General features: G+C 47.8%; 44 protein-coding genes and 1 tRNA gene. 35 read left to right on the top strand and 10 right to left on the bottom strand.

Going from position 1 to position 57,593, the window contains the following annotated elements; genetic code table 11:
- Positions 1–364: 364 nt before the first annotated feature.
- The 7 genes from DW039_RS17800 (at position 365) to DW039_RS17770 (ending at position 6,469) form a co-directional block, all read left to right on the top strand.
- Positions 365–811, top strand: coding sequence for a hypothetical protein (locus DW039_RS17800; RefSeq protein WP_005828652.1), 447 nt, complete (start codon positions 365–367; stop codon positions 809–811).
- 199 nt (positions 812–1,010) lie between these two features.
- Positions 1,011–1,823 (top strand): MotA/TolQ/ExbB proton channel family protein, encoded by an 813-nt coding sequence (locus DW039_RS17795; protein WP_005828650.1) that lies wholly within the window; start codon positions 1,011–1,013, stop codon positions 1,821–1,823.
- A 93-nt stretch (positions 1,824–1,916) separates the two neighbouring features.
- Positions 1,917–2,522, top strand: coding sequence for a biopolymer transporter ExbD (locus tag DW039_RS17790; protein ID WP_005828648.1), 606 nt, complete (start codon positions 1,917–1,919; stop codon positions 2,520–2,522).
- 39 nt (positions 2,523–2,561) lie between these two features.
- Positions 2,562–3,212, top strand: a complete 651-nt coding sequence (locus DW039_RS17785; protein ID WP_005828642.1) for a biopolymer transporter ExbD — start codon at positions 2,562–2,564, stop codon at positions 3,210–3,212.
- A 28-nt stretch (positions 3,213–3,240) separates the two neighbouring features.
- The gene (locus tag DW039_RS17780) at positions 3,241–4,056 is read left to right on the top strand and encodes an energy transducer TonB (RefSeq protein ID WP_005828639.1); all 816 of its coding nucleotides are present in this window, start codon (positions 3,241–3,243) and stop codon (positions 4,054–4,056) included.
- An 11-nt stretch (positions 4,057–4,067) separates the two neighbouring features.
- Positions 4,068–5,018 (top strand): PstS family phosphate ABC transporter substrate-binding protein, encoded by a 951-nt coding sequence (locus DW039_RS17775; protein WP_005828635.1) that lies wholly within the window; start codon positions 4,068–4,070, stop codon positions 5,016–5,018.
- A 5-nt stretch (positions 5,019–5,023) separates the two neighbouring features.
- The gene (locus DW039_RS17770; protein WP_009037282.1) at positions 5,024–6,469 is read left to right on the top strand and encodes a lipopolysaccharide assembly protein LapB; all 1,446 of its coding nucleotides are present in this window, start codon (positions 5,024–5,026) and stop codon (positions 6,467–6,469) included.
- Positions 6,470–6,516: 47 nt separating this feature from the next.
- Here the strand turns inward: DW039_RS17770 and DW039_RS17765 are convergent, their stop codons facing one another.
- Positions 6,517–7,440, bottom strand: a complete 924-nt coding sequence (locus DW039_RS17765) for an AraC family transcriptional regulator (protein ID WP_008665930.1) — start codon at positions 7,438–7,440, stop codon at positions 6,517–6,519.
- A 246-nt stretch (positions 7,441–7,686) separates the two neighbouring features.
- Here DW039_RS17765 and DW039_RS17760 point away from each other — a divergent pair, with 246 nt between their 5' ends.
- The 5 genes from DW039_RS17760 to DW039_RS17740 are packed head-to-tail and all read left to right on the top strand — an operon-like array spanning position 7,687 to position 11,948.
- A complete protein-coding gene (locus tag DW039_RS17760; RefSeq protein WP_005828621.1) occupies positions 7,687–8,538 on the top strand; it encodes an ATP-binding cassette domain-containing protein in 852 nt (283 codons plus the stop codon).
- Entirely contained in the window at positions 8,538–9,368 is an 831-nt protein-coding gene (locus tag DW039_RS17755; RefSeq protein WP_035450294.1) for a hypothetical protein, read from the top strand. The genes DW039_RS17760 and DW039_RS17755 overlap by 1 nt, the downstream gene beginning before the upstream one ends.
- A 2-nt stretch (positions 9,369–9,370) precedes the next feature.
- On the top strand, positions 9,371–9,739 hold the full coding sequence (locus DW039_RS17750; RefSeq protein ID WP_005828614.1) for a GntR family transcriptional regulator: 369 nt from the start codon (positions 9,371–9,373) through the stop codon (positions 9,737–9,739).
- A 12-nt stretch (positions 9,740–9,751) separates the two neighbouring features.
- Positions 9,752–10,585 (top strand): hypothetical protein, encoded by an 834-nt coding sequence (locus DW039_RS17745; RefSeq protein WP_098032395.1) that lies wholly within the window; start codon positions 9,752–9,754, stop codon positions 10,583–10,585.
- A gap of 52 nt (positions 10,586–10,637) precedes the next feature.
- Entirely contained in the window at positions 10,638–11,948 is a 1,311-nt protein-coding gene (locus tag DW039_RS17740; RefSeq protein WP_120382183.1) for an anaerobic C4-dicarboxylate transporter family protein, read from the top strand.
- A gap of 640 nt (positions 11,949–12,588) precedes the next feature.
- On the opposite strand, the gene DW039_RS17730 is transcribed toward DW039_RS17740, so the two are convergent.
- A tRNA-Met gene (locus tag DW039_RS17730) sits at positions 12,589–12,661 on the bottom strand.
- Between the two features lie 238 nt (positions 12,662–12,899).
- Here DW039_RS17730 and DW039_RS17725 point away from each other — a divergent pair.
- From DW039_RS17725 to DW039_RS17710, 4 genes are all read left to right on the top strand, one after another.
- Positions 12,900–13,484 carry a TetR/AcrR family transcriptional regulator gene (locus DW039_RS17725; protein ID WP_005828604.1) on the top strand — a complete coding sequence of 195 codons (585 nt, stop codon included), beginning with the start codon at positions 12,900–12,902 and terminating at the stop codon, positions 13,482–13,484.
- A gap of 31 nt (positions 13,485–13,515) precedes the next feature.
- Complete coding sequence (fabG, locus tag DW039_RS17720) at positions 13,516–14,262, top strand: 3-oxoacyl-[acyl-carrier-protein] reductase (RefSeq protein ID WP_005828602.1); 747 nt, start codon at positions 13,516–13,518, stop codon at positions 14,260–14,262.
- A 92-nt stretch (positions 14,263–14,354) separates the two neighbouring features.
- Positions 14,355–15,026: an RluA family pseudouridine synthase gene (locus DW039_RS17715; protein WP_005828600.1), complete on the top strand. Its 672-nt coding sequence runs from the start codon at positions 14,355–14,357 to the stop codon at positions 15,024–15,026.
- Positions 15,027–15,036: 10 nt separating this feature from the next.
- Positions 15,037–17,574: a prolyl oligopeptidase family serine peptidase gene (locus DW039_RS17710; RefSeq protein ID WP_120382181.1), complete on the top strand. Its 2,538-nt coding sequence runs from the start codon at positions 15,037–15,039 to the stop codon at positions 17,572–17,574.
- Between the two features lie 87 nt (positions 17,575–17,661).
- Here DW039_RS17710 and DW039_RS17705 read toward each other — a convergent pair whose 3' ends face one another.
- Both DW039_RS17705 and DW039_RS17700 read right to left on the bottom strand, forming a co-directional pair.
- Positions 17,662–17,844: a hypothetical protein gene (locus tag DW039_RS17705; protein ID WP_005828596.1), complete on the bottom strand. Its 183-nt coding sequence runs from the start codon at positions 17,842–17,844 to the stop codon at positions 17,662–17,664.
- Positions 17,845–18,066: 222 nt separating this feature from the next.
- Positions 18,067–19,494 carry a sigma-54 dependent transcriptional regulator gene (locus tag DW039_RS17700; protein WP_120382180.1) on the bottom strand — a complete coding sequence of 476 codons (1,428 nt, stop codon included), beginning with the start codon at positions 19,492–19,494 and terminating at the stop codon, positions 18,067–18,069.
- A 93-nt stretch (positions 19,495–19,587) separates the two neighbouring features.
- On the opposite strand from DW039_RS17700, the gene DW039_RS17695 reads away from it, so the two are divergent.
- From DW039_RS17695 to DW039_RS17650, 9 genes are all read left to right on the top strand, one after another.
- Positions 19,588–20,427, top strand: coding sequence for a peptidylprolyl isomerase (locus DW039_RS17695; protein ID WP_120382179.1), 840 nt, complete (start codon positions 19,588–19,590; stop codon positions 20,425–20,427).
- A 24-nt stretch (positions 20,428–20,451) separates the two neighbouring features.
- Positions 20,452–21,690 (top strand): pitrilysin family protein, encoded by a 1,239-nt coding sequence (locus DW039_RS17690; protein WP_120382178.1) that lies wholly within the window; start codon positions 20,452–20,454, stop codon positions 21,688–21,690.
- A gap of 1 nt (position 21,691) precedes the next feature.
- Complete coding sequence (locus DW039_RS17685) at positions 21,692–23,035, top strand: MATE family efflux transporter (RefSeq protein ID WP_117599219.1); 1,344 nt, start codon at positions 21,692–21,694, stop codon at positions 23,033–23,035.
- 4 nt (positions 23,036–23,039) lie between these two features.
- On the top strand, positions 23,040–25,334 hold the full coding sequence (locus DW039_RS17680) for a hybrid sensor histidine kinase/response regulator (protein WP_120382177.1): 2,295 nt from the start codon (positions 23,040–23,042) through the stop codon (positions 25,332–25,334).
- A gap of 107 nt (positions 25,335–25,441) precedes the next feature.
- Positions 25,442–29,992: a translocation/assembly module TamB domain-containing protein gene (locus tag DW039_RS17675; RefSeq protein WP_120382176.1), complete on the top strand. Its 4,551-nt coding sequence runs from the start codon at positions 25,442–25,444 to the stop codon at positions 29,990–29,992.
- A gap of 9 nt (positions 29,993–30,001) precedes the next feature.
- Entirely contained in the window at positions 30,002–32,356 is a 2,355-nt protein-coding gene (locus tag DW039_RS17670) for a BamA/TamA family outer membrane protein (RefSeq protein ID WP_117887494.1), read from the top strand.
- Between the two features lie 126 nt (positions 32,357–32,482).
- A complete protein-coding gene (locus tag DW039_RS17665; protein WP_005828584.1) occupies positions 32,483–33,394 on the top strand; it encodes a nucleotidyltransferase in 912 nt (303 codons plus the stop codon).
- A gap of 453 nt (positions 33,395–33,847) precedes the next feature.
- Complete coding sequence (locus DW039_RS17655) at positions 33,848–34,180, top strand: DUF3795 domain-containing protein (protein WP_005834939.1); 333 nt, start codon at positions 33,848–33,850, stop codon at positions 34,178–34,180.
- Positions 34,181–34,413: 233 nt separating this feature from the next.
- Positions 34,414–35,190 (top strand): class I SAM-dependent methyltransferase, encoded by a 777-nt coding sequence (locus DW039_RS17650; RefSeq protein WP_165853118.1) that lies wholly within the window; start codon positions 34,414–34,416, stop codon positions 35,188–35,190.
- A gap of 74 nt (positions 35,191–35,264) precedes the next feature.
- On the opposite strand, the gene DW039_RS17645 is transcribed toward DW039_RS17650, so the two are convergent.
- Positions 35,265–36,113, bottom strand: coding sequence for an AraC family transcriptional regulator (locus DW039_RS17645; protein WP_005828555.1), 849 nt, complete (start codon positions 36,111–36,113; stop codon positions 35,265–35,267).
- Positions 36,114–36,333: 220 nt separating this feature from the next.
- On the opposite strand from DW039_RS17645, the gene DW039_RS17640 reads away from it, so the two are divergent.
- The 9 genes from DW039_RS17640 (at position 36,334) to rodA (ending at position 49,671) form a co-directional block, all read left to right on the top strand.
- The gene (locus tag DW039_RS17640; RefSeq protein ID WP_005828554.1) at positions 36,334–37,827 is read left to right on the top strand and encodes an ATP-binding protein; all 1,494 of its coding nucleotides are present in this window, start codon (positions 36,334–36,336) and stop codon (positions 37,825–37,827) included.
- Between the two features lie 104 nt (positions 37,828–37,931).
- Entirely contained in the window at positions 37,932–39,893 is a 1,962-nt protein-coding gene (abc-f, locus tag DW039_RS17635; protein ID WP_035450317.1) for a ribosomal protection-like ABC-F family protein, read from the top strand.
- Positions 39,894–39,913: 20 nt separating this feature from the next.
- On the top strand, positions 39,914–41,950 hold the full coding sequence (locus DW039_RS17630) for a M13 family metallopeptidase (protein WP_009037259.1): 2,037 nt from the start codon (positions 39,914–39,916) through the stop codon (positions 41,948–41,950).
- Positions 41,951–42,110: 160 nt separating this feature from the next.
- Positions 42,111–43,634: a bifunctional phosphoribosylaminoimidazolecarboxamide formyltransferase/IMP cyclohydrolase gene (gene purH, locus DW039_RS17625; RefSeq protein WP_005828546.1), complete on the top strand. Its 1,524-nt coding sequence runs from the start codon at positions 42,111–42,113 to the stop codon at positions 43,632–43,634.
- A gap of 122 nt (positions 43,635–43,756) precedes the next feature.
- Positions 43,757–44,779: a rod shape-determining protein gene (locus tag DW039_RS17620; protein ID WP_005828544.1), complete on the top strand. Its 1,023-nt coding sequence runs from the start codon at positions 43,757–43,759 to the stop codon at positions 44,777–44,779.
- Complete coding sequence (mreC, locus tag DW039_RS17615; protein ID WP_117878721.1) at positions 44,779–45,624, top strand: rod shape-determining protein MreC; 846 nt, start codon at positions 44,779–44,781, stop codon at positions 45,622–45,624. Before DW039_RS17620 ends, mreC begins: the two co-directional genes overlap by 1 nt.
- A gap of 106 nt (positions 45,625–45,730) precedes the next feature.
- Positions 45,731–46,234 (top strand): rod shape-determining protein MreD, encoded by a 504-nt coding sequence (gene mreD, locus DW039_RS17610; RefSeq protein ID WP_016274216.1) that lies wholly within the window; start codon positions 45,731–45,733, stop codon positions 46,232–46,234.
- A 19-nt stretch (positions 46,235–46,253) separates the two neighbouring features.
- Positions 46,254–48,122, top strand: a complete 1,869-nt coding sequence (gene mrdA, locus DW039_RS17605; RefSeq protein WP_034523063.1) for a penicillin-binding protein 2 — start codon at positions 46,254–46,256, stop codon at positions 48,120–48,122.
- A gap of 91 nt (positions 48,123–48,213) precedes the next feature.
- The gene (rodA, locus tag DW039_RS17600; protein ID WP_044467399.1) at positions 48,214–49,671 is read left to right on the top strand and encodes a rod shape-determining protein RodA; all 1,458 of its coding nucleotides are present in this window, start codon (positions 48,214–48,216) and stop codon (positions 49,669–49,671) included.
- 317 nt (positions 49,672–49,988) lie between these two features.
- Here the strand turns inward: rodA and DW039_RS17595 are convergent, their stop codons facing one another.
- The 5 genes from DW039_RS17595 to DW039_RS17575 all read right to left on the bottom strand — a co-directional run bounded on the left by DW039_RS17595 (position 49,989) and on the right by DW039_RS17575 (position 56,054).
- Positions 49,989–50,474 carry a gliding motility lipoprotein GldH gene (locus DW039_RS17595; protein WP_009037256.1) on the bottom strand — a complete coding sequence of 162 codons (486 nt, stop codon included), beginning with the start codon at positions 50,472–50,474 and terminating at the stop codon, positions 49,989–49,991.
- Complete coding sequence (gene ricT / locus DW039_RS17590) at positions 50,452–51,828, bottom strand: regulatory iron-sulfur-containing complex subunit RicT (RefSeq protein ID WP_171030125.1); 1,377 nt, start codon at positions 51,826–51,828, stop codon at positions 50,452–50,454. The genes DW039_RS17595 and ricT overlap by 23 nt, the downstream gene beginning before the upstream one ends.
- Positions 51,829–51,901: 73 nt before the next feature.
- Positions 51,902–53,029: a DNA polymerase III subunit delta' gene (gene holB, locus DW039_RS17585; RefSeq protein WP_044467400.1), complete on the bottom strand. Its 1,128-nt coding sequence runs from the start codon at positions 53,027–53,029 to the stop codon at positions 51,902–51,904.
- Positions 53,030–53,101: 72 nt separating this feature from the next.
- Positions 53,102–54,055, bottom strand: a complete 954-nt coding sequence (gene metF, locus DW039_RS17580; protein WP_044467401.1) for a methylenetetrahydrofolate reductase [NAD(P)H] — start codon at positions 54,053–54,055, stop codon at positions 53,102–53,104.
- A 91-nt stretch (positions 54,056–54,146) separates the two neighbouring features.
- The gene (locus DW039_RS17575) at positions 54,147–56,054 is read right to left on the bottom strand and encodes a fimbrillin family protein (protein ID WP_022402253.1); all 1,908 of its coding nucleotides are present in this window, start codon (positions 56,052–56,054) and stop codon (positions 54,147–54,149) included.
- Between the two features lie 529 nt (positions 56,055–56,583).
- On the opposite strand from DW039_RS17575, the gene DW039_RS17570 reads away from it, so the two are divergent.
- On the top strand, positions 56,584–57,593 hold a 1,010-nt coding region (locus tag DW039_RS17570), incomplete at its 3' end, for a site-specific integrase (RefSeq protein ID WP_120382175.1).

The following is a 57,593-nucleotide window of genomic DNA, read 5'->3' as shown; positions in this document are numbered from 1 at the left end:
CAGAAGAAGCCTCCGTGTCTGATAAGGATACGGAGGCTTTGTTCGTTTTATATACCTCTCCTCTAACATTCCGTTTCTACCGCTAATCACTATACCTTATTATATATAATTATTCATCGTATATTCATCAGATTAATTCCCGAATTAAGGTGCTAAATGAATGATTAAAAACGTTTAAAATCAGTATTTTATATCCTATTCCCACTTTCGTATTTCATATATTCTTCGTACCTTTACAGAGTATTAAAAGGTATAGTAAATCCTTTAATCAGTGAACAATTTAATCTTTTTACAAAAGAAAGTAACATAGCTGTAAAACAAATAAGAGAGACATCTGTTATTTATTGTAGAATCATTAGACGACATGAAAACAACTGTAAAGACATTCTGGATATGCATGCTACTGATGTTGACTTGCAGCATTAGCGGTAAAGCCATTGACCTGGTGCAGGTGGATGACAGAATGGCCGGAACTGCTGAAGTTTCCGCTTCTTTATCTTCATGTTCTTCTACTTCCGACAATAGTATTGACAAGAAGAATTCATTGTTCACGAATACCAAGTTCGCATGGACTACGGATGTCGAACTGGGAAACAAACCGGTTTCCGAAACTTACTCTTCTCATCAACAGCGTTTGCGCAGGGTGATTGAAGACAATCTTTTCCTCAGAAACATTCTTTTGATGTTATCCAACCACGAGAATCTACTCGTGCAAGGCCGCTCTAAATTATACTACTCAGATAAAGACCCGTACTATGCATTGACGGGCAGTGATTACTATATTTATACGCTTCGGCGGATTTTGATTTAGCCAACTTTTCTTCTTATTGATTTCCCCCTTTTTCTCCTTATTGTCTTGAAGAGACTGAAGGCAGGTGACCTTTAGTGTACATATATGTTAGTTAAGGTTGCAAGGATGATTACGCCCTGTCGGTTCGTAAGCGGGAAGTCGTATCCCTATGCTTTATTTTCAAAACTCTATTTAAATACCAACAATTAAACTTTTCATCATGGAAACTACTCAAAAAAAAGCAGCCTCTTTTAAAGGCATCAGATCCGCCGGTTGGGTAATCGTAATCTGTTTTATCATCGCCGTGCTTATTTTTCACTTTGTGTTGGGAAATCCCTCCAACTTTATGAACAACGACCCGAACAACCATCCGTTGCCGGGTAACTTCCTCGGTACCATCTATAAAGGTGGATTCATTGTTCCTGTAATTCAAACGCTTTTGCTGACTGTCATCGCACTGAGTATTGAACGTTATATTGCCATTGGCGCTGCCTTTGGTAAGGGGTCATTGGTGAAATTCGTAGCTAACATCAAAGCAGCCTTGGCTGAAGGTGATATGAAGAAGGCACAACAAATCTGCGATTCACAACGTGGTTCTGTAGCCAATGTGGTAAATGCCACTTTGAAGAAGTATGCCGAGATGGAGAATGACACAGAGCTGTCCAAAGACCAGAAACTGCTTGCCATCCAGAAGGAATTGGAAGAAGCCACTGCGCTGGAACTGCCGATGATGGAGCAGAATCTTCCTATTATTGGTACCATCACGACTTTAGGTACATTGATGGGATTGCTCGGTACAGTTATCGGTATGATCCGTTCATTTGCCGCCCTTGCAGCCGGAGGTTCAGCCGACTCCATGGCTCTGTCGCAAGGTATTTCTGAGGCTTTGATTAATACTGCCTTCGGTATCTTGACCGGTGCATTGGCCGTTATCTCCTACAACTATTATACAAACAAGATTGACAAGTTGACTTACAGCCTCGATGAGGTTGGTTTCTCCATCGTGCAGACTTTTGCAGCTACCCATAAATAGTTGACTGCTGATAGTTGGAGCTGCGCTGTGACGTAGGCTTCTATTATCTATTCAACGAATGAATTCTCAATTTTAATTTTCAATGAAACGATTATGGGCAGAGCGAAAATAAAAAAGAAAAGTACGTTCATCGATATGACGGCGATGAGTGACGTAACTGTACTGCTGCTGACCTTCTTCATGCTGACTTCTACGTTCGTGAAGAAAGAGCCGGTACAAGTAACGACTCCCGCCTCTGTATCCGAGATTAAGATTCCGGAGACAAATGTACTCCAGATATTGGTCGATCCGAGCGGAAAAGTATTTATGAGTCTGGACAAGCAGTCCGACTTGCGCGAAGTGCTGGAAGCTATGGGGCAGGAGTATGGAGTGACTTTCACTCCGGAGGAAACTAAAAAATTCATGCTGGCGTCTACCTTTGGTGTGCCGATGAAGAGTATGAAGAAATACCTCGACTTGCCGCAAGACCAGCAAGATGCTGTATTGAAGAATGAGGGGATACCGACAGACAGTATTGACAATCAGTTCAAGGCCTGGGTACGCAACGCCCGTGCAGTGAACAGTGATTTGCGCATTGCCATCAAGGCAGATGCCAATACTCCTTATTCCGTAATAAAAAATGTGATGAACTCACTTCAGGACCTCAGAGAGAACCGGTACAACCTGATTACTTCTCTGAAGACCACAAGTGAGGAGTGACAAGCTACGAGTTACAAGTAGAACAAGAAAGGAAACATTATGGCTGAAATACAAGAAAGCGGCAACAAGAAAGGTGGAAAAAGCAAGCAGAAGAAAATGACTGTCAGGGTGGACTTTACACCTATGGTGGACATGAACATGTTGCTGATTACCTTCTTTATGCTTTGTACCTCACTGAGCAAACCTCAGACCATGGAGATAAGCATGCCGAGCAATGACAAGACCATCACCGAGGAGCAGCAGACCAAAGTCAAGGCTTCCCAAGCCATCACGCTGTTGCTGGGGGATGACAACAAGTTGTATTATTACGAAGGGGAACCTAACTACAAGGACTATACTTCACTGAAGGAAACTACCTATCAGGCGGATGGTCTGCGGGCAATGCTTCTGCAACGTAATAGAGTTGCTGTGAACGAGGTGAACAGACTGAAGCAGCAGAAACTGGATCTTAAGATATCAGAGGATGACTACCGGAAACAGCTTTCCGAGATAAAAAGCGGAAAGGATACGCCGACAGTCATCATCAAGGCTACCGATAAGTCTTCGTACAAGAATCTGATTGATGCTCTCGATGAAATGCAGATATGTAATATAGGTAAGTATGTGATAACGGATATTGCCGAAGCCGACGAGTTCTTGATGAAGAACTACGAAAGCAAGGGCGAATTGTCCCAGAACATTGCTGAATGATGTGTAACACCCAAAGAAAGGAAAGAATATGGCTAAAGTAGATTTAAGCTCCCAAGCATGGTGTGACCTCGTGTTCAGTGGTAAGAACAAAGCATATGGAGCCTATAAGATGCGTGAGACCTCTCCCAGACGGCACAACATTGCCGTGATACTGGTAATTGTAATTGCATTGATAGGTTTCAGTATCCCTACGCTGATAAAGATGGCTACCCCCAAACAGAAAGAGGTGATGACCGAAGTGACTACCCTTTCGCAGCTGGAAGAACCGGAAGTGAAGCAGGAAGAGATGAAGCGGATAGAGCCCGTGGCCCCACCGCCGCCTGCATTGAAAAGCTCCATTAAGTTTACCGCTCCCGTCATCAAAAAGGATGAGGAAGTGAGGGACGAGGATGAAATAAAAAGCCAGACAGAACTGACGGAAACGAAAGTTGCCATCTCCATTGCCGACGTGAAAGGTAATGACGAGGAACACGGCAAGGACATCGCCGACTTGAAACAAGTGGTGACGCAGGCCGAACCGGAACCTGAAAAGGTTTTCGATATGGTAGAGCAGATGCCCCAGTTCCCCGGTGGTCAGGCCGAGATGATGCAGTTCATCAGCAAGAATATGAAGTATCCGACCATTGCCCAGGAAAACGGTACGCAAGGGCGTGTAACCTGCCAGTTTGTGGTAGGTGCCGACGGCAAGGTGCGTGATGTGAAAGTGCTGAGAGGTGTAGACCCCTATCTGGATAAAGAAGCTGTCCGTGTGATTATGTCCATGCCCAAATGGATTCCCGGCAAGCAGAATGGTAAGGCCGTATCGGTGAAATATACGATACCGGTGATGTTTAGATTACAATAAGTGTGTGTGTTATGAAAACGGTGAAACAACTTCAGCTTTCAGGCTTGCTGGTGCTGCTGACTCTGCTGTCTGCCTGCCAAAGCAAGCCCAAGGACGGACAAACGGATACGTATACCTCCGGTGTGATTGCAATTGCTGCGGACGAAAGTTTCCAGCCTATTGTGCAGGAAGAAATTGACGTGTTCGAAGGACTGTTCCCCTTGGCAGGAATTGTGCCCCGTTATGTGACGGAAGTCGATGCCGTCAACCTCTTGCTCAAGGACAGTCTGCGGTTGGCAATAACCAGTCGCAGACTGACTCCCGAAGAGATGAATTCCTTCAATAGCCGGAAGTTTTTTCCGCAGGAGATAAAGATTGCTACGGACGGGCTGGCATTGATAACCCATCTTGGCAATCCGGATTCATTGATTAGTGTGAAGGACATCCGCCGCATCCTGACGGGTGATGCGAAGCAGTGGAAAGATATCTATCCGGCTTCCCGTCTGGGGGATATCAGTCTTGTGTTTGACAACAAGAACTCCAGTACCGTACGTTTTGCTGTCGATTCCATCTGTAAGGGTGTACCGCTTTCCAGTCAGTTGAAAGCGTTGAAAACCAATAGGGAGGTGATTGACTACGTGGCCCGCACGCCTGATGCCATCGGTATTATCGGCGTGAACTGGCTGAGCGACCGGAATGACAGTACGGGGCTCTCTTTCAGTAAAGAGGTGCGGCTGATGTCCGTCAGTGCTGCTGACAAGGCCATGCCGGACAACAGTTACAAACCCTATCAGGCGTATTTGTATTACGGTGATTATCCGTTGGCACGCAGCATCTATGCCTTGTTGAATGATCCGCGGAGCGCACTTCCGTGGGGATTTGCCTCTTTCCTCGCTTCCGACCGGGGACAGCGGATTATATTGAAGTCGGGATTGGTCCCCGCCACCCAACCGGTGCGCGTGGTGAACGTCAAGGATGAATAACTAAAATGAATGCTAACATGAAACGTAGATTTGTATTTTGTTTGGGAGCGATGCTGTTTGCAGGTACGCTCGCCGCACAAACGCCGGTGCCCGAATGGCAGGCGGGGGTGGATAAAGTAAAAAGTCTGATAAAGACGAATCCGGAGCAGGCTTCCGACGCAGCCGGAGAACTGCTGAAGGGCAAGAACAAGAAAAATGTGGAGCTTGTGACTTCCGTGGCCCGTGCCTATCTGGATGTAGGACAGCTGAAAGAGGCGGAAACCTATCTGGAGATGGCAAGAAAGGCCGACAACAAGGCTCCGGCAGTTTCTGTACTCGAGGGTGACATCGCTTTTGCCCGGAAAGATATCGGAAAGGCATGCCAGCTTTATGAGCAAGCCATCTATTTTGATTCGAATTATAAGGATGCGTATCTGAAATATGCGCAGGCATACAAGTCTGCCAGTCCTTCGCAGGCCATAGAGAAGCTGAACCAGCTGAAGGCCATAGCTCCGGATTGCCTGGAAGCAGACAAGGAGCTGGCGGAAGTGTATTACGCCACCAACCGTTTTGGCAAGGCTGCCGACACCTATGCCAAGTTCATCGATACTCCCGTGGCTACGGAAGATGACATCCTTAAATATGCTTTTGCACTATTCCTGAACCACGACTTCGAGAAATCCTTGGCGGTGGCGCAGAAAGGTTTGCAGAAGAATGCCCGCCATGCCGCATTCAACCGGCTTGTGATGTACAACAATGTCGACCTCAAGCGTTATGACGAGGCAGAGAAGGCTGCCGATGCTTTCTTCAATGCTTCGGATAATGCCGATTATTCATGCTTGGATTACCGCTATCACGGTGCTCTGTTGAGTGCTCTGAAGAAATATGACCAGGCCATTGAGGAATATGGTAAGGCATTGGAGAAGGATGAGAGTCAGGTGGATTTGTGGCGTGAGATTGCCGATGCTTATGAATTGAAAAACGACTATACCCAAGCCATTGCTGCTTATAAAAAGTACTATGACTCGCTGGCACAAGATAAAAAGACGTCCGAAAACTTATTCCAGTTAGGGCGTCTGTACTACGGAGAGGGTACGTCCTCGGACACTCTCTCCGTTCAGTCTGCCGACCGCATGGCGGCATTGCAGGCTGCCGACTCTGTGTTCGCACTTGTTGCCGAACAAGCTCCCGACAGTTATTTGGGAGATATGTGGCGCGCCCGCACACACTCTGCCATGGACCCCGAAACTACAGAGGGATTGGCGAAACCTTATTACGAGAAGGTGGTGGACGTACTGCTTGCCAAAAACGAACCGAGGTACAACTCTGCATTGATAGAGTGTTACAGTTATCTGGGCTACTACTATCTGTTGAAGAGTGACTATGCTACTTCGAAAGAGTACTGGAATAAAATTCTGGCTATCGACCCCACCAATGCCACAGCAAACAAGGCATTGGACGGCATCAAATAGCAATAATTTTAGTTGTTTGTCGTGTCGGGAGGAGTGGAGAGTGATTCTTAGCTCCTCCTTTTTTGTTGCAGGGTCCCCCTTGGAGGCAGTGATTGCTTGCGGTAGTCCGTGGGTGAAGTGCCTAAGTGTGTCTTCACATACTTCCCGAAAAAGGAGATGTTGGGGAAATCCTGATGCTCGGAAATCTCCTTGATAGACTTATTGGAATACTTCAGAAAATATTTGATGTCTTCGACCACATAATCGTTTATCCACTCGAAGGCTGTCTTTCCGCTGACCTTTTTGCAGACGGTGGAAAGATATTTGGGAGTAACACACAGCTTACCCGCATAATAGGAAATAGAACGTTTTTTCACCTCGGTGCAGGCCAGCAGGTCGAGGAATCTCTTGAATAGAATGTTGCTCCGCTTCACCATTTGGCTTTCGGGAGGGGTGCTCAACTGGTTTAAATCTGCCAGCAGCTCATACAGCATGGTGCGTATCAGCGACCTGATGACTTCTTTGTAGTAGGGCTGCTCCGCTTGTTTCATTCGGGCACGTATCACCTTATAGTATAAATCGAACAGTTGCACTCTGTCCTTGTCAATGCGTACTACCGGATTCTGGCTGATATAGAAAGCCTTGTTCCATATGTCACTACTTTTATGAAGGTACTTCTGTGTAATCTGGGTCGACAGACAGAACATGGCGCCCTTGAAGTCGGAACTGGTTGTGCAATTGCTCAGAATCATATTGGGCATACAAATCAGCATCTCACCGGGGTAGATAGCATATTTTTGGGTATTGATGTTTATCTGCAGTCTTCCTTTTACACAGACCACATAGATGTTTGCATTCAACTTGAAATACTTGTTGAAAAGCAAGTTCTTGAAATCTCCAAGTATAGCAATATCGTTGTCGGTATAGTCCGTACTTGTATATTCTGCTATATTGTATGTGTTAAGTTGGTAAATCTTTTCTTCGTTTTTCATATTCATGTCTTTAGCTCCTTTGCAAATGTAAAGCAAGTGGCAGGAAATATAGAGTCCTAAATGGATACAGAAGTGTCCTAATCTTCTTGCGTGTGAGGCTAATTTCGAACCAAAGAATAGAATTGTTCCTTTTTCTGAGCATTTTTTTTCTTGAAACGCTTGTCGTATTGAAAAGAATGTCTACTTTTGCGGTGTACTATTATACTAATACACATAAACAATAAGATATTTAATTCATTCAAGCGTATGTTACAAGTAGAAAACATTTCATTTAGTTATCGCAAGGGGCGGAAAGAAGTCCTGAGCGATTTTTCACTTTCGCTGGAAGCCGGCCGGGTTTACGGTCTGTTGGGTAAGAACGGAGCCGGCAAGTCTACGTTGCTCTATCTGATGAGCGGTTTGTTGGCTCCCAAACGTGGGAGAGTGATGTATCATGATACCGACATGCGCCGCCGGTTGCCCGTCACGTTGCAGGACATGTTTCTGGTACCCGAGGAGTTCGAGCTGCCTCCTATTTCCTTGGTCAGCTATATTGAACTGAACAGTAAGTTCTATCCCCGTTTCAGCAAGGAAGACATGGTGAAGTACCTACATTTCTTCGAGATGGATATGGATGCTGATTTGGGAGCCTTGTCCATGGGGCAGAAAAAGAAAATCTTCATGAGTTTTGCGCTGGCCACCAATACTTCCCTGCTGCTGATGGATGAGCCTACCAATGGACTGGATATTCCGGGAAAGAGCCAGTTCCGCAAATTTCTGGCTTCGGGTATGTCGGACGACAAGACGATTGTCATTTCCACCCATCAGGTGCGTGACATTGACAAAGTACTGGACCATGTGCTGATTATGGACAACAGCCGCGTATTGCTGGACGAATCCACTGCCAGCATTTGCAGTAAGCTGTTCTTCTTGGAGAGTGACGACCGGGAGTTGGCTGCGACTGCCTTGTACACGCTTCCCTCCGTACAAGGCAATTTCTTGATGCTGCCCAATACGGAAGGTGAGGAATCGGAGATTAATCTTGAACTGCTGTTTGGCGCCGTACTTGCAGAGCCTGGGAAGATAGCGGAAATGTTTCACACTAAAACAAATGAATAATGATACGCGATACCTTTTTTAGTTTGCATCGCTTTGTGAACGTATGCCGCAAAGAGATGGTGGAGAATTGGAAGACCTATATACTCCGCTCGGTGATGGTCTACGGAATGTTGGCCATAGTCTTTGTCTGGAATGGATACTATCAGTATCACAATCTGGAAGCGGGAGCTGTGGGCATGGACCCTATCTGGGAGTTTGAGTCCAGATTCTTTCTTTGGGGACTTGTCATTTGGGGATGCATTAGCGCCTCGTTTACCATGGAAAGGATGAAAAGCAAGACGAGTCGTACCGTTGTGCTCATGACACCTGCCACCATGTTCGAGAAATTCTTTGCCCGCTGGCTGGTGGCTACCTGCGGCTTTATCTTGGTCTTTCTGATAGCTTTCAAGCTGGCGGACTTGACAAGAGTCGTCTTCTATCTTCTGGCCTACCCGGAGCTGCATGTCGTTCACTCCTTTCCGTTGTGGGAATTCTGCTGTAACACGAACTGTTTCTATGAGACGATAGGAAGCGGACCGGCTGTGGTGGGGATATTCCTGAGCTGCTACTTTTTCCTACAGTCTTTCTTCCTGCTGGGTAGTACGGTCTGGCCCAAAAATGCACTTATCAAGACTTTTGCGGCCGGTGTCTGCATCTTCGTTTCATATATCCTGATAGCTGTATTGTGCCTGAAGGCCATTCTGCCTAATAACTTCTTCATGACTGAGCCCTATATTGACAGGGAGGCATCGGGCGGCTGGCTGATTTTTATAACTTCGTTTTTCGCCCTTTTCAACTGGGTGCTTGCCTATTTCCGTTTCAAGGAGTCCGAAATCATTAATCGCTGGTAACTATGAACTTTAAGGAAAGTAAAGCCATCTACCTGCAAATAGCAGACCGCATTTGCGACGAGGTACTTCTCGGGCAATATCAGGAGGAAGAACGTATTCCTTCGGTACGGGAATATGCGGCTGTGGTAGAGGTCAACGCCAATACGGTGATGCGTTCGTACGACTACTTGCAGACGCAAGGAGTGATTTACAACAAGCGGGGTATCGGCTATTTTGTGTCGGTAGGTGCACGTAAGCTGATTCTTTCGTTGAGGAAAGAGTATTTTCTGAAGGAGGAAGTGGATTATTTCTTCAAGCAGATTTTCACGCTGGGCATCTCTGCCGAGGAGTTGTCCGGGATGTATCAGGAGTTTATCAAGAAACAAAAATAAAAGAAGACAGTTATGAAACGAACGACTTATATAATGATAGGAATGCTGGTTACCGGTGTGGCAATGGTATGCGGACTCATGTTCTATGTGGTGGACCGCAATGTCACTCAGAAAGATAATTTTATGGAAATCGGCGGAGAACGGAAAACGGTGCAGCTGCCCTCGTGCAGGGTGTTGAAGCTGACACAGCCTCCGGTGGTGTGGAAACAGAAAAAAGAAGGTATTGTGGAGGCAGAGCGTATGTTCTCGTTCGGGGAAGTGCCGTTGGAGGTAACTGCCGGAGACTCTTTGCAGCAGGGCAGTTTCTCCTATGCAGGGGATATGGAGGCTTTTATGTCGATGACTTCCGTTGGCGATACCCTGCTCGTCACCTTTGACTTTCCGGAGGATAAGCTGGAACAGTATCTTCAGAATGACATTTGGATAAGGGTTCGTTCAGAAGGGATGGAATTGCGGTTGCCTGCGGAGGTACAAGCGGTTGTGGTAGATGTGGAAGATATGGAAGCCAATTTCTACGGACTCCGTTGCGATACGCTCTCTTTCCGCACGCGATACCTTGCCCGGCTGGAAGATTGCCATGTCACTGCGCTTGCGGCGCAGGCGCAGAGCTTGCATCTCAACAGCGGCACAGTGCGCAACCTTTATCTGAATCTGGACGAGATAGCCGACTGGGATGTCAATACCGGTTTCTTCCATATCGATACGGAGCATCTGTCCGGCAGTCGCTATCATCGTTGTCTTTTGCAGAAGAATGAATGCCGCCGGGTGTTCTGGACACCGTTAAAGGATGATGCCTCTTTGAGTGTGGAGTTAAAACAAGCAGTTAAAATAGAAGTAGGTGAGTAGCCATAATACGAAATGACTTATCTTTGCACATGAATCAAAAAGTGTAGAGTATATGGCCTTGCAATTGGCATTCGTATTGGTAGCTATCATTATAGGCGCCCGCTTGGGCGGCATTGGACTAGGTGTAATGGGAGGGATAGGTCTGGCAATTCTGACGTTTGGTTTCGGATTGCAGCCTACATCACCTCCCATTGACGTTATGTTGATGATAGCCGCCGTCATTTCTGCCGCATCCTGCATGCAGGCGGCTGGCGGACTGGACTATATGGTAAAGCTGGCGGAACGGTTGTTGCGGAAGAATCCTTCGCAGGTCACCATCTTGAGCCCTATTGTGACCTATTTGTTTACTTTTGTTGCCGGCACGGGACATGTGGCATATTCGGTGCTTCCCGTGATTGCCGAGGTTGCCACGGAGACCAAGATTCGTCCCGAGAGGCCACTGGGCATTGCGGTGATTGCTTCGCAGCAGGCTATTACGGCAAGTCCCATTTCGGCTGCCACCGTCGCACTGCTTGGGTTGCTGGCGGGATTTGATGTCACCTTGTTCGATATTCTGAAAATAACGATTCCTGCTACCATTATCGGGGTATTTGTGGGCGCCTTGTTCTCCATGAAGGTGGGCAAGGAGCTGGCAGACGACCCGGAGTACAGAAAGAGGTTGACCGAAGGCTATCTTGATGTCAAGAAGGTGGAGATAAAGGATATACACAATAAACGGCATGCCGTCTTGTCCGTGCTTATCTTTATCCTTGCCACTGCTTTTATTGTGTTCTTTGGTTCGTTCGACAGTTTGCGTCCTGCCTTCGTGATAGACGGCGAGACGGTGAGACTCGGCATGTCCGCCATTATCGAAATCGTGATGCTCTCTGCCGCCGCCCTCATCTTGCTGCTGACTCGCACCGACGGCATGAAGGCAACGCAAGGCTCCGTCTTCCCGGCAGGCATGCAGGCGGTGATTGCCATATTCGGCATTGCCTGGATGGGAGATACTTTTCTTCAGGGAAACATGCTTCAGTTGACCCAGTCCATCGAGGGAGTGGTGAGGCAAATGCCGTGGCTGTTCGGGATAGCCTTGTTTGCCATGTCGATTCTGCTTTATAGCCAGGCCGCCACTGTGCGCGCACTGATGCCTTTGGGCATCGCTTTGAGCATTTCGCCTATGATACTGGTTGCTCTGTTCCCGGCCGTAAACGGTTACTTCTTTATTCCCAACTATCCCACCGTAGTAGCAGCCATTAATTTCGACCGTACCGGAACTACCCGTATCGGCAAGTATGTGCTGAACCACTCGTTCATGCTTCCCGGACTTGTTTCGACTGGCGTTGCCATCGGGCTGGGATTGCTTTTCATCAGGATATTCTAAGGAAGACCGCTGCTTTCAATCCGTTGTATATAGGGCTTTGTTTGTTTGTGTATAGGGGAGTGTTCCCTTTTACTCATTGCCTTATCAGCGCCTAATGGTCGTGCGGCGATCTGCTGACGGCTGTTAAGCGGGTTGTTGATGGCCGTTAGGCGATTGCATCATGGCCGTTGCATACTGTTGATTCCTTATGTCCGACGTAATAAATACCTTCATTCTCTGAATAAAGCACAGAGGAAAACAGTATTGAAGTCTTGGCTTTGTGTGGCTGTACGCATTTGTTCTGATTGCATTTGAAGGGGGAGGAGATGGAATTAATACCGTGTTTGCAGGATATTGATTTCGTGCAGGTACGATATAAATAAGATGTGATACAAGAAATTAATAACTTGTGTTACTCCATGTTAGCTTCTTGTGTGTCAGTATTTCTGTTTGTGAAACGGTGTGGAAGCAAATTTTGCTTCCACACTTTTGAGTTGCTTCCACCGCATCTTTAATACCGATGAATAAAGGGATGTGGAGAGGAGGTGGAAGTGTGGAAGCAATTTGCACAAACATTATTTGCGCAAACATTTTTTTCTGTCCTTGATGGGAATTAAAAAAATGAGGATAAAGGCCTTTAAACCTTTTATCCTCATTGTAGTTGCGGAGATCCGACTCGAACGAATGACCTTTGGGTTATGAGCCCAACGAGCTACCAACTGCTCCACTCCGCGATGTTATTGTTTTGTGGGTGCAAAGGTACGGCTTTTTATTTAATATGCAAATAAAATGCATGATATTTTTGAGGTTAAGTGGATTTTAATGAGTAATATGTTGATAAATAGAACGATAATAAGCCTACTTTTTTTCTTCCTTTTTAGGGCTGTTCATTAATAAAATGAATGTTTTCTTGTAAGATATGCGGAAATGTCTTACTTTTGCTCAAATAATAAAGCAATGTGCAATTAATCTATGACCGTATCGAAGACAAAAGCTAAATTAGTGGACGTTGCCCGTCAGCTGTTTGCAAAGATGGGTGTTGAAAATACCACGATGAATGATATTGCCCTCGCTTCAAAGAAAGGTAGGAGAACGCTCTATACCTATTTTAAGAGCAAGGAAGATATCTACTTGGCTGTTGTTGAGTCGGAGCTGGATATTCTTTCGGATATGATGAAGCACGTGGTAGAGAAAGATATTCAGCCGGACGAGAAACTGATGGAAATGATTTACACTCATCTGGATGCGGTAAAAGAGGTTGTCTTTCGGAATGGTACTCTTCGTGCCAATTTCTTTCGGGATATTTGGAGAGTGGAGAAAGTGCGCAAACGTTTCGATGCTACAGAGACCCAGCTTTTCAAGGAGGTTCTGCGTGAAGGTATGGAGAAGGGTGTTTTCCAGATAGATGACTTGGATATGACTGCCGAGATTGTGCATTACAGTGTCAAAGGTATTGAAACACCTTATATCCGCGGCCATATAGGGGCCAATCTGGACGATGCGGTACGCGATACTTACGTGACCCGTCTGGTACTTGGTGCATTGGGAAAGAAGTAAGAATACATTTTATAAATAATTTTAAAATAATATGGGATTATTAGATGGAAAAACAGCCATTGTGACAGGTGCTGCACGCGGCATCGGCAAGGCTATCGCTTTGAAGTTCGCTCAAGAAGGAGCAAATATTGCATTCACTGACTTGGTGATTGATGAAAATGCCGAGGCTACGGCAAAAGAATTGGAAGCTTTGGGAGTAAAGGCAAAAGCTTATGCCTCCAATGCAGCAAACTTTGAAGACACTGCCAATGTAGTGGCAGAAATCCATAAGGACTTTGGACGTATTGATATTCTGGTAAACAATGCCGGTATCACACGTGACGGTCTGATGATGCGTATGAGCGAACAGCAATGGGATATGGTTATCAATGTCAACCTGAAATCGGCATTTAACTTTATCCATGCCTGCACACCCATCATGATGCGCCAGAAGGCGGGTAGCATTATCAATATGGCATCTGTGGTAGGTGTTCACGGCAATGCCGGCCAGGCCAACTATTCTGCTTCCAAAGCCGGTATGATTGCTTTGGCCAAGTCTATCGCTCAGGAGCTGGGTTCTCGTGGAATCCGTGCCAATGCCATTGCTCCGGGCTTCATCATGACAGCCATGACCGACGCCTTGTCTGAAGAGGTGAAGGCTGAATGGTGCAAGAAGATTCCTTTGCGTCGTGGCGGCACACCCGAAGACGTGGCAAATATCGCTACTTTCCTGGCTTCTGATATGTCTTCTTATGTATCCGGTCAGGTTATTCAGGTAGATGGTGGGATGAATATGTAATTTAATGATTAATGATTAGTGATTAATGTTTAATGAGAAGTTGGGTGTTAGTCATTAATCATTAATCACTAATCATTAAACATTAACAACCGATGACTGTCGTATACGAAGACAATCATATCATTATAGTCAACAAGACCGCTTCCGAGATAGTTCAGGGAGACAAAACGGGTGATACACCGCTTTCGGAAACTGTAAAGCAGTACCTGAAAGAGAAGTACAGCAAGCCTGGAAATGTCTTTATCGGTGTCGCCCACCGGCTGGACCGCCCCGTGAGCGGTCTTGTTGTTTTTGCCAAGACCAGTAAGGCACTGTCGCGTCTGAACGAGATGTTCAAGAATAGCGAGGTGAAGAAGACTTACTGGGCAGTAGTGAAGAACTTACCCCGCGAGGAAGAGGGGGAATTGGTGAACTATCTGGTGCGAAATGAGAAACAGAACAAGAGTTATGCATACGACAAGGAGGTGCCGGGCAGCAAGAAAGCGATTTTGCATTACCGGCTCATCGGGCGGTCGCAGAACTATTATCTGTTGGAAATAGATTTGAAAACCGGACGCCATCACCAGATACGTTGTCAGTTGGCAAAGATGGGCTGTCCCATCAAGGGAGATTTGAAGTATGGTTCGCCCCGCTCCAATCCCGACGGCAGCATCTGTCTGCATGCGCGGTATATCCGTTTTGTGCATCCGGTGTCCAAAGAACTGATAGAAGTGGAGGCGCCCGTTCCTCCCGGAAATTTATGGAATGGTTTTGAAACGATTTAATCTTACAGTAATGAAGAAAATCACAGTTTTGTCGGGTTTGCTGCTCCTTGCGGGATTGGCTGCCCAAGCTCAGGAAAGAGTTGCTGAGTATAACGTGCGTCCGGCCGTTACGGTGCGCACTCCCCTCCAGGGCGATAGTATCAACTTCAAGGGAGACAAGTTTACTACCGGCAATCTTCTGAAGACGAAGGTCAGTCTCGACTTCGACGGAGGTCGGTACGAACGTATGGTTGCTGATACGGCTGGATATGTAACTGTGGCAAAGGCGGACAAGGACAATCTGTTCTATCTGTTTGCTACCAATCTGCGTGCGGAGCGTTTCATGAAGGGCAAGCTGAATGTATATTCTCCTGCCCGTTTTGAGGTGTTTGTAAACGGTGAATCCAAGCAAGTCAAGGAGACAGCGGAGGACAGCTTGTCGCAGGTCCGTCCTACGGCTGTCAGTTTGCGTATGGACCCCGAAGCGGATTATGAGATTGTCATCAAGTTGCTTTCAAGCGCGGACGACAAGATGCAGCCGATGCTGAAATGCGAATTTGAAAAGGAAAAGGACTTTGCCGATGTAGCCTGCCGGATGGCACCGGACATGAAGAGACGTTTCTCTTTGTTCAACACCAATTTCGGCTCCCGAGCGAGCAGGGTTTCTCTTTCGCCCAACGGCAAGTATCTGCTGACCCGCTATTCGGACAATTACGACGTGAAGCGTTCCAGGACCCGTTGTGAGCTGACCGAGGTAAAGACCGGCCGGGTGATATTGCCCAATGCCAATGAAAAGATGAACTGGATGCCCAACAGCAACAAGCTCTATTATACGGTTATGGGCGAGGAGCAGAATGACCTGGTTGTGTTCGATCCCGCCACGATGCGTGAGGAAGTGCTGCTGAAGAATGTTCCCGAAGGATATTTCAGCTGGTCTCCTACAGAAGACTATCTTATTTATATGCTCACGGACGAGGGCGAAAAGGTGAGTGGCCCGTTGAAACGTCTCTTGCATCCGGACGACCGTATCCCCAATTCTCGTGACCGCTATTATCTCATGAAATACGATGTGGCGACGGGACTTTCCGAGCGTCTGACCTACGGTAGTCACAACGTCTATCTGAATGATATTTCCCCGGATGGCAAGAAACTGTTGTGCAGCACTTCCAAGCCGGACATCACTCGATGCCCTTTCTCCCTCTCTTCTCTTTTCGAGATTGATTTGGCCACCTTGCAGGCAGATACGCTGGTCGCCTGGGATGCTTATCTGGGAAGTGCTTCTTACTCTCCGGATGGGAAGCAGCTTCTGGTGACGGGCAGTCCGTCTGCTTTCGGAGGCATTGGCAAGAATTGCGGTGAACATCCCATAGCCAATGACTTTGATACCCAAGCATTCATTATGGATTTGGCTACAAAGAAAGTGCAGGCTATCACGCGCGATTTCAATCCTACGGTGTCTCTCGTGCAGTGGAACCGTGTGGACGGATGTATCTATTTCGATACGACTGATGGGGATTGCAGGCATATCTACCGTTATGTTCCGAAGACGGGCGGCTTTGAAATGCTTCCGCTTGAAGAAGATGTGATTACTTCCTTCACGCTGGCCAATGACAATCCGGTTGTGGCTGCCTATGTGGGCGGAGGAAACACCAGCACGGGCGTAGCTTATACGTACGACACGAAGAAAAAAGTTTCTACCCTGCTTGCCAATCCCATGAAGCCCATCCTCGATAAGATTGAGCTGGGACAGATGGAAGAGTGGAACTTTACAGCTTCGGACGGTACGGAGATAAAGGGAATGGTTTGTCTGCCGCCGTCTTTTGACCCGAACAAGAAGTATCCGCTTATCGTATACTATTATGGAGGAACGACTCCTACAACCCGCGGTATAACTTCCCCGTACTGTGCACAGTTGTTTGCGTCACGTGACTATGTGGTTTATGTTATCCAGCCCAGTGGTGCCATCGGGTACGGCCAGGAGTTCTCTGCACGCCATGTCAATGCATGGGGTGAGCGTACGGCCGATGAGATCATTGAAGGTACGAAGAAATTCTGTGCAGCCCATCCGTTTGTCAACGATAAACGTATCGGATGCCTGGGTGCCTCTTATGGAGGATTCATGACGATGTATCTGCAGACTAAGACGGATATGTTTGCTGCCGCTGCCTCGCATGCTGGCATCAGCAATGTAACGAGCTATTGGGGCGAGGGTTATTGGGGATATTCCTATAACTCTGTTGCGGCAGCCGATAGCTATCCTTGGAATAATCCCGATTTGTTTACGAAGCATGGAGCATTGTTCAATGCGGACAAGATTAATACCCCTCTGTTGTTGCTGCATGGCACGGTAGATACAAACGTGCCTATCGGTGAAAGTATCCAATTGTATAATGCGCTGAAGATATTGGGTAAGCCGGTGGAATTTATTACCGTAGATGGTGAAAACCATTTTGTACTTGATTATGCAAAACGTGAATTGTGGCACAATTCAATTATGGCTTGGTTTGCCCGCTGGCTGCAGGATAGTCCGGCATGGTGGAATGACCTTTATCCGGAAAGACATTGGTGATGTTTTAATTAACAATTGATAATAAAAAAAGCCGTTTCCCAGAATAGACAAGGAGGAAACGGCTTTTTTGTTGTAGTGTGCTTACTGTTATTGGGCCACTTTTGCTGTGTCTTGGACGTTCTCGGCTTTCTGCAAAGTATCCGTTACCACAGTGTCGTTAGACAAGGTTGTTGTCTTACTCGGCTGTTCTACCGGAGCCTTAGCTTGAGCCAAGAACGTTCCGCCACAAACAAACATAAACAGGGCTGCTACTAATACTAATTTTTTCATAATTCATTTGCTTTTAGGTTGGTATATCTTATTGTTAAGTCTAAGTGCTTGCTTGTTGTAGCGCTTGTTGCTTACGTCTAATATAGGTCAAATGGTGTGCCAGAAAGAGTGTGTGTTGGATAATGTTCTGATAGTTAGTGATATATGTTTCTGTGCAAAGTGTGGCATAGTGTGGAAAAGTGTGGAATGTGTGGAGGGGAGTGTGGAATAATTCCACACCCTTTAGTCGGATATGTTATAAAGCTTCAACTTGTTGTACAGCGTTTTGCGGTCAATGCCCAACAGTTGTGCAGCGCGGCTCTTGTTGTTTCCCGTCTGCCGCAAGGCTTCGATGATTTGATGCTTCTCTGCCTCCTCATTGCGGAGAGGGATACCGATGATGCCCGGTGCGGGTCCTTTCAGTTCATTCAGTTCGTTGATAGTAATGAATTTGCCTTGTGCCAGCAAGGTTGCACGGCGTACCATATTCTTCATTTGGCGTAGATTGCCGGGCCAGGGATATTCCAATAGGGCGCGGGATGCCTTGTCATCAAAGCCGGTCAGTTGCTTGTCCATTTCGCGGTTGGCCTGGTCCAGAAAGAAATTGGCAAAGAGCAGGATGTCTTCACGGCGGTCTTTGAGTTGCGGCATACGTAGGGTGAATTCATTGATACGGTGATATAAATCTTCACGGAACGCCCCTTTTTCGATGGCTTGCTCCAGATTTTCGTTGGTGGCGGATACCAGACGTACATCCACGCTTATCTCTTTGTTTGAACCTACCGGACGTATCTTGCGCTCTTGCAAAGCACGCAGCAACTGTATTTGCACTTCATAGCTCAGATTGCCTATCTCATCCAGGAAGATGGTACCGCCGTTGGCTTCGACGAAAGCGCCCGTTTTGTCGGTCAGTGCGCCGGTAAAGGCGCCCTTTATGTGCCCGAAGAACTCCGAAGCGGCCAATTCTTTGGGAATAGAACCGCAATCGATGGCTACAAACGGCTGGTCGGCACGCTTGCTGAGCTGGTGGATGCGGTGAGCTACGTATTCTTTGCCCGTTCCGCTGGCACCATTGATGAGTACAGACATATTGGTAGGTGAAACCAGTTTCACATAATTGTAGAGTTGTTTGGCTGCGTCGCTCTCTCCCTCAAGGAAGTCGGAGGAGGACAATGAGCCTTCTGCACCCTTCAGAGGCTGATTTTTCATCTTGTCGGAATGCATCGTCTGTTTGGGTGAAACGGATGGTCTGTTTGGGGTAAACGCATCATCTGTTCGGGACGAATGCATCATCTGTTTCAAAGCGGAGGATGATGCATTCAAGGCTTCGCCTATTTTTTTCAGTAATTCGTCCGGGTTCACAGGCTTGGCAATGTAATCGCAGGCTCCCAGTTTCATGGTTTGGACGGCCGACTGTATGTCAGCGTATCCTGTCATGATGATAAGCGGTATTTGCAGGCCGTGTTCGCCCAGCCATTTCAATAAGTCAATGCCATCCTTGTCGGGCAGGCGCAGGTCAGACAATATCAAGTCTACGGTTTCCGACTCAATATGTTTTTGAGCACGGGCAATGTTGCTGGCAGAGGTTACTTGGAAACCTTTTTTGCCGAGCCATGTTTTTAGCATCATGCCGTAAGTAATATCATCTTCTACAATTAATATGGATGTCATTGCTTTAGCCTTTTATCTCTTTTATGTAGGCAAAGGTAAGTGCTTTTGTCTGATTTTAGTATATTTGCAAACTTAAATTAAATAAAAAACAAAATGAAAAGAAATCTTATTGTATTATTAACTATACTGGTTTGCAGTCTGACTGCTTGCAAGCCGGGACAAAAGAAAGAGGAAGATATGGAAAAAGAAACGAAGCTGAAGATTGAAACAAGTGCGGGTGACATCACCGTGAAACTGTATAATGAAACCCCGAAACATCGTGATAACTTTATCAAGCTGGTGGAAGACGGCACGTATGAAGGTACGCTGTTCCACCGTGTCATCAAGGACTTTATGATACAAGCAGGTGACCCGGAATCGAAGAAGGCTCCGAAAGGCAAGATGCTGGGGGCAGGCGACGTAGGTTATACTGTTCCTGCCGAATTTGTTTATCCGAAGTATTTTCACAAAAAAGGTGCTTTGTCGGCTGCACGCCAGGGTGATGAGGTGAATCCCGACAAGGCATCATCCGGCTGCCAGTTCTACATTGTGACTGGAAAAGTGTATAATGACTCTACCTTGCTGGGGATGGAACAGCAGATGAATCAGATGCGCCTGAACAATGCTTTCAATGCATTGGCCCAGAAGCATATGAAGGAAATCTACAAGATGCGTAAGAATAATGACCAGGACGGTCTGATGGATTTGCAAGATTCTTTGATTGCGCAGGCAGAGGCTCAGGTTGCCAAGGAACCGGAGTTCAAGTTTACTCCCGAGCAGGTGAAGGCTTATACTACCATGGGTGGTACTCCGCATTTGGACGGTGCATATACCGTATTCGGTGAAGTGCTGGAAGGTATGGATATAGTTGATAAAATACAGAAGGTCAAGACTGATCGTAACGACCGTCCTGAAGAGGATGTGGTTATTAAAAAAGTGACAGTGATAGATTGATGATAGATTCTGTCATTCTATTTTATGAAGATAAACAAAAAGATATTTGACAACGGTCTGCGGTTGGTGCACAATGAAGATACCAGCACGCAGATGGTTGCCTTGAATATTGTTTATGACGTAGGTGCCCGTGACGAGCATCCCGAGCATACGGGCTTTGCCCATTTGTTTGAGCATCTGATGTTTGGAGGTTCGGTGCATATTCCTGATTATGACGCTCCTTTGCAACTGGCAGGTGGGGAGAATAATGCATGGACCAATAATGATATTACCAATTACTATCTGACGGTTCCAAAATCGAATGTGGAAATCGGCTTCTGGCTGGAGTCCGACCGTATGCTGGAACTGGCATTCAGTGAGCAAAGTCTTGAGGTGCAGCGTGCAGTGGTGATGGAGGAGTTCAAGCAACGTTGTCTGAACAAGCCGTATGGTGATGTGGGGCATCTGCTTCGTCCTTTGGCTTATCAAACGCATCCTTATCGCTGGCCTACTATCGGGAAAGACCTCTCTCACATTGCCAATGCCACGCTGGATGAGGTAAAGGAATTCTTTTTCCGTTTTTATGCACCTAATAATGCAGTTCTGGCCGTTACCGGAAATATTTCGTGGGAAGAAACGATTAGGCTGACTGAAAAATGGTTTGCTCCTATTCCCCGTAGGAATGTGCCTGTAAGACAATTACCGCAAGAAGTTGTACAGACGGCGGAACGCCGGCAGACGGTGGAACGGAATGTTCCTCTGGATGCTTTGTTCATGGCTTATCACATGTGCAGTCGTGAAGATGCCGATTATTATGCCTTCGATATTCTGTCGGATATTCTGAGCAATGGACGTTCCAGTCGCTTGACCCGCAGGCTGGTGCAGGAGCAAAAGCTCTTTTCCAGTCTCGATGCCTATATCTCCGGTACACGGGATGCCGGACTGCTGCATATCAGTGGAAAGCCATCTGCTGGCGTATCTTTGGAGCAAGCCGAGGCTGCTGTCCGGAAAGAGTTGGAAGAGTTGAAATCCGGGTTTGTTGGAGAGCAGGAATTGGAGAAAGTAAAGAACAAGTTTGAGTCTACACAGATATTCGGCAACATCAATTATCTGAATGTTGCCACGAACCTTGCCTGGTTTGAACTGACCGGGCAGGCGGAAGACATAGACCGTGAAGTGGACAATTACCGCTCTGTGACGGCAGAACAGCTTCATAGGGTAGCCCAACAGACCTTCCGCGATGAAAATGGGATTGTGCTTTATTACCAAAAAGAAAACCTTTAGTATGAGAAATTTATTTGATACGTATAAGCAACACTACAAAGCATTGCTTCTCCTGGGACTACCCATTGTGGTGGGGCAGTTGGGAGTCATTGTGCTGGGGTTTGCCGATACGCTGATGATTGGGCATCATAGCACGGAAGAGCTGGGTGCCGCTTCTTTCGTAAACAATCTGTTTACTCTCTGTATTATTTTCAGTACGGGGTTCAGCTACGGGCTGACCCCGGTTGTGGGAGGCTTCTACGGTAACCGCCGTTTTGCCGAAGCCGGACAAGCGTTACGGTGCAGTCTGGTGGCCAATGTGCTGGTAGCTTTATTGCTGACTCTTGTCATGGCTGTTCTGTATTTCAATGTGGAACGGCTGGGGCAGCCCGAAGAATTACTGCCTCTGATTAAGCCTTATTATCTAGTGCTGCTTGCTTCACTGGTTTTTGTCATGTTGTTCAACGGCTTTAAACAGTTTACGGATGGCATCACCGACACCAAGACGGCCATGTGGATTCTGCTTGGAGGGAATGCGCTTAACATCGTAGGAAACTATATTCTGATCAATGGAAAATTGGGTTTCCCGGAGATGGGATTGCTTGGCGCGGGTGTAAGTACCTTGTTCTCTCGCATTGTGATGGTCGTGGTCTTTGCGGTGATTGTGCTTCGTAGTCGCCGTTTTATCCGTTATAGACTCGGATTCATGAGGCTGGGATGGTCGACACCGATGTTTAGGAAACTCAATGCTCTGGGCTGGCCTGTCGGTATGCAGATGGGAATGGAGACCGCTTCCTTCAGCCTCAGTGTTGTCATGGTGGGGTGGCTGGGGACACTTGCTCTGGCATCACATCAGATAATGCTCACTGTCTCTCAGTTCACCTTCATGATGTATTATGGCATGGGTGCTGCAGTTGCTGTGCGTGTCAGTAACTTTAAGGGGCAGGGCGACGGGCAGAATGTGCGCCGTTCGGCGTATGCTGGCCTTCACGTCATCTTATGCATGGAAGTGGTGCTGTTGAGTATTGTCTTTGCACTTCGCGGTCAGGTCGGAGGATGGTTTACAGATAATATGGAAGTGTCCGGTATGGTAGCCGCTCTCTTCTTTCCGTTCCTGATTTACCAGTTCGGTGACGGATTGCAGATTAATTTTGCCAATGCCCTGCGTGGTATCTCGGATGTGAAACCGATGATGATTATTGCATTTATATCCTATTTTGTTATATCTTTGCCCGTAGGGTACCTCTGCGGTTTCATCTTCGGCTGGGGACTGACGGGGGTCTGGATGGCTTTCCCGTTTGGACTGACCAGTGCAGGGGTGATGCTGTGGCTGAGATTCCGTAGACAGACCAGGGAAAGGATTTGATAATATGAACAGTGTCTCCAAAGTAAAGATTGCCGTAGGCTACACTTTGTTGCTGGCGGTATTGTTTTTTTCCTTGTTCTTCGTACACCGGGAGATGGAGAACCTTATTCTTACCGATGACCGCGATGTACAATGGACAGACAGCGTACTAGCTTTGATACGCGAGAAGGATACCAATACGATAAGAATGCTGCGTACGCTGAGTGAGGCGAATGACAGCATGGTATCCACCAGTGACATTGAGCAGATAATTGCCCAGCAGGACTCGGTAGTGACCCAGCAGCGTGTGCAGCACCGTATCATTACACATCGGGATACCGTCGTGACACGCCCTCGGAAGAAGGGGTTTTTCCGTCGTTTGGGTGAAGTGTTTGTCCCCCCAAAGAAAGATACGGCTATCCAGGTAAAGACCTCCCTTGAATTTGCAACGGATACGGTGATTGAACCCTATAATCCGGCCGATTCTTTGCATGAGAAACTGCGTGCCGTGGCCCAGCAGAAAAAAGCTGTAAACACTGTTATACAGCGACGTAAACGCTATCTGCAACGCTTGGACCATATGCTGACCGCTCGTATTGACAGCTTGCTGAAAGATTACGAGACGGAAACTCTGCTGCGTGCACGGACGGAAGCCGAGTATCAACAAGCGGTCCGACGCCGTTCGGCCAAGATTATCAGTGGCATTGCCGTAGGTGCGGTGTTGCTTTCCGCTTTTTTTCTTATTATCATCGGCCGCGACATAACCCGAAGCAACCGTTACCGTCGTGAGTTGGAAGAGGCCCGTCGTCGTGCCGAGGATTTACTCGCTGTCCGTGAAAAACTGATGCTTGCCATTACCCATGATTTCAAAGCCCCGCTCGGTTCTATTATGGGCTATGCCGACTTGCTTTCCCGTCTGACGGTGGATGAGCGTCAGCGGTTCTATCTGGACAATATGAAAACCTCATCGGAACATCTGCTGAAGCTGGTCGTTGATTTGCTCGACTTCCATCGTCTTGATTTGAACAAGGCCGAAATCAACCGGGTCACCTTTCATCCTTCCCGCCTGCTTGAAGAGATACACGTCAGTTTTGAACCACTTACGGCTGCCAAAGGACTGGCGCTTCATTGCGACATTGCCCCGGAGCTGGGCGGTACCTATATTTGCGACCCCTTGCGTCTGCGCCAGATTATCAACAATTTGCTGTCCAATGCCGTGAAGTTTACGGACCAAGGCAGTGTTACCATGACTGCCCGTTACGAGGACCGTCGACTGGTAGTTGCCATTGCTGATACCGGTAAAGGTATGGAACCTGCCGACCGGGAACGTATCTTCCAGGAGTTTACCCGCTTACCGGGTGCTCAGGGTAAAGAGGGGTTTGGACTTGGACTTTCCATTGTCCGTATGCTGGTACAGTTGCTTGAAGGCACGATTGATGTAGACAGTGTGCCAGGCAAGGGAAGCACTTTCACCATATATATTCCTATCTATCCCGTAAGGAGTGAAGGACGGAGAATGAAGGATGAAGAATCGGGATGTGCTGCCACGCCGAATGGCAATTCTTCATTCCCCGTTCCTCATTCTTCACTGAAGAATGTCCTCCTTATCGATGATGACCGTATTCAGCTTACCCTTACTGCCGCCATGCTTCAGCAGAGTGGTATAAATTCTGTCTCTTGTTTACAACTGGATGAACTGCTGGATGCCTTGCGCACTGCAACCTTTGATGTTCTGCTTACTGATGTGCAGATGCCTGCTATTAATGGTTTTGATTTACTGAAACTGCTTCGTGCTTCGAACATACCGCAGGCACAGTCTGTTCCGGTGATTGCTGTCACTGCCCGCAGTGACATGCAGCGTGAGGAATTTACGGTGCATGGATTTGCCGGATGCCTGCATAAGCCGTTTACCGTCAGTGAATTGCTACATGAATTGAATATGGAGGACAAAGGGATGGAGGTTATGGAAGTTTCGGAAACTTCGGCTTGCCCGGGGTATAAATTCTTTTCGCTCACTGCTTTTTCGGTCGATGACCCCGAGGCGGCAAAGTCCATTCTGGAAAGTTTTGTGGCTGAAACCCGCCTCAATGCGGAGCGTTTGCAGAAGGCTGTGGAGAATGAGGATGTGGACGAGATGGCTGCTGTCTCCCACAAAATGATTCCCCTCTTTACTTTAATTGGAGCAGCGGAACTGGTTGCATTGCTGAAACTGTTGGAAACTTCTCATGGAGTGCCTTTTACCGGAGAGTTGAAAGAACACGCCTTTGCCGCCCTCGTTTTGATAGAGGATGTCATTACTCAGGCAACAGCTTTTCCGTAATGGGGGAACAGAGAAGAATACGTGATTTTTCTCTGTCGGGAACCAAATGTCGAAAGAAATTGTTTACTTTGTAGGACTTTTAAATACGATGAAAGATTGACGTTCCGATGAGAAGAAAATGGTTGAGAACAGCACTGTGGGTGTTGCTTACTCCTATTATACTGTTTATAATATTGATGATATTGCTTTATGTGCCTCCCGTACAGAATTTGATACGGAAGCAGGCTACGGCAATTGCATCAGGTGCTACGGGTATGGACATATCCGTGGAGCGGATTGACCTTCGCTTTCCTTTGAATTTGTTGGTCCGCGGTGTATTGGTGGTACAGCCTGCCGACAGTGCTGTTGATGTGCAGCATCCCGATACCTTGCTGAATCTTGGAAGTTTGAACGTACGGGTACAGGCATGGCCTTTACTCAAAGGGAAAGTGGAGGTGGATGACATTACCTTGAAACAAGTTGCTGTCAACTCCTCCAATTTAATGGAAGGTATGTGCATCAAAGGAGTACTGGGGCATTTCTTTTTCGAAAGCCATGGCATAGACCTTACAAAAGAAGATGCCATCTTCAATAATATAGAATTGAGCGATACCCATGTGCAGGTGATGCTTGCAGATACCACTGAGACTCCCAAAGACACTACTGACACTGCGTTAAACTGGAAAGTCACACTCCATACTCTGAAGTTGAAGAACGTCTCGGTCGATTTACAGATGCCATTGGACTCCATGGGGCTGAAAGCCCATATAGGAGATGCTGAGATTGCGGACGCTGCTGCCGACCTGAAACACCAGTTCTATGGCTGGAGAAAATTCCTGCTGACTGGAACTTCTGTCAATTATGATACCGGTGGCCCGGGGAGTGCGATAGGCTTCGACCCCTCGCACATTGCTCTTCGCGACATTCGCCTGGGCATTGATTCTGTGATGTACTACGGCAGAGATATGAATGCCGTTATCCGGGAATTTTCCATGTATGAGCGTTCCGGTTTGAGTGTAACTTCCCTGACCGGGCGGTTGTTTGCCGATTCTACCGTTATCCGTATCCCTTCTTTGAAGTTGCTGACACCTCATAGTGAGATGAACCTTACGGCACAGACTTACTGGGAACTGATAAATATACCTACCACCGGCCGTCTGACAGCCCGTTTCAATGCCCGTATCGGCAAACAGGATGTACTGCTTTTTGCCGGTGGCTTGCCGGAAGCTTTCAAGGAAGCCTATCCGTTCCGTCCGTTGGTGATTCATGCCGGTACGGAAGGAAACCTGAAGCAGATGCAGATTTCCCGTTTTACGGCTGAGCTGCCCGGAGCCTTTTCGTTGAGTGGGGGAGGAGAATTCTGGAGCTTGACCGACAGTGTGAAACGTAATGGAAGCATGGACTTCGAAATGCATACGCAGAACTTGAACTTCCTGACCGGACTAGCTGACATTGCTCCCGATGGCTCCATCATTGTGCCGGACAGTATGCACCTTGCGGCACGTCTCGGTATGGAGGGGGCGCAGTGCACTGCCGCCCTGAAACTGAAGGAGAAGGAAGGCGCCTTGAATTTGGACGCCGCCTATAATCTTGCTACGGAAGCCTACCATGCCGACCTTGCCATCAACAACTTGCAGGTGCATCACTTCCTGCCCAAGGACTCTATCTATACTCTTACGGCAAAGATGTCCGCTAAGGGGCAAGGGGTGGATGTGGCATCACGAAAAACTGTGGCCGCTTTGAATGCCTCCTTGGAAAAACTACAGTATGGCCATTGGGACATTTCCGGTGTAGATGTGCATGCCGGACTCAAGTCATCCGTTGCTACCGTCCGTCTTGCCAGCGATAATGTCCTTCTCAAGATGCAGGGAAATGCGGATATGCGTCTTGACCGCAGCTATCTGGATGGCGCTTTGGATTTAAATGTGGAAGAGGTGAATCTGCATAAGCTGGGTTTGGTGCCCCGACCATTGAAACACCCGTTTGCCTTTACAATGGGAGCGGAGGCACGTCATGATTCTCTCAAGTTGAGGCTTGATGCCGGTGACTTGAATCTGCGTTTCCGCGCTCACAGCACGTTGAAGAAGTTGATGGAACAGTCGGATAAATTTGTCTCTATCCTGACAAAGCAGATTGATGAACGGCGTTTGGACCATGCCGCTTTGCGCCAAGTCCTTCCTTCAGCGGGCATGCATCTGGAAGCCGGTAACCAGAATCCCGTCAGCTATTTCCTGGCTGCAAAGGGTATTTCCTATAATGATTTCAAACTGAGCTTCGGATTTACTCCGCAAGTCGGCATCAATGGACGTACAGCTGTTCACGGATTGCGCATGGACTCCTTGCAGCTCGATACGATATTTTTTACAGTAAAGCAGGATACTGCCCGCATGAAGTTGCAAGGTGGTGTCATAAACGGTCCCAAGAACCCGCAGTTTGTGTTCCGTAGCACACTGACGGGTGAAGTCCGTAATGAAGATGCGGAACTGACTGTGGATTATGTGAATGGAAAAGGGCAGACCGGTGTTCTATTCGGTATTAATGCCCGTCCGTTGACCGAAGGACACGGTCGCGGTAATGGTGTGCTGCTGAACCTTATTCCTGCCGAGCCGATTATCGCTTTCCGTAAATTCCACTTTGCGGACAATAGTAACTGGATTTATCTGCATAAGAATATGCGCGTCTATGCCAATATTGATATGGACAGCGACGATGGTCTGTGTTTCCGTATGCAATCCGACAAGAATGATACCCTTTCCTTGCAGAATATAAACGTAGAACTGAGCCGATTGCGCTTGGATGAACTTACGGAGGTACTTCCTTATATGCCCCGGCTTACGGGATTGTTCTCCGCCGAAGCAAATTATATACAGACTGCCACTTCCCTGCAGGTGTCCGCCGAAGCCAATGTAGAGAAACTGACCTACGAACGCCAACCGGTTGGAGACATCGGCCTGGGGGCTACCTGGTTGCCGGGCGACAAGAATACGCACTATCTGAATACCTATTTTACATATGATAATGAAGAAGTGATGACCGCCGACGGTATCTTGACGCAGAAGAACGGAAAGGATACCCTGGAAGTGTCCACCCGTTTCGAGCATTTTCCATTGAAGATGGCCAATGCATTCATCCCTGACCAAACGGTGGCCTTTACCGGAGATATTGATGGAGGGCTTTATATTTATGGTTCGCTGGACAAGCCTCAAATGCATGGTGATATTGTTTTGGACAGTGTGTCTGTCTATGCACGCCAGGCGGGAGCACGTTACTGGTTCGACAACCGTCCGGTACAGATAAAGGACAATCAGTTGATATTTGATAAGTTTGCCATTTATACCACCAGCAAGAATCCGTTTACGATTGACGGTAAGGTTGATTTCCGGAATATGGAGCGTCCTACTGCCAACCTCAATCTGCTGGCAGAGAACTATACGTTGCTGGATGCACCGCGTACCCGCGAAAGTCTGGTGTATGGAAAGGTGTTCGTCGACTTGCATGCCACGGTGAAGGGGCCGCTTGACGGGCTCACGATGCGTGGAAACATGAATTTGCTGGGCAATACCAACGTAACCTACGTGTTGACCGATTCCCCTTTAACGGTGGAAGACCGTCTCAGTGGGCTGGTTACGTTTACCTCGTTCACCGATACGACGTCGGTAAAAGCAGATGAGGTTCCTGCCATGTCTTTGGGAGGATTGGAAATGTATATGTCCGTCCATATTGACGATGCTGTCCGTCTTCGTGCCGATCTGAGTCCCGACCGTAGCAAATACATCGAACTGGAAGGTGGCGGTGATTTGAATATGCAGTATACTCCCCAAGGGGATATGAGCCTTACCGGACGCTATACCCTTTCGGGTGGCGTCATGAAATATTCGCTGCCTATCATCCCGTTGAAGGAGTTCCAGTTCAATCCCGGCAGTTATGTGGATTGGCGGGGGAATATTATGAATCCTACGCTGAGCCTGAAGGCTACGGAACGTATGCGTGCTTCTGTGGCCGATGGTGACGGGGACGGTTCGCGCATGGTGAACTTCGATGTTTCCATTTCCATCAAGAACAGGCTTGACGCTCCCGATTTGATATTCGATATTTCGGCGCCCGAAGATGCCGCAGTAGAGAATGAGCTGCAGGCAATGGGTGCAGAAGAGCGTAGCAAGCAGGCCATTGCCATGCTTGCCACGGGTATTTACTTGAACAGTGGTGCCAAAGGAGGAGGTTTGTCAATGGGAGCCGCCTTGAACTCAGTGCTTCAGAGCCAGATAAACTCCTTGGCGGGAGGTATAAAAGGGGCCAATATCAGTGTAGGTGTGGAAGACCGTACCTCTGCTGAAACGGGTGACACGCAGAAAGACTTCAGTTTTCGTTATTCCCAGCGTTTCTTCAACGACCGCGTACAGATAGTCATCGGTGGAAAAGTGTCCACCGGGGCCAATGCCACGAACGATGCGGAATCATTCATTGACAATATATCGCTGGAATACCGTCTTGATGCGTCGGGTACTCGATATGTCCGTGTATTCCATAATAAAAACTACGAAAGCATACTCGACGGTGAGATAACCGAAACGGGTGTCGGCCTTGTGCTGCGCCGGAAGATGGACCGATTGAGTGAACTCTTCATCTTCAGGAAGAAAAAGATAAAACCGGAGGCTGAAAATAGCGATATGAAAAAGTAGGAATGTGATATGAAACGACTGATATTATATATTGCAGGATTGATATTTCTGGCAGGTTGCTCCACCACGAAGCACTTGCCCGAGGGGGAGATACTCTATACCGGCCAAAAGCCAATGATTGTATTGAACCGCAGTGAAACGTCTGTTGGTGAGATTGCTATGGAAGAGGTGGAAGCCGCCCTTGCTACGGCACCGAACAATTCGTTGCTGGGAAGCTCTACTATCCGCTATCCCTTTCCTTTCGGACTGTGGATTTACAATGGTTTCCAGAAGTATGAGAAGGGATTCGGAAAGTGGATATTCAATAAATTTGCCGCCACTCCGGTGCTTATGTCTACGGTGAATCCCGATATACGCCAGAAGGCGGCGGTTAACTTGCTGCGCGATTATGGCTATTTCAACGGAAGCGTCAGCTACAAGACATTTATCGACCCGAAGGACTCGCTGAAGGCAAAGTTGCAATATACGGTGAACATGCGTAACCCCTACTTTATAGATACGGTATATTATCGTGGTTTCAGCGAGCGTACCACTCGCATTATGGAGCTGGGACGCCGACGTTCCCTTATCAGTTCGGGAGAACAATTCAATGTGGCTGATTTGGATGGGGAGCGTACCCGTATCAGTACCCTGCTGCGTAATGTGGGCTGTTATTATTTCCGTCCCGACTACCTGACCTATCAGGCCGATACCATGATAGTTCCCAATGGGCATGTCCAGATGCGCTTGATTCCCGTTCCCGGTATGCCAAAGGTAGCCGAGAAGCAGTTCCGTGTGGGGCGTAAATCCGTCTATCTTCTTGGAAAGCAGGGGCAGGAACCCAATGACAGCATGGATTACAAAGGCTTGACCATACATTACTACAACAAACCTCCGGTACGTCCCAACATGCTTTACCGTTGGTTGAACTATCAAGGTTATCGGCGGAAACGTCAGATACAGGACAGCGCAGGTATTGCCCGCCAGCGTTCTATGCAGAGTTTGTATAGTTTGTACCGTCAGACCCGTATTCAGGAGCGTCTGGCAAGCGTCGGTATTTTCCGTTATGCGGAGATGCAGTATATACCGCGTGATACGGCGTTTGTGTCTGATACATTGGATGTGAGGGTCATTGCCGCGCTCGATAAACCCTACGATGCGGAGTTGGATTTTAATGTCACCATGAAGAGCAATAACCAGACGGGACCGGGTGCCGCTTTTACGGTGACGAAGAACAATGTCTTCGGTGGCGGTGAAAGCTGGAATGTGAAGTTGAACGGTTCGTACGAATGGCAGACGGGCAAGTCAAGTTCTTCCCTGATGAACAGCTATGAACTGGGGATTTCCACTTCTCTCATCTTTCCGCGCGTGGTGTTTCCTAGGATGGGCGACCGTGAGTATGACTTCCCGGCTACAACGACTTTCCGTTTATATGCCGACCAGATGAACCGTGCCAAGTATTATAAGCTGCTGGCTTTTGGCGGTAATGTCACTTATGACTTCCAGCCCAAATCGACTTCCAGGCACAGTATAACTCCTTTCCGTTTGACATTCAATGTGCTGCGTAATCCTACTGCCGCTTTCGATACGTTGCGTGCCGAGAATCCGGCACTCTACGTTAGTTTGCGCGACCAGTTCATTCCTGCCATGGAGTACACCTATACTTATGACAACGCTTCCGTGCGCGGCAAGCGTAACCCCATCTGGTGGCAGACCACCGTTGCGTCGGCCGGTAACCTGACTTCTGCCGTCTACCGTATTTTCGGCAAGCCGTTCAGTGAGGAAGGAAAGAAGCTTTTCGGGGTACCTTTTGCACAGTTCCTGAAGCTGAACTCGGAATTCAGGTACCATTACCGGATAGACAAGAACCAAATGATAGCCTCGCGTATTGCCGGAGGGGTGATATGGTCGTATGGCAACGCTACGACTGCACCTTATACGGAACAGTTCTATATCGGCGGTGCCAACAGTGTGCGCGCCTTTTCTGCACGCAGTATAGGTCCGGGCGGCTATCCTCCCGAGACGGACAGAAAATATACCTATATCAACCACGTGGGTGATATTCGCATAGAAGCCAATATCGAGTATCGCTTCCGTATGATTGCCGACTTGCATGGAGCGGTGTTTCTGGATGCCGGCAATGTATGGCTGATGCGTAAGGACGAAAATCGCCCGAACGGTGAGTTCACCTTGAAGAATTTCCCGAAACAGATTGCTTTGGGCACGGGATTTGGCTTGCGTTACGATTTGGACTTTCTTGTTTTCCGTCTGGATTTGGGTATCGGGCTTCACGACCCGTATGATACCGGGAAGTCGGGGTATTATAATATTCCCAAGTTCAAGGACAGCATGGCGTTGCATTTTGCCATCGGTTATCCGTTCTAAATGTACCTTTTTGAACGGATAGTGGTAAAGAATGAACTAAAACTCCCTTCTGTCAGCCATAAATTTTTGTACATTTGCAGCCGTTATCAACTGTGATATACTAACCTTTTTAAATAATAACTAAATATGAAACCAACTTTATTCTTATTGGCAGCCGGCATGGGCAGCCGTTATGGTGGCTTGAAACAATTGGACGGACTAGGCCCGAATGGCGAAACTATCATGGATTATTCTATTTACGATGCCATCAATGCCGGTTTTGGAAAGCTCGTTTTCGTAATTCGTAAAGATTTTGAGCAGGATTTCCGCGACAAGATTATTTCCAAATACGAAGGCCATATCCCCTGCGAACTGGTATTCCAGTCCATCGATGACCTTCCCGAAGGCTTCACCTGCCCCGAAGGCCGTACCAAACCTTGGGGAACCAACCATGCTGTAATGATGGGTGCCGATGTGATAAAGGAACCGTTTGCTGTTATCAACTGCGACGATTTCTACGGTCGTGATTCCTTCCAGGTAATGGGCAAATTTCTTGCAGCCCTTCCCGAAGGTTCCAAAAATGTATATTCCATGGTAGGCTTCCGCATCGGTAATACATTGAGCGAAAGCGGTACCGTATCCCGTGGTTTGTGCGGAACGGATGCAAACAACTTGTTGACTTCTGTAGTAGAGCGTACCAAGATTCAGCGTATGGACGGCGAGGTGAAGTACATCGATGATAACGGTGAATGGACTGCCACTCCCGAGACGACTCCGGTCAGCATGAACTTCTGGGGCTTTACTCCCGATTACTTTGCTTACAGTGCAGAGTTTTTCAAGAGCTTCCTGAGCGACCCGAAGAATATGGAGAATCTGAAAAGCGAATTCTTCATCCCGCTGATGGTGGATAAGCTGATTAACAATGGCACTGCTACCTGCGAAGTGCTCGATACAACCAGCAAGTGGTTCGGTGTGACTTATCCCGAAGACCGTCAGAGTGTAGTCGACAAGATTCAGGCTTTGGTGGATGCGGGTGAGTATCCTGCGAAGCTGTTCTAAAGTAAGACGGAAGGATAACTTGATTCGCATTAATTTATTTGGGTAAAAGAACAAAAGGACAAATATGGGGAAGGCGTTTGCCAGAGCTATATTTGTTCTTCTGTTTTCTGTTCACGAGGTGTCTGGTGCAAGCATACTGAAATGTTGGAACAGAACCCTGCATTGGGCTCACCGATATTGGAACCTTTGAAATCAGATTACTCCAAGTATGTCCGGAACAGCGTAGGGAATTGGTTAAATGATGCAAGTAAGACGCAATCCGGATTTGTAAGGAAGCTTTGCAGGCGTTGGGAAAGTGAAACGAAAGAGACCAAGTATATCGTTAAGAAAGCGCTGAGGACTGTCGGTAAATGAGTGTCTGTTCCAAGGTATGGGGTGAGTTTTGGGCTTACTGAATCGATGTGCGGGAAAAAGGGCATTATATCCTCAAACATAAATCGTTATAACCAAGTGATGAAACAATTAATTGCATGTTGCGGACTGGATTGCGAAAATTGCGCCGCCCGTATAGCCACTGTCAATAATGACGATGAGCTGAGAGAGAAAACCGCCAAAGAGTGGAGTGTGCTGAACAATACGCCGGAAATTACGGCAGAAACCATCCATTGTATGGGGTGCCGTGCAGACGGGGTGAAGTTTGCCTATTGCAGCGATTATTGTGCTATCCGCAAATGTGTGTACGAAAAAGGTTTCAATACTTGCGGTGACTGTAAGGAACTGGAAACTTGCCAGGTGGTAGGTGCCGTTCTTCAGCATGCACCCGGTGCAAAGGAAAATCTTTATTAACCGTAAATTCTTTGATTAAATAAAATATTGCTTATCTTTGCAGTATGACAAAGACATTTAAATCGGATTTGGTTTTGTAAACAATCTGTGTTCCTTGCACAGATTGTCCCTTTCGTTTACTCTCGGATAACTTCTTTCGAGAGTGTTTCTCTATTGTTATAATTAAAGTTTAATCCGCGTATTATGCTGAAGGTATTGTGATACTTTCCGTATATGCAAAATATAGTAAGAAAATGAGTAACGAAAATAAAACCATCCACGATTTCGAACTTAGTCTAATCTGTGACTTTTTCTCCAATATGGAACGGCAAGGCCCTGGCAGTCCCGAAGCGACGTTGAAGGCATTGAGCTTTGTAGACGGCCTTACTGATAAATCCCTTATTGCCGATATAGGTTGTGGAACGGGTGGCCAGACAATGGTAGTAGCCGGGCATGTGCCGGGGCGGATTACCGGAATTGACCTTTTCCCCGGCTTTATTGACATCTTCAACCGTAATGCAAGGCAGTTGGGCTTGCAGGACAGAGTAAAAGGAATTGTCGGTTCAATGGATGCCCTCCCTTTCGGTGAGGAGGAGCTGGATATGATTTGGTGTGAAGGTGCTATCTATAACATCGGCTTTGAACGTGGCTTGAAGGAGTGGCGTAAATATCTGAAACCGGGAGGGTATATTGCCGTATCCGAGAGTTCATGGTTTACGGACGAACGTCCTGCGGAAATCAATGACTTCTGGATGGACGCCTATTCTGAAATGGATACACTTCCCAATCAGGTAGCCAAGTTGTACAAGGCGGGTTATCTCCCCGTTGCTACATTCATTCTGCCGGAGAATTGCTGGACAGAGCATTACTTTGCTTCAAAGGTTGCGGCTCAGGAGATTTTCCGTAAGAAATATGCCGGTAATAAAATTGCCGAAGAGTTCAGCTCACTCCAAATGATTGAGGATGAACTATACGGCAAATATAAGGAATTCTACGGTTATGTGTTTTTTATTGCTAAGAAGGTAGGTTGATGGCAGACTTCTCTTATTGAGGAATGCGGGTATTCTCATGGCAGAATATCCGCATTTTGTGTTTTGAGTGGATTTTATTGTTTTGAGGATGTGCGGAACTTCTGAGGAGGTATTCCCGTATGACGTTTAAAGAATTTGTTGAAGAAGGCCGCATTATTAAAACCTAGACTCACGGCTATATCCTTTATCGGAGTGTTGGCGGTACAAAGTTGTGCTTTGGCATCCATGATGATAGTATTGTTGATGATTTCCATGGCTGTATGTCCTGATTCCTTTTTGACAAGGCGGCAAAGAGCTGCCGGTCTCATATTCATTTTCAATGCATAATAGGACACTTGATGCTCCCGGACATAGTCTGTGTGTACCAATCGGATAAAAATGCGGTATTGGTTGAAATGCCTGCTGCCCGGAGTCTCTTTTATTCTAGGGCGTTCCGGACAGAGTTCGGATATACCTTGTAACAGATAGGTCAGTAGAGTTTGCAATGAAACTAGACTTGAGGGGCTTTCTGTTCTTTGGTAGAGGTGTGACAAATAGGTCATGAACTCGGCATAAAGCTGGAAGTCCGTTTTCGATAGAGGAAAAATATAGTGTTTGCCTATAATGTGAAACTTATCCATCATGACCTTGCCGGCCCCTGAACTCTGGATAAGTTGTTGGGAAAATATGACGACATATATTTCAGCATCGTCTGACGTGTGTAGCAATTGTACGAAGGTCTCGGGAGGAATAACTAGGAGGGTGTTAGCTTCAACCCTGAATTGAGTATGGTTTATGATGGTTTTCAGAACTCCTTTGGTGCATAGAGCGAAGATACTGGCCTTGGTGTGGTATGGCTTTTCCACTAGCGGATTCAGTTCATTGGTTGTGATATGATTGCAGGCAATGAACTCGGCATTTATATTGAATTCGGATATATTCATGTTGGAGATTTTAAGACACAAAAATGGGGGATAATAATGTATAAATGACAGAGATAACAGTTAAAATCAATATTACGCTCAATTTGTCTCTGTTAAATAAGGTAAAGTTGTGAATAATAGAATATATACATGCTAAAACGGAATATTGATTTATAAGGGTTTGTTTGTGGCATAAGCATTTTAGCCCGAACTTTGCTCCTTGTATGATAAAACAATTCTGATGAATCCGAATGTTCCTCAAGAAGTACGTATAATAAATGCCATCTCCGAGCAGTTGTTCAACTCATGGCCCGTCAGCATTATTATGATTGATTTGGAAGATTGTATCTGGCGTCTGAATCAGCAGGTGATGAATGAACTCCATTTGAATGAGTATGTGATAGGGCGGCGTATCACTGACTTATTGGAAGTGGTATGTGATAAAAAGAATGTGTTAGAAGACCTTTTGCTGCAACTTCGGGAGAGGGATGTGCGGATTATTCCCTTAGATATCAATTGCTTTATACGTGAATTGAAGAGTGGTATCAGTTTTCTGATACAAGGTGCTATGGTGGGAATTCATGAAGATGGACAATTGGTGAGGATTGTACTCTATTTCAGGAATGTGTTGGAAGAACGGACACAGAAGCATTTGCTGAATATTGCGCTGAGCCGCACCCAGATATTTCAATGGTCTTTCGACATGGAACATAATCTGATGATTATAGAACCGCGTTATTTTGAATATTTGGGGATTCCTACGCGTGACTATACGCTGACGCCTGAGGAATTCGCATTTCTGATTCATCCGGACGACCGGAAGGGAGTGTTTGATGCTTTGGCTTTACAGTTGCATGGTAATTTGTACGAACGCCCAGTGGAATACCGTCTACGGAGGGGAGACGGCAAGTGGGAGTGGTTTGAGGCGCAATCTACCTATGTGGGGCAATTGACGGATTTGCCGTTCCGTATCATCGGTATTTGCATGAGTACGCAGAAATACAAGGATACGGAGAATAAATTGAACGAGGCTTTGCAGAAAGCGCAACGTAGCGATGAGTTGAAGAGCGTATTTCTTGCTAATATGAGCCACGAGATACGTACGCCACTAAATGCCATTGTGGGCTTCTCTACACTACTGGCTTGTGGGGATGCCGACTTGTCGCGGCAGGAGATTATGGAATTTACGTCTTTGATTGAAAAGAACAGCCAGTTGTTAATGGTGTTGATTTCAGATATTCTGGATTTGTCCAAGATAGAATCGAACACGATGGAATTCCATTTTGAGAAGGTTTCTTTAAATGGCATATTGGAAAGCATTTACAGTGCGCAGAAGATGAATCTTCGGAAAGGAGTGGAGTTACTGCTAGACCTTCCGGACCGGGCGGCAGTTATCTATACAGATCCTACGCGTTTGGGGCAAGTTGTCAACAATCTTATCAATAATGCGGTGAAGTTCACTGCTGAAGGACGCATAACCATAGGGTATAGGCTGAAGGACTTTGCTACATTGGAAGTCTTTGTGGAAGATACGGGAACTGGCATGTCGGAAGAAGTTCTGGCGCACATTTTTGAACGTTTCTATAAGGGAGATGCTTTTGTGCAGGGCACGGGATTGGGATTGGCCATTTGCAGGACTATCGTTGAAAGGTTTCATGGAAAAATAGAAGTGGCTTCAACTCTTGGCAAGGGGAGCCGCTTTGCAATTGTCCTTCCGCAGGAAATGCGGGAGTAGTGTTCTCTTTCTTGGATATTTGATGTAATTATGTGAGCGTATGATATTGTATAACGTTGAAAATCGCTACCTTTGCAGTCTTGAACGATAAATTCATTGACACTATGATATCTGTAGAAGGACTGAAGGTAGAATTTAATGCCACTCCTCTGTTCGAAGACGTCTCTTATGTTATCAATAAGAAAGACCGTATAGCTCTTGTCGGCAAGAATGGTGCCGGTAAGTCCACCATGCTCAAGATATTGGCTGGCATTCAGCAGCCCACTGCCGGCATTGTTGCCGTTCCTCGCGAATGTACTATCGGGTATTTGCCCCAAGTGATGATACTCAGTGACAAGCGCACCGTAATGCAGGAGGCTGAACTTGCCTTCGAGCATATTTTTGAGATGCAGGCGGGCATCGAACGCATGAATCGGCAACTTGCCGAACGTACCGATTACGACAGCGAGGATTACCAGAAACTGATTGACCGCTTCACTCACGAAAACGAACGTTTTCTGATGATGGGCGGCACCAACTACCGTGCCGAAATAGAGCGCACGCTCCAAGGGCTGGGCTTCAGCCGCGAGGACTTTGACCGCTCTACAAGCGAGTTTTCCGGTGGTTGGCGTATGCGTATAGAGCTTGCCAAGCTGTTGCTTCGCCGTCCGGATGTGTTGCTGCTCGACGAGCCTACCAACCACCTTGACATCGAGAGTATCCAGTGGTTGGAGAACTTCCTTTCCACCCGTGCCAATGCGGTGGTGCTTGTCAGCCACGACCGCGCCTTTTTGAACAATGTCACTACGCGTACCATCGAAATAACTTGTGGACGCATTTACGACTATAAAGTGAAATACGATGAGTTCGTGGTGCTTCGCAAGGAGCGCCGGGAGCAGCAACTACGTGCTTACGAGAATCAGCAGAAGCAGATACAAGATACGGAAGATTTCATCGAACGTTTCCGGTACAAAGCTACCAAGGCTGTGCAAGTGCAGAGCCGCATCAAGCAGCTCGAAAAGATAGAGCGCATCGAAGTGGATGAGGAAGACAACTCCTCTTTGCGCCTGAAGTTTGTTTGCAGTAGCCGTAGCGGTAATTATCCCGTTATCTGCGAGGATATGGAGAAATCCTACGGTGGGCACGTTGTTTTCCACGATGTGAATTTGACTATCAACCGAGGAGAGAAGGTTGCTTTTGTCGGTAAGAACGGCGAAGGTAAGTCTACGCTTGTAAAGTGTATTATGGGTGAGATTACGGATTATACCGGTAAGCTTACACTGGGACATAATGTGCAGATTGGATATTTTGCCCAGAACCAGGCACAGCTTTTGGATGAGAGCCTGACTGTATTCGATACGATTGACCGCGTGGCCGTAGGGGATATCCGCCTCAAAATCCGTGATATTCTAGGTGCTTTCATGTTCGGCGGTGAGGCTTCGGATAAAAAGGTGAAGGTGCTCAGCGGTGGAGAGCGTACCCGGCTTGCCATGATAAAACTGCTGTTGGAGCCGGTGAATTTCCTGATTCTCGACGAACCTACGAATCATCTTGACATGCGTTCCAAAGATGTGTTGAAGGAGGCTATCCGCGATTTTGACGGAACGGTGATAATAGTCAGCCATGACCGTGATTTTCTGGACGGACTTGCGACTAAAGTGTACGAGTTTGGTGGCGGACTGGTGAAGGAACATCTGGGAGGAATTTATGATTTCCTGCAAAAGAAGCAGATAGAGAGCCTGAATGAGTTACAGAAATCCCCTTCACTTTCCGCTTCGCCCACTGCCGGTAAGGCGGCATCGGGAAATGCTGGTGCAGAACCGGTTCAACCCTCGGCAGCCAAACTCTCTTATGAGGAGCAGAAGGAGCTTAATAAGAAGCTCAAGAAACTGGAACGTCGCGTTGCCGATTGTGAAGCGGAGATAGAGCAGACGGAGGCTGCCATTGCCATTCTTGAGGCCAGGATGGCCACACCGGAAGGTGCTTCGGACATGTCGCTTTATGAGCAGCACCAAAAACTGAAAGAGCAGCTTGACCGCGTGATGGAAGAGTGGGACGCGGCTACTGTAGAGTTGGAGAATCACTAACTATTATATTTTATATGTTTATGAAAGCAAATCATTTGTTACCCATTGCAGCATTCTGTCTGATGACGGCTTCCTGCAACACCGGCAAGCAGCAGGCTGAACTTACAGCAGGCATCCAGCTCGCCAATCTTGACACAACGGCTCTACCCGGAACTGACTTTTACCAATACGCATGTGGCGGTTGGATGAAGAACAATCCGATTCCTGCTGAATACTCACAGTACGGTTCTTTTACTATCCTTGCAGAAAACAACCGCAAGCAGATTCAAGGACTGATTGAAGAGCTTGCCGCCACCCAGCACGAAGCCGGCAGCGTGGCACAAAAAATCGGTGACTTGTACAAAATCGTAATGGACAGCGTGAAGCTGAACAAGGACGGTGTAGCCCCCATCAAGGCTGAACTCGACCAGCTGGCTGCTTTGAAGGACAAGAAGGAGCTTTATGCCTTGCTGGGCGATATGCAGAAGAAGGGTATCATCGCCTACAACGTGCTGTATGTTGGCGCTGACGAAATGAACAGTAGCATGAATGCTGTACAGACCTATCAGACCGGGCTGAGCATGGGCGAACGTGAATACTATCTGGAGAATGATGAGGCTACTGCCAAAATTCGTGATGCTTTCCGTACACATGTACAGAAGATGTATCAGTTGGCTGGTTTCGACGAGGCTACTGCCAAGAAAGGTATGGAGGTGGTGATGGATGTGGAAACACGTCTTGCCAAGGCTTTCCGCTCTCGTACGGAGTTGCGTGACCCGCATGCCAATTATAACAAGATGAGCATGGAAGAGTTGAAGAAGAATTATCCTACTTTCGATTGGGATGCTTATTTGTCTGCCATGGGCTTGAAGGATGTGAAGGAAATCATCGTAGGCCAGCCCGCTTCACTGAAAGCTGCTGCCGATATTCTGGATACGCTGCCCATTGAACAGCAGAGCCTTTATCTGCAATGGAAATTGATTGATTCTGCCGCAAGCTTGTTGAACGATGCTATGGCAGAACAGAACTTCGACTTCTACAGCCGCACCATGAGCGGTACACAAGAAATGCAGCCTCGCTGGAAGAGAGCGGTAAGCACTGTAAGCGGCGCGCTGGGCGAAGCTGTAGGTCAGATGTACGTGGAGAAATATTTCCCTGCTGCTGCCAAGGAGCGTATGGTGACTTTGGTGAAGAACTTGCAGGAAAGCCTGGGCGAACGTATCCAGAATCTTGCCTGGATGGGTGATTCCACTAAGGTGAAAGCTCTGGAGAAACTGGCTACCTTCCATGTGAAGATTGGTTATCCCGACACTTGGAAAGACTACTCCACACTGGAAATCAAAAACGACTCTTACTGGGCAAACATGGAACGTGCCAACGAGTGGAGCCATGCCGAAATGATAGCCAAGGCCGGCAAGCCGGTGGATAAGGACGAATGGCTGATGACTCCGCAGACCGTCAACGCTTACTATAACCCGACTACGAACGAAATCTGTTTCCCCGCCGGTATCCTGCAATATCCTTTCTTCGATATGAATGCGGATGATGCCTTCAACTATGGTGCCATCGGTGTGGTAATCGGTCATGAGATGACTCACGGATTCGACGACCAGGGTCGCCAGTACGACAAGGACGGTAACCTGAAAGACTGGTGGACTGCTGAAGATGCCAAGAACTTTGACGAGCGTGCCCAGGTGATGGTAAACTTCTTTGATAGCATCGAGGTTGCTCCGGGCGTATATGCCAACGGACGCATGACATTGGGTGAGAATATTGCCGACCACGGTGGTCTGCAGGTTTCTTATCAGGCATTCAAGAAAGCTACGGCTGCCAATCCGCTGCCGGTGCTGGATGGTCTTACTCCCGAACAACGTTTCTTCCTGGCATACGCAGGTGTATGGGCCAATGATATCCGTCCCGAAGAAGTGTTGAACCGCACGAAGAGTGATGTGCACTCATTGGGCGAATGGCGCGTAAACGGTGCATTGCCGCAAATCGGTGCTTGGTATGAGGCATTCAACGTGACAGAAAAAGACCCGATGTTCTTGCCGGTAGAAAAACGTGTATCTATTTGGTAAACCAACAAAATAACCCTTAAAAAAAGGCGGCAGACTGGAAACAGATGCCGCCTTTTTTAATTATACCTAATTTATTGTGTATGAATGTATGTATGAATAAACAAAATTTGTAACTTTGCGCATCAAATACTAATATACGCATACTTTAATACGCAAATCCATGTCTGAAACAAAAAGAATCAAAACAGCTCTGGTATCTGTTTACCATAAGGAAGGTTTGGACGAAATCATTACCAAACTGCATGAAGAAGGTGTAGAGTTCCTCTCAACCGGTGGAACCCGTCAGTTTATAGAATCCCTGGGTTATCCCTGCAAGGCAGTGGAAGACCTCACTACATACCCTTCCATCCTGGGCGGACGCGTGAAGACTTTGCATCCGAAGGTTTTTGGAGGTATTCTTTGCCGCCGCGGATTGGAGCAAGACATGCAACAGATTGAAAAATATGAAATCCCCGAAATAGACCTCGTCATTGTTGACCTCTATCCGTTTGAGGCTACCGTTGCCAGTGGTGCCGAAGAACCTGCCATCATCGAAAAGATTGACATAGGTGGTATCTCCTTGATTCGTGCCGCAGCCAAGAACTACAACGACGTGGTTATCATCGCTTCGCAAGCACAATATCAGCCGTTCCGCGACATGCTGATGGAACACGGAGCCACTACTACCATCGAAGAACGTCGTTGGTTTGCCAAAGAGGCTTTCGGAGTGTCTTCACACTATGATTCTGCCATCTTCAACTATTTCGATGGCGAGGAAGGTTCCGCTTTCCGTTGTTCTGCCAACAGCCAGAAGACTTTACGCTATGGTGAGAATCCGCATCAGAAAGGTTATTTCTATGGCAATCTGGATGCTATGTTCGACCAGATTCACGGTAAGGAAATCTCTTATAACAACCTGCTCGACATCAATGCTGCCGTTGACTTGATTGACGAATTCAAGGATACGACTTTCGCTATCCTGAAGCATAATAATGCTTGTGGACTGGCTTCACGTCCCACTGTGCTCGAAGCATGGAACGATGCGCTTGCCGGTGACCCGGTATCCGCTTTTGGTGGTGTGCTCATCACTAATGCCGTGATTGACAAGGCTGCTGCCGAAGAAATCAATAAAATTTTCTTTGAGGTGATTATCGCTCCCGATTATGATGTGGATGCGTTGGAAATCCTCGGTCAGAAGAAGAACCGTATTATCCTGGTCCGCAAGCCGGCAGCTCTGCCTAAGAAGCAGTTCCGTTCTTTGCTGAATGGCGTATTGGTTCAGGACCGCGACCTTAAGGTGGAAACTCCTGAAGAATTGAAGACTGTAACTACGAAGGCTCCCACTGCACAGGAAATTGAGGATATGCTCTTTGCAAACAAGATTGTGAAGAACAGTAAGTCGAATGCCATTGTGCTGGCAAAAGGAAAGCAGTTGTTGGCAAGTGGTGTAGGTCAGACCAGCCGTGTGGATGCTTTGAAGCAGGCTATCGAGAAAGCCAAAAACTTCGGTTTCGACTTGAATGGCGCTGTAATGGCAAGTGACGCATTCTTCCCTTTCCCCGACTGCGTGGAAATTGCCGGCAATGAAGGCGTAACAGCCGTCATCCAGCCGGGTGGAAGTATCAAGGATGAACTCTCGTTTGAATATTGCAACGAGCATGGCATTGCCATGGTAACTACGGGATTCCGTCACTTTAAACACTAATTCGGATTTACGATTTGACGATTTACGATTTACGATTGAAGTTACATCGTAAGTCTGAATCTCAAATTGTAAACAAGAGGTATATCAATCATAAATCGTAAATAGTTAAATCGTAAATATTAATGGGATTATTCTCCTTTACACAAGAAATAGCGATGGACCTTGGCACAGCCAATACCATCATCACCACGAATGGCAAGATTGTGGTGGATGAGCCTTCGGTGGTGGCTTTGGACCGTCGTACCGATAAGATGATTGCCGTGGGTGACAAGGCAAAGATGATGCACGAAAAGACCCACGAAAACATACGTACCATCCGTCCGTTGCGCGACGGTGTGATTGCCGACTTCTATGCCTGCGAGCAGATGATACGCGGACTTATCAAGATGGTGAACAACCGTAACCGTCTCTTCTCTCCGTCACTCCGCATGGTAATCGGGGTTCCTTCGGGCAGTACCGAAGTGGAGCTGCGTGCCGTGCGCGACTCTGCCGAGCATGCCGGCGGGCGCGACGTTTATTTGATTTTCGAGCCGATGGCTGCTGCCATCGGTATCGGTATCGATGTAGAGGCTCCCGAAGGCAACATGATTGTTGACATAGGTGGTGGTTCTACGGAAATTGCCGTTATCTCTTTGGGAGGTATCGTAAGCAACAACTCCATCCGTATTGCCGGTGACGACCTGACTGCCGATATTCAGGAATATATGAGCCGCCAGCACAACGTGAAGGTCAGCGAGCGTATGGCTGAGCGTATTAAGATTAATGTGGGTGCTGCCTTGACGGAACTTGGTGAGGATGCTCCCGAAGATTATATCGTTCATGGTCCGAACCGCATTACGGCATTGCCTATGGAAGTGCCGGTATGCTATCAAGAAGTGGCGCACTGTCTGGAGAAGTCTATCTCTAAGATTGAGACAGCCATCTTGAGCGCATTGGAAAATACGCCTCCCGAATTGTATGCCGACATCGTTCACAACGGTATCTACCTTGCCGGTGGCGGTGCATTGCTTCGTGGACTGGATAAGCGTCTGACTGATAAAATAAACATACCGTTCCACATTGCGGAAGACCCCTTGCATGCCGTTGCCAAAGGTACGGGCGTGGCATTGAAGAACGTTGACCGCTTCTCATTTTTGATGCGGTAATGCGGAATTTATTAAACTTTCTCATTAAATATAATTACTGGTTCCTCTTTCTTCTGTTAGAGGTTGCCAGTTTTATTTTATTATTTCGCTTTAATCATTACCAGCAGAGTGTGTATTTCACCTCTGCCAATGGCGTGGCGGGGAAGGTTTATGAAATATCGGGTGGCATCACTTCTTATTTCCATCTGAAGACGGCCAATGAGGACCTGCTCGACCGTAATATGTGGTTGGAGCAGCGGCTTTCCTTTCTGGAAAATGTATTGAAAGAAAAAGGACTGGACTCCGCCAGACTGTACAGCATGGAACGGCTTGCTCCTACGGAGTATCAGATATTTAAGGCGAATGTCATAAAGAACAGCTTGAACAAGGCTGACAATTATATCACTTTAGACCGTGGAACAACGGAAGGTATCCGTCCCGAGATGGGAGTTGTGGATGCCAATGGCGTGGTGGGTATTGTGTATAAAACCTCTCCTCATTATTCATTGGTCATTCCGTTGCTGAACAGTAAGTCAAGCATCAGCTGTAAGATTGTAGGCAGTGATTATTTCGGTTATCTGAAGTGGGAGGGAGGTGACTCCCGTTTTGCCTATCTGAAGGATTTGCCCCGGCATGCCGAATTCAATCTGGGAGATACAGTAGTGACCAGCGGCTATTCCACCGTGTTTCCCGAAGGTGTCATGGTGGGGACAGTGGATGACATGTCTGACTCGCACGACGGACTTTCGTATCTGTTGAAGATAAAGCTGGCTACGGACTTTGGAAAGGTGAGCAATGTGCGCGTCATTTCCCGCAACGGGCAGGATGAACAAAAGGCATTGGAGTCGAGGGCGGACGAGAAGTGACTAAGAAATTAGGGATTAGGGGTTAAGGATTAGGGATTAATCATCTTTATATCTTATAACTTATACACTCAATAACTTGTAACTCGTAACTTATAACTCATTAGCGTTGTTAATTAATTATCTGCATAAAATAGGATGGTTCATAGGCTTGGTACTGTTGCAGGTGCTGATATTGAACAATGTGCATATTGCAGGATATGCCACTCCATTTCTGTATATCTACTTGATACTGAAGTTTGAGTCGGACACTCCCCGTAATGCGTTGATGTTGTGGGCATTCTTTTTGGGGTTGGCTGTCGACGTCTTTTCCGACACACCGGGGATGAACGCTGCCGCTACGGTGTTGCTGGCTTTCTTGCGCCCCACTTTCCTGCGGCTGTTCGTTCCTCGTGACACGCTGGATACACTGGTTCCGGCCATCCGTACAATGGGGATTCTTCCTTTCCTGAAATATCTGGTTGTGAGTGTGCTGGTACATCATGGCTTGTTGCTTACCCTCGAATTCTTCTCTTTTGCCCATATCGGTACGCTGTTGTTGAGAATTGCGGCAAGTACCCTGCTTACTGTGACTTGTATTATGGCTGTTGAGGGAATAAGAAAGAAAGGATAAAGGGATTAAGGATTAGGAATTGATGAAAGACTATACACTGGAAAAGCGGAAATATGTAATTGGAGCGGCGGCTATTGTCATCGTTCTTATTTACGTGTTCCGGCTGTTCGACCTGCAAATCATGACTGATGACTACAAGAAGAACGCGGACAGTAACGCTTTTCTGAACAAGATACAATATCCATCACGGGGGGCTATCTACGACCGTAACGGTAAGTTGCTCGTGTTTAACCAGCCTGCCTATGATATTACGTTTGTGCCTCGGGAGGTGACGCAGCTGGATACACTCGACCTTTGCAGTGCCTTGAACATTACCCGTGAGCAGTTTGACAAACGGATGAAGGACGTCAAGAACCGCTGGATGAACCCCGGTTATTCCAAATACACCCATCAGGTGTTCATGACGCAGCTTTCTGCCGAAGAGTGCGGTGTGTTTCAGGAGAAGCTGTTCAAATTTCCAGGTTTCTATATTCAGCGGCGTACTATCCGCCAATATACCTATAACTCTGCCGGCCATTTGCTGGGAGACATCGGCGAAGTGTCCAAGAAAGACATTGAGAACGATGACTATTATATTCGCGGAGACTATATAGGCAAGCAAGGCATCGAGAAATCCTATGAAAAGTATCTGCGTGGAGAGAAGGGGGTGGAGATTCTGCTTCGTGACGCTCACGGGCGCATCCAGGGACACTACATGGACGGACAGTTGGACCGTTCCTCCGTACCCGGCAAGAACCTGACACTAGGCATCGACATTGACCTCCAGATGTTGGGCGAACGGCTGCTTCAACACAAAATCGGTGCCATTGTGGCCATCGAACCGGCTACGGGTGAGATTCTGTGCATGGTTTCCTCGCCTACCTTTGACCCTCATCTGATGATAGGGCGCCAGCGGGGAAAGAACCACCGCCTGCTGCAGATGGACAAGCGGAAGCCTTTGTTGAACCGTGCCATCATGGGAGCTTATCCGCCGGGCTCCACCTTCAAGACGGCGCAGGCACTGACTTTCCTTCAGGAAGAGATTATCCACGAAGATTATCCGACTTTCCCTTGTGCGCATGGTTTCAATCATAAAGGCCTTCATGTGGGATGTCACGGACATGGTTCGCCTCTGTCGCTGATTCCTGCCATCGCTACCTCTTGTAATTCCTATTTCTGTTGGGGATTGTATCGCATGTTCGGTGATAAAAAATACGGTTCGCCGCAGAATGCCATTACCGTATGGAAAGACCACATGGTATCGCAGGGCTTCGGCTATCGGCTCGGTACCGACCTCCCCGGCGAACAGCGTGGACTGATACCGAATGCCAAGTTCTACGACAAGCCCTATCGGGGTTCGTGGAACGGTCTGACGGTGATTAGTATCTCCATCGGGCAGGGAGAGATTCTTGCCACCCCGTTGCAGATAGCCAATCTGGGTGCCACCATTGCCAACCGGGGGCATTTCATTACTCCGCACATCGTGAAGGAGATAGAAGACAATGAACTGGACAGCATCTATCGCAATCCCCGTTATCCCACCATCGACCGCGAATATTATGAAATGGTGGTGAAAGGCATGCGTGCCGCTGTAGACGGAAGTACGGGTAGCGCCACTTGCCGCATGGCGGGAGCCATCCTGCCGGGTGTGGAGGTCTGCGGAAAGACGGGCACGGCACAGAACCGCGGCAAGGACCATTCTGTCTTTATGGGCTTTGCCCCGATGGACAACCCTAAGATAGCCATTGCCGTCTATGTGGAGAACGGTGGTTTCGGTGCCACGTATGGCGTACCTATCGGTGCCATGATGATGGACCAGTATCTGCATGGAAAGTTGTCGCCCGAGAATGAGATACGGGCGGAAGAATTCAGTAACCGGGTGATACTTTACGGAGATGAGGAGAGATGATGATGAGGGGTTGGGGATTAAGGATTAGGGGTTAGGGATGAACGGTGAGTGACTTCAATAGTAAATAGTAAATAGTAAAATCGTAAATAAATTGGTGACAAGGAGAGATAGCATATGGAAATCATTGGACTGGGTGACGATTGTCGTTTACCTGCTGCTGATTGTATTCGGCTGGTTCAGTGTCTGTGGGGCGAGTTATGATTATGGTGACCGTGACTTTCTGGACTTCTCTACGCGTGCCGGCAAGCAGTTTGTCTGGATTATATGTTCCTTCGGGCTGGGGTTTGTGCTGCTGATGCTGGACGATTCCCTCTATGACATGTTCTCCTACCTTATATATATAGGGCTGATGCTGTTGCTGATTGTCACGATATTCATTGCGCCCGACACGAAAGGGTCGCGGTCGTGGCTCATCCTGGGGCCGGTCAGTTTGCAGCCGGCGGAGTTTGCCAAGTTTGCCACGGCGCTGGCGCTTGCCAAGTATATGAGCGCCTACTCGTTTACGATGAAGAACTGGAAAAGCTCTCTTATGCTGGCTTTCCTGATTCTCTTCCCCATGTTGCTGATTATCCTGCAGCGGGAGACGGGTTCGGCATTGGTGTACTCTGCATTTTTCCTGATGCTTTATCGGGAGGGAATGCCGGGCGTGGTGCTGTTCTCGGGTATATGTGCAGTGGTCTACTTCGTGGTGGGTATCCGTTTTGATGCGGTGATGATTGCCGATACGCCGACGCCTATCGGAGAATTTGCCGTGCTGCTGATGGTACTGCTTTTTGCCGGAGGCATGGTATGGGTTTATAAAAAACGTTGGGAACCCACGCGGAATATTATCGGCGGTTCGCTGGGAGTGCTGCTCGTGGCTTATCTGATTTCGGAATACGTGGTACCCTTCAACTTGGTGTGGGTGCAGTGGGGGCTTTGTGCACTTGTTGTCGGGTATCTTGTCTTTCTTTCTTTAAGCGAGCGCCATTTATCTTATTTTCTGATTGGGCTGTTTGCTTTGGGTTCGATAGGTTTCCTCTACTCCAGCGACTACTTCTTCAATAAAGTGCTGGAGCCCCATCAACAGATACGTATCAAGGTGGTGCTCGGTATGGAAGAGGACCTTGCTGGTGCCGGCTATAACGTGAACCAGTCGAAGATAGCCATCGGTTCCGGGGGGCTGACCGGCAAAGGTTTCTTGAACGGTACGCAGACAAAGCTGAAGTATGTGCCGGAGCAAGATACGGACTTCATTTTTTGCACCGTGGGTGAGGAGGAAGGATTCGTAGGGTCTACGGCTGTACTGTTACTGTTCCTTATTCTTATTTTACGGCTGATTGTCGTGGCCGAGCGGCAGCAATCTCCCTTTGGCCGGGTGTATGGTTATTCTGTGCTTAGTATATTCTTGTTCCATCTATTCATCAATATAGGCATGGTGCTGGGGCTGACCCCCGTCATCGGTATCCCGTTGCCTTTCTTCAGTTACGGAGGTTCTTCTCTCTGGGGATTCACAATCCTGCTGTTTATCTTTCTGCGGATTGATGCGGGACGTAATCGCCGAATTTAGTTATGACCGTTTCCTTGTGGGACATGCGAATGGACTTGATTATCATTACATTGCATTTACACATTGTTTACATCGTAATGTAACGGCCGTTACATCACATTGTAACGTCCTTTACGCTGTATCGTAACGACTTTTACGCTATATTGTAACGCCCTTTACATGCTGGTGTAACGGTCGTTACATCCTGGCGTAAAAGACGTAACGCTACGAGGTAAGAGGGCAAGTTATGATACCCCGCCCGTTTCCGCTTCAAGGAGACGTGAGTGGGAGACTGAGGTGGTTGTTAGAAGAAGGTAATAAAGAACAATAGGGAGTTCCTATCTCTTCAGTTTGATGCCGATGTCATTGATTCCTTGCAGCCTTTCGTCCGGTAGCGTATAGGCCACTTTAAAGAGGTAGGTGCCGGGTTTGCCGATTCGAACGCTTCCTGCGGAGACGGCAGTCTGATAGAGACCTCCCCAGCCGTCACCTTTCCAGATTCCTTCTTTGTCCGCGAGGATTAGCTGTATGGTGTCCGTGGGTGACGGAATGGAATCTGCGGTGGTGTAGCAGATGGATAGAGGTAGATTCTGATAGGGGTAGTTGCTTCGGTTACGAACTTCCAAAGACAGTTTGTAGTAGGTCAGTGAGTCGGTGACCTTCACGTCGAAAGAGAGCGTGTCTTCGCGCAGCCAGCCTTCGGTGGGAAGGGATTGGAAGGAATGGTATACAGTCTGTTTGTCGCAAGCGCTCAGCAGGCTTGCGACAAACAGTAGTATGATACCTTTCAGGCAGAGATTCCTATTCTTGAGCCGGTTTGTCATTTTGGGCAGGTCTTTCACCTTGAGGTTTGGGCTTATTGTTACGGGGCGGACGACGGTTGTTATTGTTCCGTTGTTGACGTTCGCCTTGTTGCTGTTCACCTTGTTTGGGTGCTTGCCGGTCTTGTTTCTGTCTCGGTTGCCGGTCTTGCCTGGATTGTTCTCTCTGGTTGTTGGATTGCGGAGCACCCTGCTGCTCACCTCCTTGCGGACGACCGTTTCCACTCTTTTTCTTTCTCTTGTTACGGCTGTTGTTGCTGTTCTCGCCACCGTTGCCGTCACTGCCACTCTTGCCTTTCCGGTTGCGGTCAAAGCGAGTGAGACTCTCTTGTTCCAGCAAGTCCACCGGCTTTTTGGGTTCGGAACGATGGGTTTCTTCTATCAGGCTGTCGGGCTTGATGCCACGTCTGTTCAAACCGATAATCTCGAAGGCGCGTCTGCCGCTGATGGTCACCAGGTTGGCGGGGATGTTCTTGTCGCTCGAGTAGGTTATCTGGTTGCTCAGAATGTCGGCTTTGAAGAAGAAGAACTCACCGTCTTTGGTCTCTAAGGTAATCTCGCGTGAGGGCAGGCGTTTCTGTGCTTCCACGTAGCAGTCTACTTCGTAGTTGAGGCAGCACTTCAGCTTGGCGCATTGTCCGGCAAGTTTCTGCGGATTCAGTGATATGTCCTGGAAGCGTGCAGCGCTGGTAGATACCGACACGAAGGAGGTCATCCAGGTGGCGCAGCAGAGTTCGCGTCCGCAGGGACCGATGCCACCGATGCGTCCGGCTTCCTGGCGGGCGCCAATCTGTTTCATCTCGATGCGCACGCGGAAGGCGTCGGCAAGGACCTTGATGAGCTGGCGGAAGTCCACACGCTCGTCGGCGATGTAGTAGAAGATGGCTTTGTTGCCGTCTCCCTGGTATTCCACGTCACCAATCTTCATGTTGAGGTTGAGGTCCAGGGCAATCTGGCGCGAGCGTATCATGGTGGCGTGCTCGCGGGCTTTTGCTTCGTTGTACTTCTCCATATCTACGGGCTTCGCCTTGCGGTAGATGCGTTTGATGTCTGCCTCGGACTTGATATTGGCTTTCTTCATTTGTAGCGGCACGAGCCGTCCGGTCAGGGTCACCACACCGATATCATGTCCGGGGGTGGCTTCTACGGCTACGATGTCGCCTTTCTCCAGAGGTATCTTGTTGCTGTTGCGGAAATATCCCTTGCGGGTATTCTTGAACTGAACCTCTACCAGCTCGCTCTCATCGGCATTGCCCGGTATGTCGGCCAGCCAGTCGTAGGTGTTCAGTTGCTTGTCCTGCCTGCCGCAACTCTTGCAGCACAGGCCTCCGCTTCCATTATGTAGTTTAAATTCCATCATCTGTTTATTTACGATTTGACTATTTACTATTTACGATTTGATACTTTGCATTTCATTGTCTTGCCACTTTTCATTGTTTCAATAAAACAATCATTTTGAGGGAGAAGTCGAAAAACACCATGCGGGCGTTTACGTTCTGCTCGATGTGGCGCTGCGCTTCACTCAGTTCGTCCATGATACCCACGACGTTACGCTCGTTGACAAAGGGGGCGAAGCGGGTGGCGAAGTTCTGTTCGGGCAGCGTCATGTAGTTCATCTCCTTGCGGTGCAAGTTGTAGATGAAGTTCTCGCGGGTCATACGCTGGCAGTAGTCCAGGAAGTTCTTCTGCCGTTCGCGTCCCATGGCGGCAAGCTGCTCGCTCCATTGTTTCATTTCCCGTATCTTGCGCTGGTAGGAGAGTCGCATCAGGCTGACAAAGAGATTGAAGAACAGTTCGTTCTCCTCGTTCAGATGGATGGTCTCCAATGCTTTGATAAAGTCTCCGTTTGCCAGGTGGGCTATGGTCTCGCTGTCGCGGGGCTGCACTCCGTACTTCTGCTGCAGGGCTTCGGCTATGTCGGCTTCTTCAATCTTGGGGATGTTGAAGCGTTGCGTGCGGCTGAGGATGGTGGGCAGTATCATTTCCGGAGCTTCGGAAATGAGGAGGAATATCGTTTTCTCGGGCGGCTCTTCCAGCAGCTTCAGCAGCTTGTTGGCGCAGACTTCGTGCATCTTTTCGGGCAGCCATACGATGGTGACTTTGTAACCTCCTTCGCTGGATTTCAGACTGAGCTTGCGGGTTATCTCGTCGCTCTCTTTGGCATAAATGATGGCTTGCCCGTTTTCGGCATCCATCTCGTTCAGCCAATGATTCAGTCCGAAGTAGGGGCTGTTCAGCAGCAGGTGCCGCCAGTTGGCGATATAGTCGTCGCAGACTTCCTTTTTCCCTTTGGCACTCTTGACGATAGGGTATACGAAGTGTACGTCCGGGTGCACCAGCTTGTTCCATTTCACGCAGGAGGGACAAGTACCGCAGGCATCGGTTTCCGTCCGGTTGGGACAGCAGATGTAGCGGGCATAGGCAAGTGCCAATGGGAGTTTTCCTACTCCGGCAGGGCCGCAGAAGAGTTGTGCGTGGGGGATACGTCCTTCCTGCACTTCTTGTATCAGCCTTTGCTTGGCTGGCTCTTGGCCTATTATGTCCTTGAAACTGAACACGGGGTAATGAGTTATAAGTTATGAGTTATTACTTGTGATACTATCATTTGTCAATTATCAATTGTCAATTGTTCAGTATATTTGTTTGGCTACTTCCTTGATGCTGTCCGTGGCTCCTACCGAGTAGAAGTGCAGGCTGGGGACGCCGTGGGCTATCAGCTCTTTGCATTGCTGCACGCACCATTCGATGCCTACTTGCTGGGCTTCTGCGTCGGTGTTGCACTTCAAGACCTCTTGGGTCAGTCCTTCGGGCAAGTCGACTTTGAAAGTCTTGGGTATCATGCTGAGTTGTGACAGCTTCTTGAAGGGCTTGATGCCCGGGATAATCGGGATGGTGACACCGGCTTGGCGAGCACGTTCCACGAAGTCGAAATACTTCCGGTTGTCGTAGAAGAGCTGGGTCACGGCATACTCTGCACCCATCTCCATCTTCTTCTTCAGCCAGTAGATGTCTGTATCCATGTTGGGGGCTTCCTCGTGTTTCTCAGGATAGCAGGCTACGCCGTACGAGAAGGGGGTGTTGGTGACTTTCATTTCGGAGCCGTCCACAAAAATGCCTTTATTGAAGTTGTTGATTTGCTCTTGCAGTTCGACGGCGTGGTGGTAACCGTTGCCTACGGGGATAAACGAGGATTCGTGCTTTGCCTTGTCACCGCGAAGCACCAGCAGGTCGGTGATGCCGAGGAATTGCAGGTCGAGGAGCACGTACTCCGTCTCCTCGCGGGTGAAGCCGCTGCAAAGGATGTGCGGCACCATGGTGATGTTGTACTTGTTCTGGATGGCAGCAGCTACGGCTACGGTGCCGGGGCGGCGGCGTAGGCGGTTTCGCTGGAACAATCCGTTGCCGAGGTCTTTGTATACGTACTCGCTGCGGTGCGTGGTGATGTTGATGTATTTGGGGTCGAATTCCCGTAACGTATCTATGGTTTGATACAGCTTTTCGATGCCCGTACCTTTCAGTGGTGGCAATATTTCAAAGGAAAAAGCTGTTTTTTCGTTACTGTTTATCAGGTCGATTACTCTCATTTCTCTTTCGTTATCTTTGTCCGATTGGCAAAAATCTTGCACATTGGGAACAAAAATACAAAAAAGAAATGAGAAATGCCGAAATTGCCGGCTATTCTTTTATACAGCGGATGGAAAGAGCTTTATAGTAGGGCTTACCGGTGACATGGGCAGTGCTTGATACAAACTCGTCGCTTTCGCCGAGAAAATAAATGGTGCTTTCCGAAAGGGTATGCTTTGTATGATCCCAACTCCAAAAGGCGGTCATTTTATTGGGGCTGTTGTGTCCTTTGTTGTACCACATTCCTACCGGGAAAGCATTGAACCGGGTATGGTTGTTGACGGGGGCAACTTCACCGGATACCATTGCCTGCCATTCTCCTGCTTTTAGTATGGAGGCATCGTTGCCGGTGTAGTTTTTCAGCTGTTCCCAGTCTGCATCCGATGGAATTTTCCAGCCCTCGGGAGCCAGCTCTCCTGCCAGTATGGATTCTCCATTGTAAAAATAAATGTCATATTTGTCCGGCTTGTAATATCCGGCTTTGTCTGTTCCCAAGTCACTCTGTTTTTTCAAGGGAGCTCCGTCACGGTAGGTGGTGGCATGGAGCTCTTTACCCATCCAGTATTGGGCTCCAATCTTGACAATGGGGTATTCGGTAGACACTCCTTTTCTGATGTCTCGAAGGGTGTAGCATGCCACATTCACTTTGATGGCGTTTTCCGGTTTATCCAGAAGTAGCTTATGGTTATTGTCTATATAGAGCTTGTCTATGCCGGTATATTCCCCTTTAGTGTAGGTAAATCCATAGTCGTCTGTATTCCAGCTTATTCTTCCTCCGCAGATGGTGTCTTTACGGTCTGCAAGCTGTAGGATGACTCCATTGCTCAGGTCGGTCTTTTCATTTTCGCCTATGGGATAGGCTATAACGGCTCTGGAAGTCAATGACGCTGATTTGAGATATTCCTTGCAGACTTCTGCAATGGGTATCCCTTCGTGATAAATTCTGTACACATTTGAAAGAGAAAAGGAGAGAGCGGAGATATGTATGGCAGTGTAATCTTCCATATTGTCGGTGTCGATGGGAGGGAGGCTGCTCCATTCCTTGATTTTTCCGGCAAAACTGCTCAGTACGTTGCTGTTGCTCTGCATGGCTGATATGTTAATGATACATTGCGTGCTGCTACTCATTTCCACTTCGGGTATTGCACAACTGTATATACGTCCGCTCCACTCCATAATGAAGGATTGCTTGCCATCATTTATCGTTTGGGGTATGATGATGAATTCCTTGCCGGTAAGTTTGTTGTCTTTGACGCTCCATTCGCCGGAGGCTATGATGTCTTGTGTCCCCGTAAGATTACTGAAAGTCCCGTCTTCCAGATTATAATCGGCCGAGGTCTTGAGCCCGGTTGCGATGATACGCGGATTGGCTTTCAGCAAATCATTGGCAGAGTTGCTTGCGTCGGGTGTCAGAGAGATTGCCAGTTTGGACAGCTTGTGTTGGAACTCCAGGGTTACAGATTTGGTTTTACTGGTGATTCCTTGCGCTTTAGCTACCAAGAAGTCACTTTGTGCGCGGTTTTTCTCATTGCTCTGGTCTATCTGCACAGATACGGGAAGAACGGGTGTACCGGCAGCTACCCCTTCGGTTTGGTAAGGGTGGTAACTGATAAAGTCCAGTGACACATCTCCTTCCGGATAGAATACTGTCTTTTTGGGAACCAGTGTGGAGCCTTCCGTATATTCCAGGGCCAGATTGTCAATATACCGTTTTCCCTTGATGGAGCCGGAGGAAGTGGTTGCAAACAAGCCCATTCTGTCTCCTTTTTCAAAGGCGGTGTTTGTGACCTTGGTACTGGCCTTTTCCATTTTGATAGAGAACGTGATAGGTGTCGTCCCTTCCTCGATTTCCGCTTCTGATTCTTCGTCAATCCGGTTCACACAAGCTGTATTCCCTAAGGACATGCAGCAGAATAAAGAGGCAGCCAAGACTCCTCTTGCAAGAATAAGTTTCTTCATTGTATTATTATTGTGGGGCAACGGTTTTTCCGCTTTCCCAATTATACTCAATGAACCTTGTCTTAAAAATATGGATTTAGCAGAGCTATAACCGGTATGGAAAAGTCTTTTACGCTTTTGGATGCTAATTATCAGTATCACGCTTGATGCCGCAGTGCTTTTTAATCTTATTTTTTAATAACTTTTAATAGGTTTCGGGTACAAAGTTACTACAAAAAAGTGAAATGCGGAAAGATATAGTGATAGAATTGAGTTACAAGGGTTTTAGTTGAAGTGGCGATAATTCGTGAAGCCATTACAATCCCTGCCGAAGCCAAATCCTGACGCCGCAACGTTACTTGTTCGTAACCATGCCCGAAAATGCGACAAACGGGCACGGAGGGCGAAACAAGACACTAAGGAATAGTGAGTTACCGACAACTCACGCGAAAAATCCGGTTACGGAAAAAGATTGCGCCGTTCCTCTCCGTTTTGCGTACCGACACCGGACTCTTCACCAACTAATTTTGAAACCAAAAAATTAAGGACAATGAAGAGTACATTTTCAGTAATCTACTACCTCAAGCGTCAGGTAGTGAAAAAGGACGGGACAGTTCCCGTCATGGGACGCATCACAGTTGACGGCAGCCAAACGCAGTTCAGCTGCAAGCTGACTGTCGATCCGAAATTGTGGGACACCAAAGGTGGACGTGTCACGGGCAGAAGCACGGCGGCACTCGAAACGAACCGTATGCTTGACAAGATGCGGGTACGCATCAACAGGCACTATCAGGAAATCATGGAGCGTGATAATTTCGTCACAGCGGAGAAAGTCAAGAACGCATTTCTTGGACTGGAACACCGCCATCATACACTTATGCAGGTGTTCCGCCAGCACAACGAGGACTACGAGAAACAGGTGGAGGCAGGCATGAAAGCCAAAGGCACGCTGTTGAAGTACCGCACCGTTTACAAGCACCTGCAAGAGTTCCTCGACATCCGCTACCATGTGAAGGACATCGCCCTGAAAGAGCTTACCCCGGCTTTCATCTCCGATTTCGAGATGTTCCTGCGCACGGACAAGCACTGCTGCACCAATACCGTGTGGCTGTATGTCTGCCCGCTACGGACGATGGTTTTCATCGCCATCAACAACGAGTGGCTGACACGCGACCCGTTCCGCGAGTATGAAATCAAGAAGGAGGAAACGACACGCAGTTTCCTGACCAAAGAGGAAATACGCCTGCTGATGGACGGGAAACTGAAAAACGCCAAACAAGAACTGTACCGTGACCTCTACCTGTTCTGCGCCTTCACCGGGTTATCGTTTTCGGATATGCGCAGCCTCACAGAAGAGAATATCCGCACCTACTTCGACGAACACGAGTGGATAAACATCAACCGCCAGAAAACGGGCGTGGTGTCCAACATCCGCCTGCTCGACATCGCCAACCGCATAATCGGCAAATACCGGGGGCTGTGCGAGGACGGCAGGATATTCCCCGTACCGCATTATAACACGTGCCTTGCCGGTATCCGTGCCGTCGCCAAGCGTTGCGG

The organism is Bacteroides sp. AF39-16AC, assembly GCF_003602735.1.
Classification (GTDB): Bacteria; Bacteroidota; Bacteroidia; order Bacteroidales; family Bacteroidaceae; genus Bacteroides; species Bacteroides uniformis.
The sequence above is the reverse complement of the archived record's forward strand: the minus strand, read 5'-3'. Positions and strand labels throughout refer to the sequence as shown.

Bases quoted from the DNA above. Each gene is read 5' to 3' on its own strand.
- DW039_RS17800 (WP_005828652.1), top strand. From the start codon at position 365: ATGAAAACAACTGTAAAGACATTCTGGATATGCATGCTACTGATGTTG.
- DW039_RS17795 (WP_005828650.1), top strand. From the start codon at position 1,011: ATGGAAACTACTCAAAAAAAAGCAGCCTCTTTTAAAGGCATCAGATCC.
- DW039_RS17790 (WP_005828648.1), top strand. From the start codon at position 1,917: ATGGGCAGAGCGAAAATAAAAAAGAAAAGTACGTTCATCGATATGACG.
- DW039_RS17785 (WP_005828642.1), top strand. From the start codon at position 2,562: ATGGCTGAAATACAAGAAAGCGGCAACAAGAAAGGTGGAAAAAGCAAG.
- DW039_RS17780 (WP_005828639.1), top strand. From the start codon at position 3,241: ATGGCTAAAGTAGATTTAAGCTCCCAAGCATGGTGTGACCTCGTGTTC.
- DW039_RS17775 (WP_005828635.1), top strand. From the start codon at position 4,068: ATGAAAACGGTGAAACAACTTCAGCTTTCAGGCTTGCTGGTGCTGCTG.
- DW039_RS17770 (WP_009037282.1), top strand. From the start codon at position 5,024: ATGAATGCTAACATGAAACGTAGATTTGTATTTTGTTTGGGAGCGATG.
- DW039_RS17765 (WP_008665930.1), bottom strand. From the start codon at position 7,440: ATGAAAAACGAAGAAAAGATTTACCAACTTAACACATACAATATAGCA.
- DW039_RS17760 (WP_005828621.1), top strand. From the start codon at position 7,687: ATGTTACAAGTAGAAAACATTTCATTTAGTTATCGCAAGGGGCGGAAA.
- DW039_RS17755 (WP_035450294.1), top strand. From the start codon at position 8,538: ATGATACGCGATACCTTTTTTAGTTTGCATCGCTTTGTGAACGTATGC.
- DW039_RS17750 (WP_005828614.1), top strand. From the start codon at position 9,371: ATGAACTTTAAGGAAAGTAAAGCCATCTACCTGCAAATAGCAGACCGC.
- DW039_RS17745 (WP_098032395.1), top strand. From the start codon at position 9,752: ATGAAACGAACGACTTATATAATGATAGGAATGCTGGTTACCGGTGTG.
- DW039_RS17740 (WP_120382183.1), top strand. From the start codon at position 10,638: ATGGCCTTGCAATTGGCATTCGTATTGGTAGCTATCATTATAGGCGCC.
- DW039_RS17725 (WP_005828604.1), top strand. From the start codon at position 12,900: ATGACCGTATCGAAGACAAAAGCTAAATTAGTGGACGTTGCCCGTCAG.
- fabG (WP_005828602.1), top strand. From the start codon at position 13,516: ATGGGATTATTAGATGGAAAAACAGCCATTGTGACAGGTGCTGCACGC.
- DW039_RS17715 (WP_005828600.1), top strand. From the start codon at position 14,355: ATGACTGTCGTATACGAAGACAATCATATCATTATAGTCAACAAGACC.
- DW039_RS17710 (WP_120382181.1), top strand. From the start codon at position 15,037: ATGAAGAAAATCACAGTTTTGTCGGGTTTGCTGCTCCTTGCGGGATTG.
- DW039_RS17705 (WP_005828596.1), bottom strand. From the start codon at position 17,844: ATGAAAAAATTAGTATTAGTAGCAGCCCTGTTTATGTTTGTTTGTGGC.
- DW039_RS17700 (WP_120382180.1), bottom strand. From the start codon at position 19,494: ATGACATCCATATTAATTGTAGAAGATGATATTACTTACGGCATGATG.
- DW039_RS17695 (WP_120382179.1), top strand. From the start codon at position 19,588: ATGAAAAGAAATCTTATTGTATTATTAACTATACTGGTTTGCAGTCTG.
- DW039_RS17690 (WP_120382178.1), top strand. From the start codon at position 20,452: ATGAAGATAAACAAAAAGATATTTGACAACGGTCTGCGGTTGGTGCAC.
- DW039_RS17685 (WP_117599219.1), top strand. From the start codon at position 21,692: ATGAGAAATTTATTTGATACGTATAAGCAACACTACAAAGCATTGCTT.
- DW039_RS17680 (WP_120382177.1), top strand. From the start codon at position 23,040: ATGAACAGTGTCTCCAAAGTAAAGATTGCCGTAGGCTACACTTTGTTG.
- DW039_RS17675 (WP_120382176.1), top strand. From the start codon at position 25,442: ATGAGAAGAAAATGGTTGAGAACAGCACTGTGGGTGTTGCTTACTCCT.
- DW039_RS17670 (WP_117887494.1), top strand. From the start codon at position 30,002: ATGAAACGACTGATATTATATATTGCAGGATTGATATTTCTGGCAGGT.
- DW039_RS17665 (WP_005828584.1), top strand. From the start codon at position 32,483: ATGAAACCAACTTTATTCTTATTGGCAGCCGGCATGGGCAGCCGTTAT.
- DW039_RS17655 (WP_005834939.1), top strand. From the start codon at position 33,848: ATGAAACAATTAATTGCATGTTGCGGACTGGATTGCGAAAATTGCGCC.
- DW039_RS17650 (WP_165853118.1), top strand. From the start codon at position 34,414: ATGAGTAACGAAAATAAAACCATCCACGATTTCGAACTTAGTCTAATC.
- DW039_RS17645 (WP_005828555.1), bottom strand. From the start codon at position 36,113: ATGAATATATCCGAATTCAATATAAATGCCGAGTTCATTGCCTGCAAT.
- DW039_RS17640 (WP_005828554.1), top strand. From the start codon at position 36,334: ATGAATCCGAATGTTCCTCAAGAAGTACGTATAATAAATGCCATCTCC.
- abc-f (WP_035450317.1), top strand. From the start codon at position 37,932: ATGATATCTGTAGAAGGACTGAAGGTAGAATTTAATGCCACTCCTCTG.
- DW039_RS17630 (WP_009037259.1), top strand. From the start codon at position 39,914: ATGAAAGCAAATCATTTGTTACCCATTGCAGCATTCTGTCTGATGACG.
- purH (WP_005828546.1), top strand. From the start codon at position 42,111: ATGTCTGAAACAAAAAGAATCAAAACAGCTCTGGTATCTGTTTACCAT.
- DW039_RS17620 (WP_005828544.1), top strand. From the start codon at position 43,757: ATGGGATTATTCTCCTTTACACAAGAAATAGCGATGGACCTTGGCACA.
- mreC (WP_117878721.1), top strand. From the start codon at position 44,779: ATGCGGAATTTATTAAACTTTCTCATTAAATATAATTACTGGTTCCTC.
- DW039_RS17595 (WP_009037256.1), bottom strand. From the start codon at position 50,474: ATGACAAACCGGCTCAAGAATAGGAATCTCTGCCTGAAAGGTATCATA.
- ricT (WP_171030125.1), bottom strand. From the start codon at position 51,828: ATGGAATTTAAACTACATAATGGAAGCGGAGGCCTGTGCTGCAAGAGT.
- metF (WP_044467401.1), bottom strand. From the start codon at position 54,055: ATGAGAGTAATCGACCTGATAAACAGTAACGAAAAAACAGCTTTTTCC.
- DW039_RS17575 (WP_022402253.1), bottom strand. From the start codon at position 56,054: ATGAAGAAACTTATTCTTGCAAGAGGAGTCTTGGCTGCCTCTTTATTC.